The following is a 56,098-nucleotide window of genomic DNA, read 5'->3' as shown; positions in this document are numbered from 1 at the left end:
CCCGAGTAGGTGGTGACGATTTTCATCGTCGAGGCGGGCAGCATCGGCATGCCGGCGTTCATCGCGACGATCGGTGTCGTGTCGCCGACCTTTTCGATCACGACGCTGATGGCCGACAGCGGCACGTGAGCGCGCTGCAGACCTGCCATCACGGTCGACGGCAACACCGTGCTGACACTGACCGCCGGATGCCGCGCCTTGATTCGCGCATGGGCCGGCGCAGCGCCGAGCAGCGACATACACGCGAGCGTCAGCGCGACGACGCGACCGAGCCCCGGACCGTCACCCGCCCATCGTCCAAACGAAAGGTCGGGCGAAAGAGGCAGACGGTTTGCGTGGGCAAGACGAGGCAAGCGATACAGCGCGGCGGCGCAAGCGGAGCGAAAGCGGGAGTGGGGGCGGGTAAGGCGCTGGGCAAGCGAAGCGAGAACGTGCGTCATGGAAACCTGGGCGTGCAAGGCGGGCGGTGGAAGACGCGATGCGCAGCGAGCGCCGGTCGTCGACCGTTCCCGTATGAAGCGAAAGCGCACATTGTAGAGATATGCCGCGATGCTGCGGTGAAAAATGCGCTAACTCATGCATACGTGGCGCATACGGTGGGCTTCAAACCGATGCGGCGGCGAACATCATGCCGCGTAACTAACCCCTGGCGCTAGAATGCGGTCATCACGAACCATACGGATACGCTGTCATGCGCATATTGCTCGTCGAAGACGACCGGATGATTGCCGAGGGCGTGCGCAAGGCGCTGCGCGGCGAAGGCTTTGCGGTCGACTGGGTGCAGGACGGCGAGGCTGCGCTGAGCGCGGCCACCGGCGAAGCTTACGATCTCGTGCTGCTCGATCTGGGGCTGCCCAAGCGTGACGGCCTCGACGTACTGCGCACGTTGCGCGCGCGCGGCCACGCGCTGCCGGTGCTGATCGTCACCGCGCGCGATGCGGTAGCCGACCGCGTGAAGGGCCTCGACGCCGGGGCCGACGACTACCTCGTGAAGCCGTTCGATCTCGACGAACTCGGTGCGCGCATGCGCGCGCTGATTCGCCGGCAGTCGGGCCGCAGCGATTCGACGATCCGCTACGGCGCGCTCACGCTCGATCCGGCGGGGCATCGCGTGACGCTCGACGGTGCGCCGGTCGCCTTGTCCGCACGCGAATTCGCACTGCTCGAAGCGCTGCTGGCGCGACCGGGCGCGGTGCTGTCGAAGAGCCAGCTCGAAGAAAAGATGTACGGCTGGGGCGAGGAGATCGGTAGCAATACCGTCGAGGTGTACATCCACGCCTTGCGCAAGAAGCTCGGTGCGGACCTGATCCGCAACGTGCGCGGCCTGGGCTACATGATCGCGAGGGAAGGCTGAGCTGATGCGTTCGATTCGTCGTCAATTGCTGTTCTGGCTGCTTGCCATCGTATTGCTCGGTCTTGGTATCGCAGGCTGGCTTATCTACCGTCAGGCGCTCGCCGAAGCGAACGAACTGTTCGACTACCAGTTGCAGGAGATCGCCGCGGCCTTACCCGCCGAGCCGTTCTCGCAGGTTCTCACGTCGCGCGATACCGGCGACGAAGGCATCGTGCTGCAGATCTGGAATCGCAACGGTGTACTGATGTACTACTCGCATCCACGTGCACCGCTCGCGCCGCGCGCCGAAATCGGCTTCTCGACCGAGCACACCGATCGCGGCTTGTGGCGCGTGTATGGCGCGATCGTCGGCGATAACGTCGTGCAGCTCGCGCAACCGGTATCGGTACGCAACCGGCTTGCTGCAAACGTCGCGCTGCGCACGCTGTGGCCGCTGATCGTGCTGCTGCCGCTGCTCGGCGTCGCGGTATGGGGTGTGGTCGGGCGCGGCCTCGCGCCGTTGCGACGCGTAGCAGGCGCGCTCGATACGCGCCATCCGGAAGCGCTCGAACCGCTACCCGATGAGCGCCTGCCGCTCGAAGTCCAGCCGCTCGTGCGCGCCCTGAACGCACTGCTTGCGCGACTCGCGACCGCACTCGATACGCAGAAGGCCTTCGTCGCCGACGCCGCGCACGAACTGCGCACGCCGCTCGCGGCCGTGCAGATCCAGTCGCAACTGGTTGCGCGCGCACGCGATGACGCGACGCGCGGCGAAGCGCTCGCCGATCTGCAGGCGGGCGTTACGCGCGCGACGCGACTTGCCGAGCAACTGCTCGCGCTGGCGCGAGCGGAGCCAGACGGTCCGGTGAGCGCCAAGGCAATCGATCTTCACGCACTGCTCGACGAATGCGTCGGCGCTTATGCACCGCTCGCGCAGCAGCGCAACGTCGATCTCGGCATTGAAGGCAGTGAACCCGCGACCGTAATCGGCGATGGACAGACGCTGCGCGTGATGCTCAACAACCTGCTTGATAACGCAACCAAGTACACACCGGCCGGTGGCCGCGTCGACGTGAGCCTCGCGGTCGAAGCAGGACATCCGGTGGTACGGATCGCCGACAGCGGACCCGGCATTCCACCCGAAGAGCGCGAGCGGGTGTTCGACCGCTTCTATCGCGTCGGGTCCGGCGCGATGCGTGAGCGCACCGACGTGGCGGGTAGCGGGCTCGGACTCGCGATCGTGAAGCGCATCGCGTTGCAACAGCGCGCCCAGGTCGAACTCGGCGAATCGGCATCGGGCGGGTTGCTGGTGAGCGTGCGTTTCTAATGCACTTTTAACGCCATTTTAACGATAAGCAGCGCTTGCCGAGGTGAGGACACCGGGCCATCTATCGCCCGCAAACCCCCGCCAGACAAGCGAAAGCAGGCGCCCGCCGGTTCGTAACCTGTTTAAGATTCCTTTAAGCGATACCACGTAGTCTTCGCCTCATTGAAAAGCATTATTTTGTGAGGACCACACGATGAACGCGAAAACCCTGTCCCGTAGCGCAGTCGCCGCAGCTATCGCCGTGGCGCTCTCCGCCGGTTACGTCGCTGGACACCGCAATGTGCCGGCGCCGGAAGTCATCACGCCGGCCCAGGCGGCCGCACTGATGCCGGCCGAGGCTGCTGCAAAGACCGGTATTCCCGATTTCTCCGGCCTCGTCGAAACCTACGGTCCTGCCGTCGTCAACATCAGCGCGAAGCACGTCGTCAAGCAGGTCGCGCAACGCGGCGGCGCGCAGCAACTGCCCATCGATCCCAGCGATCCGTTCTACCAGTTCTACCGCCGCTTCTTCGGCAACATCCCGGGCATGCAAGGCGGCGACGGCGGTGGCAGTAGCGATCAATCGGATCAACCGAGCGCGAGCCTTGGCTCCGGTTTCATCGTCAGCAGCGACGGCTATATCCTGACCAATGCGCACGTCGTCGACGGCGCGAACGTGGTCACCGTGAAGCTCACCGACAAGCGCGAATTCCGCGCGAAAGTGGTCGGCGCCGACAAGCAGTCCGACGTCGCGGTACTGAAGATCGATGCGAGCAATCTGCCCATCGTGAAGATCGGCGATCCGCGCCAGAGCAAGGTCGGCCAGTGGGTGGTCGCGATCGGGTCGCCGTACGGCTTCGACAACACCGTGACCTCGGGCATCATCAGCGCGAAATCGCGCTCGCTGCCGAACGAAAACTACACGCCGTTCATCCAGACCGACGTGCCGGTGAATCCCGGCAACTCGGGCGGCCCGCTGTTCAATCTGGAAGGCGAAGTGATCGGCATCAACTCGATGATCTACTCGCAGACCGGCGGCTTCCAGGGACTGTCGTTCGCGATTCCGATCAACGAAGCGATGAAGGTCGAGAACGAACTCGTGAAGACCGGTCACGTCAGCCGCGGCCGGCTTGGCGTAGCGGTGCAGGCGATGAACCAGACGCTGGCGAATTCGTTCGGCATGAAGACGCCGCAGGGCGCGCTGGTCAGTTCCGTCGATGCGTCCGGTCCGGCTGCGAAGGCCGGCCTGCAACCCGGCGACGTGATTCTCTCGGTGAACGGCACACCGGTGAGCGATTCGGTGGATCTGCCGTCGCAGGTCGCAGGTTTGAAGCCGGGTAGTACGGCGACGGTCCAGGTGTGGCGCGACAAGGCGACGAAGGACCTCAAGGTGACGATCGGTTCGCTGTCGGATGTGAAGACGGCATCGGCGGATGGCAGCGATTCGTCGGCGCAGATGCAGGGACGCCTCGGCGTCGCCGTGCGCGCGCTGACGCCGCAGGAAAAGAGCGGCACGTCGTTGACGCATGGTCTGCTCGTGCAACAGGCGGGCGGTCCGGCGGCCAACGCCGGCATCCAGGCTGGCGACGTGATTCTCGCGGTGAACGGCCGCCCGGTGACGAGCGTCGATCAGTTGAAGCAGATGATCTCGTCGGCCGGCAACAGCATTGCGCTGCTGATCCAGCGCGACGACGCGCAGATTTTCGTCCCGGTGGACCTCGGCTGATGCCGAGCGCCGATCAGGGCGATGGGTAAGTCTTCCTCTGATACGGCGGTTTTTACCGGTAGCTCGGCGGCTATCCGGATGCCGAGCCCGGTGACAGTCCCGAACCGGGCCGGCAGCGCAGATGGGGCGCGGTTCGAGGCCTGACACTGAAGCCCTGGCGCAGGATCGCCGTGACAGGCACGCCAGTTGCGTTCGATCTGTCGGGGAATGTTTCCGAACGGACCCAAACGAACCGAGAAGGAGTCACACGATGAACCAGCAAGGCACACAGCGCAGCAGGATCGCCGCCGCAGCAGCCGCCGCGGTCGCGGCGGCACTGACGCTCGGCATGGCGGGCAGTGTCTACGCGCAGAACAACGGCATTGCAGGCGGCACGACCACCGACGACACGAGCGCAGGCAACACGAACGGCGGCGGTCTACCGCAGGTGCAGCACCAGGGCGATGTGGCGTTCACGTCGGGCGGCGTCGGTTCCGACGAATCGCAGGCATTAAAGCGCGCCGAGAGCCACTGGCCGCTGTCGCTGCGCTTCACCGGCCCGGGCTCCGACTATCTCGCCGACGTCCGCGTGCAGATCATGGACACCGAAGGCGGCAAGGTGCTGGGCGCGACTTCGCGCGGACCGTACATGCTGGTCCGGCTGCACCCCGGTCGTTACACCGTGCGGGCGTCGTACAAGGGCCACGACCAGAGCAAGGCCGTGACGATACCGGCAAGCGGTACGGCCAGAGAAGCGTTCTACTGGAACATCCAGTAACCAGCGACGCACCAGCGAGGCGGCCGGGTTAGCCCTGCCGCGAAGGCCGCGCAATCGGCTGAACTTTCGCCGATAATGAAGCCACGGGCATGCCCGTGGCTTTTTTGTTTCTGCAGGCTGTGGCGCAACGTTCGCCGCAGTCATCGACCAGGGTTTCAACCGCACGGGAGCAACACCATGAGCGACGTCCCGACGCCCAACGACCGCGCCAGCGGGACAGTCGCCGCCGGCCCGTGCGGGGGCGGTGCCACTGCCGGGCACCGCATCGACATCGTGCCGAACCGCCACCGCGTACGCGTAATCCATCTGGGCGTGACAGTCGCCGATACCCAGGCGGCCCTGACCGTCGTCGAGACCGGTTTGCCCGAGGCGTTCTACTTTCCGCGCGACGACGTCAACATGGCGCGACTTGAGCGTTCGGACCATACATCGCACTGTCCGCATAAAGGCGACGCGTCGTACTTCCATCTGCGCACCGAGAACGGTCGGGTCGAAAACGCCGTCTGGAGCTACGAAACGCCTGTCGAAGCGGTCGGGCAGATCAAAGGGTATCTCGCGTTTTACGCATCGCGCGTCGATCGTATCGATCAGACGTCCTGATCCGTTGTCGTGCGTTCATCGGGGAGCCGATCATGGAACTGAACGACGCGTTGAGGATTCCGCTGGCGCTGTCCGACGTTCGCGACGCGCTGCAGGACATTGCGCTGCTGCGTGCCAGCCTCGACAATTGCGAGTCGTTCAACCGCCTCGGACACGGCGAATACGCGCTGATTCTGACCGTGCCGCTCGGGCCGCTGCGCGCGCGCTACCAGGTGCGTGCTCATGTCGCGAGCGACGACGGTACGACGGCCGATGTGTCGCGTCGTACGCTCAACTTCAAGGCGCGTGCCGATGGCATCGGTGCGTTGCGCGGCCAGATCGGCGTGACGTTACGCGCCGGCGAGCCCACCGCCGCCGACCCGACGAGGGGGCCCGGTACGCGCATCGATTATTCGGTGTGGGCGACGCTGACCGGGCCGCTCACCGAATTGCCGGCGCGGCAGATCGAGAATGCACTGCACGAACTCGCCGACGATTTCTTCACCGAGTTCTGCGCGGTGGTTCAGGCCAAGCACGGCCAGGGGCCGAACCGGGCGCGCGGGGTGCCGCATCGTCGTCAGCATGTGTTCCTGCGGCCAATCGGCTTTAGCGGTGCGATCCGTCGAGCGCGTGCTGCAGCCGATCGGGGCGCGTCGCCCGGCGGCCGCGTGGCGCCGCTGCTAGGTGCGCGCGCGTCGCATGATGGGGTCTCGCACCGCGAGCCGGATCCGCATGGCGTGCCGAACTGGGCGTGGGCAGCGATGATTTTCTTCGTCGCCTTGCTGTTGTATGGCGCGCACTGGCTGAGCGTTGATTGAATGGAGAATGGTGACTGGGGTTCGACCGAACTTGCATCAGTCGCTTTGCTTCATGCCCCGCGAAACTCCCTGCGCCACGCGCTCGGCGAGGTACGGAACGCGTCGGCGAAATGCTGACGCAACGACGCCGTCGAGCCGAACCCCGCAATCGTCGCAATGGCCTCCACCGGTTCGTCGCTTCCTTCCAGCAACTGTTGCGCACGCTCAAGCCGCTGTGCGAGCAGCCACGCGCCCACCGTCGTACCCGTAACCTGCCGGAAACGCCGCGTGAACGTGCGGCGGCTCATCAGTACGCGCTCCGCGAGCGTGTCGAGCGTATGCGCCAGTTGCAGGTTGCCCCGAACCCAGTCGAGCAGTTCGGACAGACGGTCGCCGCGTACGTTCGGCGGCACCGGCTGCTGGATGTATTGCGCCTGCCCGCCCTGGCGGTGCGGCGGCACGATCAGCCGCCGCGCCACGTAGTTGGCGACCTGCGTGCCGTAGGTCTTGCGTAGCACGTGCAGGCAGCAATCGAGTCCGGCAGCGGTCCCCGCCGAAGTCAGCAGATTGTCGTCGTCGATATAGAGCACGTCGGGGTCGAGCCGCACTTTCGGGTAGCGGCGTGCGAAGTCGTCGGCCCATGCCCAGTGCGTGGTGGCCCGCCGCCCGTCGAGCAGGCCCGCGGCCGCCAGCACGAACGCGCCGAGGCACAGGCCGACCAGTTGTGCGCCACGTGCCTCGGCGGCACGCAGCGCATCGAGCAATTCCGCGGGTGGGGTTTCATGCGGATCGCGCCAGCTGGGAACGACGATTGTGTTGGCGTCGGCGAGGGCTTCGAGACCGTGGGTTGCCGAGATCGAAAACCCTGCTGTGGTGGAGAGCGGACCGGGCTCGACGGAACAGACGCGGAATTCGAATGCTGGCACGCCGCCGTCGCTGCGGTCCTCGCCGAATACCACGCAGGGCACCGACAGGTGGAACGGGCTGATCCGGTCGAACGCGACGACGGCGACGACCGGTTTGTCGCGACCGGGCGGGATCTCACTGGCGACCGGCGCAGCAGTCGGCGGATGGGGCGGTGAACGATGGAGAGCGGGCATCGCGGTGTGCACGGGTGTGCTTCGAGAGGAATGGCCCGATTCTAGCGAAAGTTGTCAATCGGGTCACTGTTGGAGCGCAGGCCGAAAGCGAACAATGCAGTCATCGCCGGATCGCGGCGAAACCAACCAGAACAGGAGTGGCAGCGATGACTTCACCCAGACGCGCATTGATCGTGATCGACGTACAGAACGAATATGTCACCGGCGACCTGCCGATCGAATATCCCGATGTGCACACGTCGCTGGCCAACATCGGCCGGGCGATCGACGCCGCGCACGAGGCTGGCGTGCCGGTCGTGGTTGTACAGCACCTTGGGCCCACTACCTCGCCGATCTTTGCGCGCGGTAGTCACGGCGCCGAACTGCACGAGGTGGTCGCTTCGCGCAAACGAGATCATCTGGTCACGAAGTCGGCGGCAAGCGCCTGGACCGAAACCGATCTCGCCGACTGGCTCGCGGCACGCGGCATCGATACGCTGACGGTGACCGGCTACATGACGCACAACTGCGATTCATCGACGATCAATCATGCGATGCACGCCGGGCTCACGGTCGAGTTTCTGGATGACGCGACGGGCAGCGTCCCGTATGAGAACAGCGCGGGCTTTGCGAGTGCGGAAGACATTCACCGGGTATTCAGCGTCGTGCTGCAATCGAGCTTCGCGGCGGTGACCAGCACCGACGCATGGATCGCGGCGCTGCGCGATGGCAGGCCGCTTGAGCGCGGCGCGATCTACGCGTCGAACCAGAAGGCACGCGCGAAGCGGGCTGTAGCCTGACGAATCGCCTAAGCGGAGAACGGTGGCGCGCTTACCGCACGACAGCTTGCGGCACGTCCGCCGTCACCGCGATCCGCATCGCAGGACTCAAACGCAGCGTGTCGAATATCGCGTCGACCATCTGCTCGGCATACCGGCCGTAATCCATCGATTCGGGCAAAAACAGCATGTCGCGCAGCGAACCGCCGATAAACGCATGCAGCAACGCGGCCGCGCGCGCGACGTCGAGATCGGCGGGCAACTGGCCTTTCGAAATCGCGTTGCGTAAGCCTCCTGCAATGTTGACGAGCGCATCGCGCATATTGTTCTGGTAACGGGTCATCACCGGGCCCATTTCCTCGACGAACTCGCACTTCAGGAACAGGATGTCGAAGGCCCGGCGCTGCCGCGGATCGTTGGCGCAATCACGTAGACACATCGTGCAGATTTCGACCAGCCGGCCCAGCGGATCGGCTTCCTGCGGATCGAGCGACGCGGCCTGGATCTCGTCGAGCGGCAACAGCACCCGGTCGAACATCGCCGTAAACAAATCCCCTTTGTTAGCAAAATGCCAGTAAATCGCGCCGCGCGTCACGCCCGCGGCCTGCGCGATGTCGGCCAGCGACGTACGTGAGACACCCTTCTCGAAGAAGACCTGTTCTGCGGCATCCAGAATGCTGTTGCGCGTTTCCTGAGCTTCTTCCTTGGTTCTTCGGACCATTTCGTGTGACCTGCGGTGGGTACGGGATCTCCCGATGTTTTTAAACGCGCACCGTCACAATCTGTTCGTTTTCTCGTTTATCTGCGAACGATCGTGCGTTACGGCGCATATCGGGGAGTTAACTGTTTCTTACATGCATTCGTGAATGTATCTATAATAGCACCCCATCGATCGGATAGCCCAAGCAGTGACGACCGGTTAATATCCGTCACTGTTGTCTTAAAAAGTGCTTTCGCGCGCCCGCCAGCCGGGTTTCGCGGTGCGCGGCATTCCCGGTCGGGCGCAGGTCGCCATGGGTGCATCCACAGGTTGGGCGCCCGGGTTTCCGGTCAGGCGTCGTGAGACGCGTGTGTGCGCCGTCATCCCCGGGGTAGGGATGCGCGCACTTTTTCATTCCCAGTCATTGACAGAGGTCGCTCCATGCGCGTCGAACGGGTTCCATTCCGCTTAATTACTGCCGCGACGGCTGCCGTACTGCTGGCAGCATGCGGGCAAAAACAATCGGCACCGCCGCAACAGACGCCCGAAGTCGGCGTCGTCACCGTCCAGCCGAGCGCCGTGCCGGTCACGACCGAGCTGCCGGGCCGCACGAATGCGTTCCTCGTCGCCCAGGTGCGTGCGCGGGTGGATGGCATCGTGCTGCGCCGCGAGTTCACTGAAGGCTCGCAGGTCAAGGCGGGTCAACGGCTCTACAAGATCGATCCGGCGCCGTACATCGCGGCGCTGAACAGCGCGAAGGCGACGCTTGCCAACGCCGAAGCGACGCTCAAGTCGACCACCGCGCAGGCGAACCGCTTCAAGGTGCTGGTGGCGGCGAACGCGGTCAGCAAGCAGGACTACGACAACGCGGTCGCCTCCGAAGGCGTGGCCGCTGCGAACGTGCAGTCCGGCAAGGCCGCCGTCGATACCGCGCAGATCAACCTCGGCTACACCGACGTCGTTTCGCCGATCACCGGTCAGGTCGGGATTTCGCAGGTCACGCCGGGTGCGTACGTGCAGGCGAGCGCCGCGACGCTGATGTCGACGGTGCAGCAGCTCGATCCGGTCTACGTCGATCTGACGCAATCGAGCCTCGATGGTCTGAAGCTGCGCCGCGACGTCCAGGAAGGCCGTCTGAAGACGAACGGTCCGGACGCTGCGAAGGTCACGCTGATTCTCGAAGACGGCCGCTCGTATTCGGAACCCGGCAAGCTGCAGTTCTCCGACGTGACGGTCGATCAGACCACCGGCTCCGTGACGATCCGCGCGATTTTCCCGAACCCGGGTCGCGTGTTGCTGCCGGGCATGTTCGTGCGGGCGCGCATCGAGGAAGGTGTCAACGAGAAGGCGTTCATCGTGCCGCAGATCGGCGTGACGCATGACCAGAAGGGTCAGGCTACGGCGCTCGTCGTCGGTGCCGACGACAAGGTCGAGTTGCGTCCGCTCGTGACGTCGGCGGCTCAGGGTACCAACTGGATCGTCGAAGGCGGTCTGAATCCGGGCGATCGCGTGATCGTGCAAGGCACCGACAAGGTCCATCCAGGCCAGCCGGTCAAGCCGGTGCCTGCGCAACTGCCTGCCGCACTGGCTTCCGGCGGGGCAGCATCAGGCGCAGCAGCAGCGAGCGGCGTGCAATCCGCGCAGGGCGCCCCGGCGGCATCGGGTGCGTCGGCTGCGTCAGGTTCGCAACCCGCGCAAGCCGCCTCGGCAGCATCGGGCGCGTAATAACAGGGAGCCTGTTTCATGGCAAAGTTCTTTATCGATCGCCCGATTTTTGCATGGGTGATCGCCATCATCCTGATGCTGGCGGGGATCGCGTCGATTTTCACGTTGCCGATCGCGCAATACCCGACCATCGCTCCGCCGTCCGTGCAGATCAGCGCAACGTACCCGGGCGCATCGGCGAAGACGGTGGAAAACACCGTCACACAGGTGATCGAGCAGCAGATGAGCGGTCTCGATCACTTGCTGTATCTGTCGTCGACGAGTGACGACGCCGGTACGGCAACCATCACGCTGACGTTCGCGGCGGGGACCAACCCCGACATCGCCCAGGTGCAGGTGCAGAACAAGCTGCAGCTCGCCACGCCGCTCTTGCCGCAAGTCGTGCAGCAGCTCGGCACGAAGGTGACGAAGTCGAGCGCCAGCTTCCTGCTGGTGATGGCGTTCGTCTCCGAAGACGGCAGCATGAGCAAGTACGATCTGGCGAACTACGTCGCGTCGAACGTCCAGGATCCGGTCAGCCGGATCGACGGGGTCGGTACGGTGACGCTGTTCGGCACGCAGTACGCGATGCGGGTCTGGCTCGACGCGGCGAAGCTCAACAACTACGCGCTGACACCGGTCGACGTGATCAACGCACTGCAGGCGCAGAACGTCCAGGTGGCCGGTGGCCAACTCGGCGGTACGCCTTCGGTGCCGGGGCAGGCGCTGCAGGCCACCATCACGGAAGCGACGCTGCTACAGACGCCGGAGCAGTTCGGCAACGTGCTGCTGAAGGTGAACCAGGACGGCTCGCGTGTGCGCATGAAGGACGTGGCGCGCATCGAACTGGGCGGCGAAAACTACAACGTCGACACGAAGTACAACGGCGCACCGACGGCGGGCTTCGGTATCCAGCTCGCAACCGGTGCGAACGCGCTGGCGACGGCGAAGGCCGTGCGCGCGGAAATCGATCGTCTGTCGGCATACTTCCCGCACGGTCTCGTCGTGAAGTATCCGTATGACACGACACCGTTCGTGCGCCTGTCGATCGAGGAAGTGGTCAAGACGCTGCTGGAAGGGATCGTCCTCGTGTTCCTCGTGATGTACCTGTTCCTGCAGAACCTGCGCGCGACGTTGATTCCGACGATCGCGGTGCCGGTGGTGCTGCTCGGTACGTTCGCGATCATGGGGCTGGTCGGTTTCTCGATCAACGTGCTGTCGATGTTCGGTCTCGTGCTCGCCATCGGCCTGCTGGTGGACGATGCGATCGTGGTGGTGGAGAACGTCGAGCGGGTGATGGCCGAAGAGGGGTTATCGCCGATCGAGGCGACCCGCAAGGCGATGGACCAGATCACCGGTGCACTGGTCGGCGTGGCGCTCGTGCTGTCGGCGGTGTTCGTGCCGGTCGCATTCTCCGGCGGTTCGGTCGGTGCGATCTACCGGCAGTTTTCGCTGACGATCGTCGCCGCGATGGTGCTGTCCGTGCTGGTCGCATTGATTCTGACGCCGGCGCTGTGCGCGACGATCCTGAAGCCGATTCCGCAGGGTCATCACGAAGAGAAGAAAGGCTTCTTCGGCTGGTTCAACAAGTGGTTCGACCGCAGCCGCGACACGTATCACAGCGGCGTGCACCACGTCATCAAGCGCTCGGGCCGCTGGCTCATCATCTATCTGGTGGTGATCGTCGCGGTCGGGCTGCTGTTTGCGCGTCTGCCGAAGTCGTTCCTGCCCGATGAAGACCAGGGCACGATGTTCGTGCTCGTGCAGACGCCGGCCGGCTCAACCCAGGAAACCACGGCGCGCACGCTCGCGAACGTCTCCGACTATCTGTTGAAGGACGAGAAGAACATCGTCGAGTCGGTGTTCACGGTGAACGGCTTCAGCTTCGCGGGTCGCGGCCAGAACTCGGGCCTCGTGTTCGTGCGGATGAAGGACTATTCGCAGCGCCAGCACGCGGACCAGAAGGTTCAGGCACTGGTTGGCCGGATGTTCATGCACTTCGCGTCGTACAAGGATGCGCTGATCTTCCCGGTCAACCCGCCGTCGATTCCCGAACTCGGTACCGCATCGGGTTTCGACTTCGAGCTGCAGGATCGCGGCGGCCTGGGTCACACCGCGCTGATGGCGGCACGTAACCAGTTGCTCGGCATGGCGGCGAAAGATCCGACGCTCGCGCAGGTGCGGCCGAACGGTCTGAACGACACACCGCAGTTCAAGGTGGACATCGATCGCGAAAAGGCGCTGGCGCTTGGGGTATCGGCAGCGTCGATCGACCAGACGTTCTCGATTGCGTGGGCCTCGTCGTACGTGAACAACTTCCTCGATACCGATAACCGGATCAAGAAGGTGTACGTGCAGGGCGAACCGCTGTTCCGCATGAAGCCGGAAGATCTGGACGTCTGGTTCGTGCGCAACGGCGCGGGCGGGATGGTGCCGTTCAGCGCGTTTGCGACCGGCCACTGGACCTACGGTTCGCCGAAGCTCGAGCGCTACAACGGGATTTCCGCGGTCGAAATTCAGGGCGCGGCGGCACCGGGCAAGAGTACCGGCCAGGCGATGACGGCGATCGAAGCGATCGCGAAGACGCTGCCGGTGGGCATCGGCTACGAATGGACGGGCCTGTCGTTCCAGGAACGCCAGTCCGGTTCGCAGGCGCCGATCCTGTACGGCATCTCGATCCTCGTCGTGTTCCTGTGTCTCGCGGCACTGTACGAAAGCTGGTCGATCCCGTTCGCGGTGATCATGGTGGTGCCGCTCGGCGTGCTCGGCGCACTGCTTGCGGTGACGCTGCGCGGGCTGGAGAACGACGTGTTCTTCCAGGTCGGCTTGCTGACCACGGTGGGGCTATCGGCGAAAAACGCGATTCTGATTGTCGAGTTCGCGCGTGAGCTGCAGCAGAACGGCGGCATGGGGCCGGTCGAAGCCGCGCTCGAAGCCGCACGGCTGCGATTGCGCCCGATCCTGATGACGTCGCTCGCGTTCATTCTCGGCGTGCTGCCGCTCGCGATCAGTAACGGCGCGGGCTCGGCGAGCCAGCATGCGATCGGTACGGGCGTGATCGGCGGGATGTTGACGGCAACGTTCCTCGCGATTTTCATGATCCCGATGTTCTTCGTCGTGATCCGCGCGAAGTTCTCCGGCGAGAAGGAAGATCCGGACGCCGCGCTCCAGCATTACAACGAGCACCATCCGCACGATCCGCAAGGTGGCGGCGGCTCGGCCAGCTAAGGACATAGAGATGCAAAAACATTCGTTAATTGCCATCGCGGTCGCGCTGTTTGCCGCCGGCTGCACGATGGCGCCGCATTACCAGCGCCCGACTGAGCCCGTGTCGGGGAGCTTCCCGACGGGCGGCGTGTACGCGACGCAGCCGGCGGCAGCGGCTGGCGCGACTAGCGCGAACGGCCAGGCGGCGACCGACATCGGCTGGCGCGATTTCTTCGCCGATGCGCGGCTGCAGCGGCTGATCGGCATCGCGCTGAAGAACAACCGCGACCTGCGCGTGTCGGTGCTGAATATCCAGGCAGCACGCGCGCAGTATCAGATCCAGCGCGGGGCGTTGTTGCCTTCGATCAGTGCGGACGCGCATCAGACCAAGACGCGCACGCCGACCGATCTGGCGGCCGGTGGACAGAACATCACGAACCAGTACTCGGTTGGCCTGAACGCTTCGTGGGAGCTCGACTTCTTCGGGCGTATCCAGAGCCTGAAGGACCAGGCGCTCGCGCAGTATCTGTCGACGGCGCAGGCGCGCAAGGCGGCAGAGATCGCGCTGGTGGCGCAAGTGGCCGATCAGTATCTGCAGGTGCTCGGCGCCGACGATCTGCTGCAGGTCACGCAGAACACGTTGAAGAGTTCGCAGGAGTCGTACCGGATCGCGAAGGTGCAGTTCGATACCGGCACGGGTTCCGAACTCGATCTGCGTCAGGCGCAGACCGTGGTCGAAACGGCAGAAGCGAACCAGCAGGCGCAGGCGCGTCTGCGGGCACAAGCCGAAAACGCGCTGGTGCTGCTGATCGGCGAGCCGTTGCCTACCGATCTGGCGCTCGGGTTGCCGCTGAACGACCAGGCGCTGATCACCGATATCCCGGCCGGCTTGCCGTCCGACCTGCTGACGCGGCGCCCGGACATCATGCAGGCCGAAGAGAGTCTGCTGGCCGCCAACGCGAACATCGGAGCGGCACGTGCCGCGTTCTTCCCGAAGATCTCGCTGACGGGCAACTTCGGCACGCTGAGCCCGACGCTGGGTGGTCTCTTCAAGGCGGGTAGCGCAGCGTGGCAGTTTGCGCCGCAGATCTCGCTGCCGATCTTCCAGGGCGGTGTGAACAAGGCGAACCTCGACCTTGCGACCGTGCAGAAGAACATCCAGATCGCGCAGTACGAAAAGGCGATCCAGACGGCGTTCCGCGAAGTGGCCGATGGTCTGGCTGCGCGCGGTACCTACGATCAGCAGATCCAGGCGCTCGAGCGCAACACGTTTGCCGAACAGCGCGCACTCGATCTGTCGAACCTGCGCTACACGAACGGTGTGGACAGCTACCTGTCGGTGCTGACCGCGCAGACCAATCTGTACAGCGCGCAACAGTCGCTCGTTAATGCCCGTGTGAACCGGTTGACGAATCTCGTCGATCTGTACAAGGCGCTGGGTGGCGGGTGGATCGAACGGGCCGGCGAACAGCCGCGTCCGGCCGATGCGCCGGTCGACTACAGCGCGGAGCGTGTGCCTGTGGCAGTGCCGTCGGCTGCATCGGCGCCGTCGGCGGGATAAACATACGCGCAGTACACGTCGTACGAGGAGATCCGTACGAAGCAAAAAGCCACGGCATGCCGTGGCTTTTTTATTCACCGTAGTGAACGAAGCGTCAGTGAAGATCGGCGGCGCGCAGCAGATCATCCCCTGCGGGCGACGGACTGTTTGCACCGCGCCCGTCGAAATCATGGCCCGCTCGCCGGATATCGCGTTGCGCGGCGCGCTCACCCTTCACACCGTTGAAGATCAGATTCAGCAACACCGCCGACACCGACGCCAGCAAAATCCCGCTATGCAGCAGCGGCGACAGCGCAGGCGGCAGCCGTGCGAAGAAATGCGGCGACACGACCGGTACGAGACCGAGCCCGATACTCACCGCGACGATGAAGAGGTTGTGGTGGTTCTTCACGAAATCGACCTTCGACAACACCTTGATGCCGTTCGCGGCAACCATCCCGAACATCACGATGCCCGCGCCGCCCAGCACGAATGCGGGCACCGACGCGACCACCTGAGCCATCTTCGGGAACAGGCCCAGCAGCACCAGCAGCACGCCGCCCATCGCGCAGACGAAGCGGCTCTTCACGCCGGTCACGCCGATCAAGCCGACGTTCTGCGAGAACGACGTATGCGGGAACGAATTGAAGATGCCGCCGATCAGTGTGCCGAGCCCATCGACACGCAGTCCGCGCACGAGCGTCTTCTGGTCGACGGGCCGATCCACCATGTCGCCGACCGCGAGAAACATGCCGGTCGATTCGATGAAGGTGACGAACATCACGGTGACCATCGTTGCGATCGACAGCGGATCGAAGTGCGGCATGCCGAAGTGAAACGGCATGACGAAGCCGACCCATGGCGCGCTCGTTATGCCGTCCATGTTGACGCGGCCGAGCAGCAGCGCGATCACAAAGCCCGCGACGATGCCGAGCAGCACCGAAATATTCGCGATGAAGCCGCGGCCGAACTTGTTGATCAGCAGGATCAGCATCAACACGACCAGCGACAGACCGAGGTACACCGGGTTGCCATAGTCGGGATTGCCGACACCGCCCGCGGCCCAGTTGATGCCGACTTCCATCAACGAGAGTCCGATCACCGAGATCACGACGCCGACCACGACCGGTGGAAAGAATCGCAACAGCTTGCCGATCGCTGGCGCGAGCACGATGCCGACGATGCCGGCGGCGATCGTCGAACCGAAGATATCGAGTATGCCGAGGCTGGGGTTAGTGCCGATCGCGACCATCGGGCCGACCGCAGCGAACGTGCAGCCCATGATCACTGGGAGACGGATGCCGAAAATCCACAGCCCAAGCGTCTGGATCAACGTCGCGATACCGCACGCAAACAGATCGGCGCTGATCAGAAACGCGACCTGATCTTTAGGCAGCTTGAGCGCGCTACCGATGATCAGTGGGACCGCCACCGCGCCCGCGTACATCACGAGCACGTGCTGGATGCCGAGCGTCAACAACTGCCCGGCGGGCAGTCGTTCGTCGCATGGATGAACCTGGGTCGATTGCATCTTGTCTGTCTCCGCCTCTGATTTTTCAGGATGGACTCCAAGGTATGCGGGACGAAAAGGTACAACAAGACCAGTGGGGCCTATTCCGGACTTCGCGGCGGCGATATGCGAATAAGTGTTTTTCGGGCGCGCCGGCGTGCGTGTCTGGCCGACAGGCGCTGTGAGCCCCGCTCGGCGGCGAGTCACGATGAGGCGCCGCATGGGGTGATGCGCGGGGATATGCGTGAAGGCCTATGAACGGTATTCCGCGGGACGAATAGTGCGGTTTTGGCGCGGCGGCGAAGCTGGCGGGGTTAACCCTCGACTGGCCTTAAATTGCGTTACCCGGCGATGTTCCCTGTTTGCCACAGCGCACGAATCGCTGCGATTCCATGGGCGCCTGCGCTGCGGGCGTCGGCCAGGGTATCGGTGCTCATGCCGCCCAGCGCAAAGACGGGGATCGTCGTTAGTGCGACGAGTTCGCGAAAGCGCGGCCAGCCGAGTGGCTCCGCTGTGGTGTGAGTTGCAGTCGGCAAGACCGGCGAAATGGTCAGCAGATCCGCGCCGATCTGGTTCGCATGCTGCACCTGGCGCTCGTCGTGGCATGCCGCTGAAACCAGCAGCCCGGAAGGCAAGGGCCTCGCGGTGCACGCCATCAGGCGAGTGCTGGTGAGGTGGATGCCGTCGGCCTGCACAGCCTGCACGACATCGACCGGTGCGTTCAACAGCAGGCGCGCATCGTGGCTGCGGCAACGCGCCAGTGTGAGCCTGGCCAGTTCGGCATACTGTGGCGCTGCGAGCGTTTTGGCGCGTAGCTGTACGAGGCGGATGCCTGCTTCCAGCGTGCGCTCCAGATGCGCGACGAAGTCTGCTAACGACTCTCCGGCTAGTGGTTCCGGAGTGACCAGATACGTCGGCGGCAAACGGGTGGAATCGGTCATCGACGTTCGGCAATCAGCGTGAGCAAGGCGAGGAGGGTGCAACGGAGAGGCAGGTTACATTACTGCGGCGCGTGCGATCAACCGACTATGCTTCAGGTATGAAATCGCGGCCGATCTTTGGTGCCTCTATTGTCGAAAGCCCTCGGGGGGCAATGCGCCATCGCAGCAAGCGTGCCGATGTCGCTTGCAGTTAACGCGATGACGGGCGTGTCAACGCGGCATACGCAATTTTTTGCGATCATGACGCGACCCGCAGTCCGGCCCGCGCAGCGCGCAAGCGGATTTCGAATCAACAGACACAGGAGCTTCACGATGAAGACAAAAGCAGCTATCGCATGGAAAGCCGGCGCACCGTTGACGATCGAGGAAGTCGATCTCGAAGGGCCGCGTGCGGGCGAGGTGCTGATCGAGGTGAAGGCGACCGGCATCTGCCATACCGATTACTACACGCTGTCGGGCGCGGACCCGGAAGGTATCTTCCCGGCTATCCTCGGCCATGAAGGCGCCGGCATCGTGGTCGACGTCGGCGCGGGCGTCGGCACGCTGAAGAAGGGCGATCACGTGATCCCGCTCTACACGCCCGAATGCCGCCAGTGCAAGTTCTGCCTGTCGCGCAAGACGAACCTGTGCCAGGCGATCCGCTCGACGCAAGGCCGCGGCCTGATGCCCGATGCTAGTTCGCGTTTCTCGCTCGATGGCAAACCGCTGTTTCACTACATGGGGACCTCGACGTTCTCGAACTACATCGTCGTGCCGGAGATCGCCGTTGCGAAGGTGCGCGAGGACGCGCCGTTCGACAAGATCTGCTATATCGGTTGCGGCGTGACGACCGGTGTGGGTGCAGTCGTTTATTCAGCGAAGGTCGAGGCGGGTGCGAACGTGGTCGTGTTCGGGCTCGGTGGGATCGGGCTCAATGTGATCCAGGGCGCGAAGATGGTGGGCGCCGACAAGATCATCGGTGTCGATCTGAACCCTGGGCGTATCGAACTCGCGAAGAAATTCGGCATGACGCACTTCATCAACCCGAACGAAGTCGAGAACGTCGTCGATCACATCGTGCAGCTCACCGACGGCGGCGCCGACTACTCGTTCGAATGTATCGGCAACACGAAGGTGATGAGACAAGCGCTCGAATGTACGCACAAGGGCTGGGGGCAGTCGTTCATCATCGGCGTCGCCGCGGCGGGCGAGGAGATTAGCACGCGGCCGTTCCAGCTGGTTACCGGGCGTCAGTGGAAGGGTTCGGCGTTCGGCGGCGCACGCGGTCGTACCGATGTGCCGAAGATCGTCGACTGGTACATGGAAGGCAAGATCAATATCGATGACCTGATCACGCACCGTCTGCCGCTCGAGCGCATCAACGAGGGCTTCGATCTGATGAAGAAGGGTGAATCGATCCGCTCGGTCGTGCTGTATTAAGGGGCGCGCAGCCATGCTCGAGACTCTTGCTTCGCATGCGTGCTACGGTGGTGTGCAGCGCTTCTTTCGCCACGAATCGCAGACCATCGGCCTGCCGATGCGCTTCGCGGCCTACCTGCCGCCGCAGGCTGCACACGGACGCGTGCCCGCGCTTTTCTATCTGGCCGGTTTAACCTGCACGGAAGAAACCTTTCCGATCAAGGCCGGTGCGCAGCGCTTTGCCGCGCAGCACGGCATCGCGTTGATCACGCCCGATACGAGCCCGCGTGGTGCGGGTGTGCCGGGTGAAAGCGACGCGTGGGATTTCGGTGTCGGCGCGGGTTTTTATGTCGATGCAACTCGCGAGCCCTGGTCGAAGCACTACCGGATGTACTCGTACGTGCGCGACGAGTTGCGCGAGACGGTGCTGGCGAATCTGCCTGTCGATGGAACGCGGCTCGGGATCTTCGGGCATTCGATGGGCGGTCACGGTGCGCTGATGCTGGCGCTGCGTAACCCGGAGATCTATCGATCGGTGTCGGCGTTCGCACCGATCGCCGCGCCATCGCGTTGCCCGTGGGGCGAGAAGGCGTTTGTCGGCTATCTCGGCGACGATCGCGAAGCGTGGAAACAGTACGACGCGAGCGAACTGGTAGCGCGTGCTTCGCAGCGGTTTGCGCAGGGCATCCTGATCGATCAGGGGCTTGCGGACCAGTTTCTCGCGGAGCAGCTTAATCCCGACGTGTTCGAGGCGGCATGCCGCGAGGCCGGGCAGCCATTGACGCTACGTCGTCACGACGGCTACGACCACGGTTATTACTTCATCTCGACGTTTATCGAAGATCACCTTGCACATCACGCGAGCGTATTGCTTGCGTGAGTGTGAGCACGAGCATCGTCGCGACCCGGACTACGCTGTGCGTCGTCCGAGCAAACTTGCGCCGTAGAACAACGCCGCGAGTGCGGTGATCCAGAAGCTTGTCGGCCAGTCCGTGTAGTACGCGAGCGTCAGGCCGAGCCAGGCCTGCGCGAGCGCAAGCAGCGCGGCAACCACGAGACCGGCGGACAACCGCGTCGTGAGGTTCTGCGCGGCGGCGGCCGGTCCGACCATCAGCGTGAACACAAGCAGCACACCGACGATCTGCGTGCATGCAGCGACTGCGATGGCGGTGATCGCGAGAAACAGCATCGACATGAGCCGCAGCGACACGCCTTTGGCTTCTGCGAGTTCCGGTTGCAGCGAGGCGAACAGCAACGGCCGCATGATCGCTGCGAGCGCGAACAGGCTCACCACGGCAAGCCCGGCGAGGATCGCGAGTGTGGACGCATTGACGCCGAGCACGTTACCGAACAGCAGCGCGGTGACCTGCGTGGCGTAGGCCGTGAAGAAGTGCAGGAACAGCAAACCGAAACCGAGCGACAGCGACAGGATCACGCCGATCGCCACGTCGCGGCCCGCGAGCCGTTCGCCGAGCGCGCCCATGCCGATGCCGGCGGCGAGCGTGAAACCGACCATCCCCCAGATCGGCGAAATACCGATCAGCACCGCGCCGGTCGCGCCGGTGAAGCCGACGTGCGACAGCGCGTGACCAGCGAACGTCTGCCCGCGCATCACCAGAAAATAGCCAACGATACCGGCCAGCACCGCGACGATCCCCGACGCCGCGAATGCGTTGATCATGAAATCGTATTCAAACATCGTGTGCGTGTCCGTCGCGAGGCGCGTGAGGGTGGGCGTGACCGTGTGCGCCATGCGTATGCGCACCGCCGCCGCCGTGATCGTGACCGTCTTCTTCGTGAGCGTGATCGTGTTTCTCGACTTCGACGTCGCCCGACATCACAAAGATGCGGCCGTTCACACGCATCACGTCGATCGTCGAGCCGTAGAGCCGCGACAGCACCGGTTTCGTGATGACTTCATCGACAGTACCGAGCGCCGCCACACCGCTGCCGAGATACAGCACGCGATCGAGCGCATGCAGCAGCGGATTGAGTTCGTGTGCGGAGAACAGCACCGCGATGCCGAGTTCCTGCTGCACGCGCCGCACGAGTTCGACGACGCCTTTCTGATGGTGCGGATCGAGGCTGATCAGCGGTTCGTCGAGCAGTAGCAGTTGCGGGTTGCCTAACAGGCACTGTGCAAGCAGCAGACGTTGCCGTTCGCCGCCCGACAGTTCGGAGAGCGGTCGTGCCGCGAGCGCGCGGCCATCGACCAGGTCCAGTACGCGCTCGACATCGGCGCGGGTTTTCGCATCGGCATGCGGCAGACCCCAGCGATGACCGTCGGCGGCCATCGCGACGAAATCGCGGCCGCGCACACGGCGGCCCGCGAGTGCACTGCGTGTCTGCGGCATGTAGCCGATCGACGGATTGCCGCGCTCGACCGGCCGGCCGAGCACGCGGATCGCACCGTTCGCAGCCGGCACGAGACCGAGCACCGCACGCATCAAGGTGGTCTTGCCCGCACCGTTCGGTCCAAGCACACCGATGAACTCGCCCTGATTCACGGTGAAACTCGTGTTGGCCAGAATCGTACGGCCGCCGAGTTCGAGCGTGACGCCTTCGAGTGCGAGGACGGGTGTGGTGGGGGTGGACGGCGTGCGGCCTGGGTCAATCATTGAGTCTTTCCTTTGCCTGCAGCGCCCGTGGCTCCCGTGGCGAGCGCCGTATCGAGCGCGTCGAGCTGCGCCAGCATCCATTGCTGGAACGTGTGGCCGGCCGGCTCCGTCTCGGTGACGCTAACCGTCGGAACATGCGATTGCTGGGCCAGTTTCAACATACGTTTGGTCAGGGCTTCGGTTGCCTGGCTGTTATAGATCAGGACGCGGACGCGTTTTTCGCGCAGGTCGCGCTCGAATGCCGCGATATCCGATGCGCTCGCTTCGGTGTCGTTCATCGCGGCCAGTTGGAAGCGCTGGTTGCGCATATCGAGGCCGATGGCGTCCGACATATAGCCGAATACCGGTTCTGTCGCGGTGACCGGCAGCCCGGTGTAACGGGCGCGCAATGCGGCGACCTTGTCGGTGATCGGCTTCAGCGAATCGAGAAACTTCGCGAGGTTCGCATCGTACGCCGCTTTGTGCGCCGGGTCAGCAGACGCGAGCGCCGCGCTCACGGCACGGGCGACCGCGGGCATCGTCGCCGGGTCGTACCACAGATGCGGATTGTCGCCGCTCTTCTTGCCGACCAGATCGGCTGCGACGATCGTCGTGCGCTTTGCGTTCTTCGATGCGTTCAGCAGTTTCGCCATCCACGGATCGTAATCGGCGCCGTTATAGACGACAAGGCTCGCCTGCTGCAATTCCCGCGCGGTTTTCGGACTCGCTTCGAACAGATGCGGGTCCTGATCCGGGTTGCTCAGGATGCTGCTCACGTCGACACGATCGCCGCCGAGCTGATGCACGACATCGCCATAGAAATTCTCGGCCGCTACGACACGGATCTTTGCGTCCTGGGCGAACGCGGCATGGGCAAACGCGAACGCGGCGGCGCCGGTCGCCAGATACTTCGACAGGCCCAGCGCGCGGCTCCATTTCGAGTTGAGGTTCTTCATTGGTTTTTCCTGGTTCGTGTTGCGAAAGGGTGAAGTAAGGGGTGCGATAGACGACGCCGCGGGCGATGTGCGAAAGCGCTACGAAGCGGCACGCTCATCGCCGCTGAGCCTCACGCGATGCATCCCCCGACGATCGCTGTGCCTGACAGGCCGCGCACAGGCCACTGAGCTCAACAACCTGGCGATGCACCTCGAAGCCGTTGGCCGGTGCGCTGTGCGACAGCTGTTCGGCGAGTTCGTGGCCGGGAATCTCGACGGTTTCGCCGCACGCCTCGCAGATCAGAAACTGGCCCTGATGCGGATGGTCGATCTCGCAGCAGGCAAAGAAGGCGTTCTTTGATTCGATCCGGTGGACGAAACCATGCGCGACGAGAAAGTCGAGCGCACGGTAAACCGTAGTGGGCGGCACGCGGCCGCGCTGCGGCGCGAGTGCGTCGAGCAGATCGTATGCGCCAACCGGCCGCTCGCTGGCGGCGACCAGCGCATAGACCTGGCGCCGCAGCGGAGTCAGCGCGAGACCGTGCCGGGCCGCCACGGCATCGGCCTTGGCGAGCTGGGCGGCGAGTCGGTCGGCGGAGGGGGCGGCCATGTCATGCATTCCAGAAGTCAGTCGAATCGACGTGGGACTCGAATGATATAACGTATCAATGATGAATGGCGATTGCCCGCGCAACCGTATTCGAAGCCACTTTTCTTCCCACCTGGTCACTGACGCGCTGCACCATCGAAATCTTGCAGCGCGTCTTGACACGATCCGACTCGTATCCGATCATTCGACCACATGTAGAGCAATTGTTCGCACGACGAGCGTTCGCTCACTTCTTCGCAGGGTGAATGAAGCTGAGCGAAAGCGAGCGGATGAAACTGGAGACAGGCGGTGGCGGCACGACTGCAAGACAAGGTGGCGATCCTGACCGGCGCGGCGAGCGGTATCGGCGAAGCGGTCGCGCAGCGCTATCTGGATGAAGGCGCGCGCTGCGTTCTGGTCGATCTGAAGCCGGCCGATGCGTTCGCACAGCGCTTGCAGGATGCTCATGGCGATCGCGTGCTGACACGTTCCGCCGACGTCACGCGTCGCGACGATATCGAGCGCATCGTCGCTGGTGCAATCAAGCAGTTTGGTCAGGTCGATATTCTGTTCAACAATGCGGCGCTGTTCGACATGCGGCCGCTACTCGACGAATCCTGGGACATCTTCGATACGCTGTTTGCCGTCAATGTGAAGGGCATGTTCTTCCTGATGCAGGCAGTGGCGCGGCAGATGGTCGAGCAGGGGCACGGCGGCAAGATCATCAACATGTCGTCGCAGGCTGGCCGGCGTGGCGAAGCGCTCGTCTCGCACTACTGCGCAACCAAGGCCGCAGTTCTCAGCTATACGCAATCGGCGGCGCTGGCACTGGCGCCGCACCGGATCAACGTCAACGGTATTGCGCCGGGTGTCGTCGATACGCCGATGTGGGATCAGGTCGATGCGCTGTTTGCGCGCTATGAAAACCGCCAGCCCGGTGAGAAGAAACGGCTGGTCGGTGAAGCGGTGCCGCTCGGTCGTATGGGCGTGCCCGACGACCTCACGGGTGCCGCACTGTTTCTCGCTTCCGCCGATGCCGACTACATCACCGCGCAGACCTTGAACGTCGACGGCGGCAACTGGATGAGCTGAATTTCCCCGCACCACACCACGCAGCAACGCAGCCAGTTACTAAACGATAAAGGAGACACGCAATGCAACGAACTCACCGATTTGCGCTCAAGGCGATCACCGCCGGCGCACTGGCGTGCGCGGCACTGGGCGCATCGGCCGCGACCGTGACGATCGCGATGTTGAACAACCCCGACATGATCGAGTTGAAGAAGCTTTCGCCTGCCTTCGAGAAAGCCAACCCCGACATCAAGCTGAACTGGGTGATTCTCGAAGAGAACGTGCTGCGTCAGCGCGCGACCACCGACATCACCACTAACAGCGGCCAGTTCGACGTCGTGATGATCGGCGCATACGAAACACCGCAGTGGGGCAAACGCGGCTGGCTGTCGCCGCTCACCGGCCTGCCCGCCGATTACGATCTGAACGACGTCGTGAAGACGGCGCGCGACGGTCTGTCGGTGAACGGTCAGTTGTACGGGCTGCCGTTCTACGTCGAAAGCTCGATGACGTACTACCGCAAGGATCTGTTCGCGGCGAAGGGCCTGAAGATGCCCGACCAGCCCACCTATGACCAGATCGCGCAGTTCGCCGACAAGCTCACCGACAAGGCCAATGGCACCTATGGCATCTGCCTGCGCGGCAAGGCCGGCTGGGGTGAAAACATGGCTTATGTGACGACGGTGGTGAACACGTTTGGCGGCCGCTGGTTCGACGAAAAATGGCAGGCCCAGCTCACGTCACCGGAATGGAAGAAAGCGGTCGGCTTCTACGTCGATCTGCTGAAGAAGAATGGCCCGCCCGGAGCAAGCTCGAATGGCTTCAACGAAAACCTGACGCTGATGTCGTCGGGCAAGTGCGCGATGTGGATCGATGCGACCGTGGCCGCGGGTATGCTGTACAACAAGCAGCAGTCGCAGGTCGCCGACAAGATCGGTTTTGCCGCTGCGCCGACGGCTGTCACGCCGAACGGTTCGCACTGGTTGTGGACGTGGGCGCTCGCGATTCCGAAGTCGTCGAAGGCACAGGACGCAGCGAAGAAGTTCATCACGTGGGCAACGTCGAAGCAGTACGTCGAGATGGTCGGCAAGGACGAAGGCTGGGCATCGGTGCCGTCGGGTACGCGTCTGTCCACCTACGCGCGCCCGGAATACAAGCAGGCTGCACCGTTCTCCGATTTCGTGCTGAAGGCAATCGAAACAGCGGATCCGGAGCATCCGACTGCAAAACCGGTTCCGTACACCGGCGTGCAGTTCGTCGGTATTCCGGAGTTCCAGTCGTTCGGCACGGTGGTTGGCCAGAGCATCGCTGGCGCGCTTGCTGGTCAGATGACGGTCGATCAGGCGCTCGAAGCAGGCAATGCCACGGCGAACCGCGCGGTACGCCAGGCTGGCTATCAGAAGTAACGCGGAAATAACCCGCAGTAACGCTGTCCCGCACGACCTCGCGGTAGCGTAAGTCCCCTGGCCGGCGCGAGCCAGCCAGGGTCTGGTCAGCGTCACGGCCAGGCAGCACAGCGAGCCGACGTCTGCCGCCGGCTCGCGCATTGCCAAAAGGTGGTCACGATCATGCGTCATCAACACCTTCCTCTCATGCAAGTCCGCCCCAAAACCGAACCGGAACGTAGCTCGCCGAAGGCATCTTCTGCCCGCTGGCTGGTCTCTCCATCCGTCGCCGCGCTGGTGCTGTGGATGGCGATTCCGCTCGCGATGACGATCTGGTATTCGTTCACGCGCTACAACCTGCTGAATCCCGACGAGAAAGGCTTTGCCGGTCTCGACAACTACCATTACCTCGCCACCGATCCCTCGTTCATTCCGTCGATCGTGCACACGCTCGAACTGATCGTCGCGGTGCTCGTCATCACGGTGGTGGGCGGCATCCTGATGTCGGTACTGTTCGATCGCAAGTTCTACGGTCAGGGCATCGCGCGGCTGCTGGCCATTGCGCCATTCTTCGTGATGCCGACGGTTAGCGCGCTGATCTGGAAGAACATGATCCTGCATCCGGTGTACGGCCTCGTCGCCGACGGCATGCGCGCGCTCGGACTGACGCCAATCGACTGGTTCGCGCAGTATCCGCTCACCGCCGTGATCATCATCGTTGCGTGGCAGTGGCTACCGTTCGCGTTCCTGATCCTGTTCACGGCGATTCAGTCGCTCGACCAGGAACAGAAGGAAGCGGCGCGCATCGACGGCGCGGGTCCGTTTGCGATGTTCTTCTTCATCACGCTGCCGCACCTGAAGCGCGCGATCGCCGTGGTCGTCATGATGGAAACGATTTTCCTGCTATCGATCTTCGCCGAGATCTACACGACAACGGGCGGGGGTCCGGGCACCGCGACGACCAACCTGTCGTACCTGATCTACTCGCTCGGGTTGCAGCAGTTCGACGTGGGCCTCGCATCCGCGGGCGGGATACTGGCTGTGGTGCTGGCAAATGTCGTGTCGTTCTTCCTCGTGCGCATGCTGTCGAAGAACCTGAAAGGGGAGTACGAAAAATGAGCCAGCTTGCCGCTACCCCTGCATCGAGCAAGGCGACCACGTCGACGCCATCAAAGCCGCGCTCCGCTTCACCGCTCGCTATCGTCCGGCGCAGCATCCCTGGCATCCTTGCGTGGCTGATCTCGCTGTTGCTGTTCTTCCCGATCTTCTGGATGACGATCACGGCGTTCAAGACCGAGCAGCAGGCGTACTCGTCGTCGCTGTTCTTCACCCCGACGCTGGATAGCTTCCGCGAGGTGTTTGCACGCAGCAACTACTTCTCGTTCGCGTGGAATTCCGTGCTGATCTCGGTCGGCGTCACGCTGCTCTGTCTGATTCTGGCTGTGCCGGCCGCGTATGCGATGGCGTTCTTTCCGACCCGCCGCACGCAAAAGGTCCTGCTGTGGATGCTGTCCACGAAGATGATGCCGTCGGTCGGCGTGCTGGTGCCGATCTATCTGCTGTGGAAGAACGCCGGCCTGCTCGATACGGTGTGGGGCCTCGTGATCGTCTACACGCTGATCAATCTGCCGATCGCAGTCTGGATGGCCTTCACGTACTTCAACGAAATTCCGAAGGACATTCTTGAAGCCGGTCGTATCGACGGCGCCGCGACTTGGCAGGAAATCATCTACCTGCTGATGCCGATGGCACTGCCCGGTCTCGCATCGACGGGACTGCTGCTCGTCATCCTGTCGTGGAACGAAGCGTTCTGGAGCATCAACCTGTCGAGTTCGAACGCGGCACCGCTCACGGTCTTCATCGCCTCGTATTCGAGCCCTGAGGGATTGTTCTGGGCGAAGCTATCGGCGGCATCGCTGCTGGCGGTCGCACCGATCCTGATCGTCGGCTGGTTGTCGCAGAAGCAACTGGTGCGCGGTCTCACATTCGGGGCGGTCAAATAATGAGCCATGTCGTGACAGCGTCGAGCCTCGCCCTGATCTGCGATTGCGACGGCGTGCTGGTCGACAGCGAAGCGGTTGCTGCGGCGATGCTGGTGCGCGAACTCGAAGCGCGCTGGCCCGATGCGGACGTCGAACCGGTGCTGCTGCCGATGCTCGGCTTGCGCATCGAACGCGTACTCGAAGGCACGGCGACGCAGCTCAACAAGACGCTTGCCGCCGCCGATGTAGAAGCGATTCGCCGCGCGGTGGAAGCGGCGGCGATGCAGGCCCCGATGGTGACAGGCATCGAAGAAGCGCTGTCGCAGATCGAACTGACGAAAGCCTGCGCGAGCAACAGCTACCGGTCGTATGTGGAGAACGTGTTGACGCGCACCGGTCTCGCGCGATTTTTCGGCGAGCGCGTGTTCTGCGCCGATACGGTGGAGAAGCCGAAGCCCGCCCCCGACGTTTATCTCGCGGCGGCACGCGGCCTCGGCACGACACCGGAGAACTGTCTCGCAGTCGAAGACAGCGTCACGGGCACTACGGCGGCGAGCGCAGCAGGTATGACGGTACTTGGATTTATCGGCGGTGGGCACGCGAGTGCGGCGCAGATCGACGCGCTGCGTGCCGCGGGCGCGCAACACGTATTCGACGACATGCAGCTCTTGCCCGCACTCGCGGCGAGCTGGGTGCAACGCATGACCGTCGGTTCTCATTGAAATGGATAGCACTGGCAACACAGTTCTACATGCGACCCAAGTAAGCGCTCAAGCGCTCACTCAGGTCGACAACGGAGACACATCATGGCAAGCCTGACTCTGCGCGGTATCAGCAAGCGCTACGACGACAACGAAGTGATGCGCGACATCAATCTCGACATCGCGGACGGTGAGTTCGTCGTCTTCGTCGGTCCGAGCGGTTGCGGAAAATCGACGCTGATGCGGATGATCGCCGGCCTCGAAGATATCAGCGGCGGCGACCTGAACATCGATGGAACGCGCATGAACGACGTGCCGCCTGCGAAGCGCGGCATCGCGATGGTGTTCCAGTCGTATGCGCTCTATCCGCACATGACGCTGTACGACAACATGGCGTTCGGCCTGAAGCTCGCGGGTACGAAGAAGCCCGAGATCGACGCCGCTGTACGTAATGCCGCGAAGATCCTGCATATCGACCATCTGCTCGACCGCAAGCCGAAGCAGCTGTCGGGCGGGCAGCGTCAGCGCGTGGCGATTGGCCGCGCGATCACGCGCAAGCCGAAGGTGTTCCTGTTCGACGAGCCGCTGTCGAATCTCGATGCGGCGCTGCGTGTGAAGATGCGTCTCGAGTTCGCGCGTCTGCATGACGAGCTGAAGACGACGATGATCTACGTGACGCACGATCAGGTCGAAGCGATGACGCTGGCCGACAAGATCGTGGTGCTGTCGGCGGGGAATGTCGAGCAGGTCGGCAGCCCGACGCGTCTTTATCACGCACCGGCTAACCGCTTTGTCGCGGGTTTTATCGGTTCGCCGAAGATGAACTTCATGGAAGGCGTCGTGCAGTCGGTGTCGCATGACGGCGTTGTGGTGCGCTACGAAACCGGCGAGACGCAGCGTGTCGCGGTCGTGCCGGGCAACGCGAAAGAAGGTGACAAGGTGACGGTCGGTATCCGGCCCGAGCATCTGCATGTCGGTGAAGCGGAATACGGCGTGTCGGCGCGCACGATGGCGATCGAATCGCTCGGTGATGCGGCTTACCTGTACTCGGAATGTGGTGTGGCGCCGGACGGCCTGATTGCACGGATTCCGCCGCTCGACCGGCACACGAGGGGCGAGATGCAGAAGCTCGGTGCTACGCCTCAGCATTGCCATCTATTCGACAGCACGGGCATTGCGTTCGAACGGAAGATCGTCGAGGTGCTCGCGGCCTGAGCGACCGAGGCGTGTAACTTAACGAGGAGCGCCGCACGCAGAGCAACCCTGCGTGCGGCGCTCCTCGTTTACGGCACCGGTATTACCGCATCGTCACCGTCACTGTCGCAGTCATGCCTCAAGCGCAGCGCGTGCACATAGTTCATCGGTGACGAGCCCCGACAACCAGCCACCCTTCAACGCGGCAATCACCGCATGCCGTTTGCGCGTGCCGCCAGCGATGCCGATCGTCGGGCGTTTCGGCGGCGAATCCAGCCGGATGCTAGTCACGCGCCGGCCGGTCGGCGACTGGATCCGCGCACCGTTGGCATCGATCGGCAGGCCGAGCATTTCAGCGATCGCACCGAGCCGCATCAGTTCGCGCACCTCGTCGACCGTCAGAAAGCCGTCTTCGTAGAGCGGGCAGTTCGGTCCGATGTCGCCGATGCCGACGAACGCCACATCCGCTTCCCCCGACAGCGATTGCACGATCCGGTAGAGCCGGTGGTTGCACCACTGCGCGCGTTCGGCTTCGTTGTCGGCGATCAACGGTGCGGGCAGCAGAAAATGCTTGCCACCGGTTTTCTCGGAGATGTGCAGCGCGACGTCATAGCGGTTCGACGAACCGTCCTGTGCGATCGCGCCGACCATCGATACGAGCCGGTGCTGTGGGCGTTCCAGCTGCGCGATCTGATCGACGGCGGCTTTCAGGGTACGGCCGCTGCTCAGGGCGATGACCATCGGCCGCTCTTCGGTGAGGTAGCGCTCCATCACCTGCGCGCCGGCTACCGCGAGCTTGCGATCGACTTCCTCGTGGGTGTCACCGTCGATTGGCACGATCTCGCACATCGCGAGCCCGTAGCGTTTTGACAACTGGTCTGCGAGCGTGAGGCAGTCGGCGATCTGGTGATCGACGCGAACGCGGATCAGGTTCTTCTCGACGGCGAACGCGACGAGTCGTTGTGCAACGGGACGCGACACCTGGAGCTTTTCGGCAATCTCGTTCTGCGTGTTGCCGGCGACGTAATAGAGCCACGCCGCGCGGGTTGCAAGATCGAGTTTTTCGCTGGACTTGGGCACGATGGATTCCGTCTGTCTTGCGCGTGCTGTGCGCCTGGGATGGCAGCCGGTATGCTTCGTGCCGGCTGTGCGTGTCGCAATGCGGGGCCATGGTTGACCCGCGGGAAACCGCTACGCGAGCCGTTCGCGTGATGGGTCGAACAGTGGCCTCACATGCCGGTACAGCGCCCGGAAGCCGTCGAGCCGCTCACGCAGCGTCGCATGCCGTTGCATGTCGGGCGTGAACTCGCTTTCGACCGGTGGCTTGGTCAGCACTTCGGCGGGGTTACCACCCGCTGCGAGCCAGCCGAGCCGTGCTGCCCCGAGCGCCGCGCCGGTTTCGCCACCGCCGTGCTTGCGGGTATGCGTGCCGAGCGCATCGGCGAGAAGCTGCGCCCAGTAATCGCTGCGCGCGCCGCCGCCGAGCAGCGATAGCGCGCTCACCTCGGTGCCCGCTGCGCGCAGGGCATCGAGGCCGTCGGTCAGTGCGAGCGTCACGCCTTCGATGGCTGCGTAGCCGAGCAGCGCGCGATCAGTTGCGTGGGTCATGCCGAAGAACACGCCTTGCGCGTACGGGTCGTTATGCGGTGTGCGTTCGCCTGACAGGTACGGCAGGAACAGCGGGGCGGTGGTCAGCGCGTCCGGTGCGAGCGCCGCGATTTCGCCGAGCAGCGTGGGTTCGTCGGTGGAGGTGAGCTTGCAGACCCAGCGCAGGCAACTCGCTGCCGACAGCACGACGCTCATCTGTTGCCAGCGATCCGGAATGGCGTGGCAGTAGGCGTGCACCGCAGAGGCCGGATTGGGCAGGAACCGGTCGCCGACCACGCACAGCACGCCTGATGTGCCGAGCGAGACAAAACCATCGCCGGGCTGTGTGGCGCCGATGCCAACCGCGCTCGTCGCGTTATCGCCGCCACCGGCTGCGACCACGACGCCTGCGGGCAGACCCAGTTCGCGTGCGAGTTCTGCGCGCAGCGTGCCCGACGGTGCGCTGCCTTCGGCAAGCGCCGGCATCTGCGAGCGCCGCATGTCGCAGGCCGCGAGCAGCTCGTCGGACCAGTCGCGCTTCGCGACATCGAGCCACATGGTGCCCGCGGCATCGGATGGATCGGACACCTTGCCACCCGTCAGCATCAACCGCAGGTAGTCCTTCGGCAGCAACACGCAGGTCGTGCGCCGGAAGATCTCCGGTTCGTGCCGTGCGACCCACAGCAGCTTCGGTGCGGTGAAGCCAGGCATCGCGAGATTGCCGGCGATGCGATGCAGGTCCGGTGCGCGCTCGGTGAGCTGTGCGCATTCGTCGACGCTGCGCATGTCGTTCCACAGGATGGCCGGGCGCAATACGCGGTCTTCTGCATCGAGCAGCACGGCGCCGTGCATCTGGCCGGACAGGCCGATGCCAAGCACCTGGGCGAACTCGTCGGGATAGCGCTGGCGCAACGCGGACAGCGCAGTGCGCGTGCCGCTCCACCAGTCGGTGGGATTCTGTTCGGACCAGCGCTGGTGTGGCCGTGAGACCGTGAACGGAGAACCGGCGGTGCCGATCACCTTGCCGTCGGACGCGAGCAGCAGAACTTTTACTTCGGACGTGCCGAGGTCGATGCCGAGATACATGGGCGCGGAAGGATCATCGTTGGGGACGCACTACTTTAGCCGCACCTGGCCCATGGCGCTATCGGCATGAGACCTGGATTTGCCGCAACGCATGCGTGCGGCGAGCGGGTTATGCGAATCGTGCAGGTCGGTGCAGCTCAGATATGCGTACCGCGTGCCGCGATCCATGCATCGACGCGCACGAGTGCTGCACGCACGGCGGCTTCCAGCGCGGCACTTCCAGCCATGCTGCCCCACAGCAGACGGTCCGCGCAAAACGCGTGCAGCGGGTCGTCGCTGGCGAAGAAACTGCGTGCGACGCGTTCGTCCATCACGCCATCCTGATACGCATAAGGCAGCACGCCGCGCTGCCAGCGATCGAGAAAGCGGAAGAACAACGCCGGCAGCACGGCCGTCGCGGCCGGCACGGCGCCGCGCGCGAAGCATTCGGCGAGCGTCGGTGCGATGAAGCCGGGGATCTTCGAGAAGCCATCGGCGGCGACGCGCTGGTTGGTGTCCTGAATATAGGGGTTGCTGAAACGATCGAGCACCACGTCGCGGTAGCGCGCGAGGTCGAGCGGGCTCGGCGTGAGGCACGGAATCACGTCCTGCGTGACGTAGTCGTAAGCAAACTGACGGATATCCGCATCGAGTGTGCCTTCGTGAATGTAGTTGAGCCCGACGAGCGTACCCGCCCACGCGATGCAGCTATGGGTCGCGTTGAGAATGCGAATCTTTGCTTCCTCGTAAGGCAGCACCGACTCGACGAGCTCGGCACCGACCCGCTCCCATGCAGGGCGGCCCGCACAGAAGCGATCTTCAATCACCCACTGGATAAACGATTCACCCATCACCGGGCAGGCGTCGTCGAAACCGGTTGCGGCGCGTACGCGTTCGCGTACGTCGTCGGTGGGGCGGGGCGTGATGCGATCGACCATCGAGTTCGGGCTGGTGGTGTGCGCATCGAACCATTGCCGCAACGCAGTCGCACCGCGTCGTTCGAGAAACTCGCTCATGCCCGCATGAAAACGCTCGCCGTTGCTGCGCAGGTTGTCGCTGCTCTGCAGTGTGACCGGGCCCGCGTTGCGCTGCATCCGTGCTTCGAGAATCGCGGCAAGCGCACCGTAGATCGTCGTGCGTGCGCCGGCGAGATCCGCGGCGAGATCGGGGTTCGCCGTATCGAGCCGATGGTGCTCGTCGAGGTAATAGCCGCCTTCGGTCACGGTGAACGACACGATCTTGCAGGCGGGGTCCGAGCCGGCTTCAACCAGCGCATCGAGATTCGCGGACCACGGCAGCACACGCTCGATCGAACGGATCGTTTCGTAGGCGCGCTCGCCATGCGGCGTGACGGTTTCGAGCGTGTAGACGCCGTGCTGTGCTGCCAGGGCGTCGAGTGCCGCGCGCATGTCGTCGCGGATGTTGCCCACCGACAGCGACCAGTGCGGCTCGCCATCCTGCCGGGCGGCATTCAGTCGATGAAGGTACCAGGCCTGATGGGCGCGGTGAAACGATCCCACGCCGATATGCAGGATCACGTTTGCGGTCGCGCCGCTGCCTTGCACGCTGTTCATGTGCGTCTCCTGAGAGTCTTGTCTTGGGCGCACAGCCTTCGCGTGCGCTTTTAATGGGGTGTGTGAGGCCGGTGCGAAAGTCGACGTGGAATGTTGAGCATTTGCTCCGTATATGAACGAATGATCGTATTCGCGCTATTGAAAGTCAAGATGGGACGTGCTGGTTTCGTTGGCGCAGTGCGGCGTGACGGGCCTTCTGGCTCGATTGACCTGAATCGTCTTGCCACTGGTCGGTGCAGCGCGTCACGGCTGCTGCGTTGCACAAAATTTGACGCTTACAAGGCCAGGATTAACCCGAATGCAAAAAAGTATTGGTCTGGAGCGTCATTTTCAGTGGTGCCAAACGCGTCCGGCGTCTAACTTTCGCTATACAGGCTGGAAACGGACGACGTGCAGTGCGCCGGTGCAACACCTCACCCGGCATACGCTGTCAGCGTCGCTTCATGGAGGAAGACGAGATGAGTCATTCGATTGCAATGCCGACCGTGCATCCGGCTATGGGCACACTGGTGTGCCAGCGTCGCGCACGCGCAGTCTGTGCGCAGCGGTGCGTCGCATGAAAAGCGCCCGTCGCCCTGAGGGCAGCACGCAGCCCGATCTCGAACTCGTCGCCGTGCGCCGCGATGAATCGTTCAAGGTGTGGTCCCATGGTTATCCGTACCGCACCGTGCGCTGGCACTTCCATCCGGAATTCGAAATCCATCTGATCGTCGCGACGTCCGGCAAGATCTTCGTCGGCGACCATATTGGCAGCTTCGTGCCAGGCAATCTCGTGCTGATGGGCCCGAACCTGCCGCACAACTGGGTGAGCGACGTGCCGCCCGGCGAAACCATTGCGCAACGCAACCTCGTTGTGCAGTTCGGTCAGGACTTCGTCACGCACTGCGGCGAGAGTTTTCCGGAGTGGCGTTCGCTCAAGACGCTCCTCGCGGATGCGCGGCGCGGCATCTCGTTTGGTCCGCAGACCAGCGCCTTGATCCAGCCGCTCTTCATGGAACTGCTCGAGGCTCGCGGGCTGCGCCGCATTGTGTTGTTCATGTCGATGCTCGAGTGCCTGCTCGACGCATCCGATCGCGAACTGCTCGCAAGTCCCGCCTATCAGGTCGACCCATCGAGCTTCGCCTCGACGCGCATCAATCATGCGCTGTCGTACATCGGCAAGAATCTGTCGGGTGAGTTGCGCGAGGGCGATCTTGCGCAGCTTGCCGGCCAGAGTGTCAGTGCTTTTTCGCGTTACTTCCGCCGTCACACCGGGTTGCCATTCGTGCAGTACGTGAACCGGATGCGCATCAATCTCGCGTGCCAGTTGTTGATGGATTACGAACTGAGCATCACCGATATCTGCTTCAAGGCAGGCTTTAACAATCTGTCGAATTTCAACCGGCAGTTCCTCGCCGCGAAGGGGATGGCACCATCGCAGTTCCGCCGCTATCAGCAACTGAACGACGCAAGCCGGGTTGCTTCGGAAGATGCGGCCGCGCGTGGTGCGGGTATCGACGGTGCGCCGTCGATCGTGTCGGCCACTGCGCCGGCAGGGCACTCGCCGGGCCGCGCACTCGTTGCACCGTCGGCCTGGCCGCCAACCTGATCGGGTGCGTACTCGTTGGTCCGATCGGCGGCTGACGGGAACGCATCGCAAACCTCCCGCGCATTACGCGCATCGCTACGTGTTTCAAAGCTCATCGTGCTGCCATCAGCGCGAGGGACGTGCTCACGCTCAGTGTTCACCTCGGTGTCCACCTCAGTGCTCACATCAATAATGGAGACAACCATGACGCAGACCACCTCGACGTTCGCCCCGCGGAAAACGCGGCTCGCGCAAGTGCGCACGGCGCTCGCCCTTGCCGCATCCGCATTCGTCCTGTCGCTCGCCGCGATGCCCGCAGCGCAGGCTGCGCCGCTGAAAATCGGCATGACTTTCCAGGAACTGAACAACCCGTACTTCGTGACGATGCAGCAGGCGCTGAACGAAGCCGCGGCGACGATCGGCGCAACGGTGGTCATCACCGATGCGCATCACGACGTGAGCAAACAGGTGAGCGACGTCGAGGACATGCTGCAGAAGAAGATCGACATCCTGCTCGTCAATCCCACCGATTCGACTGGCATCCAGTCGGCGGTGACGGCGGCGAAGAAAGCGGGCGTCGTGGTCGTCGCCGTCGATGCAAACGCAAACGGACCGGTCGATTCGTTCGTCGGTTCGAAGAATTTCGATGCGGGGCAGATGTCGTGCGAGTACCTCGCGAAGGCGATCGGCAGCAGCGGAGAAGTCGCGATTCTCGATGGCATTCCGGTTGTGCCGATTCTCGAACGCGTACGCGGCTGCAAGGCGGCGCTCGCGAAATTTCCCAACGTGAAGATCGTCGATACGCAGAACGGCAAGCAGGAGCGTGCGACCGCGCTGACTGTCACCGAGAACATGATCCAGGCGCATCCGAACCTGAAGGGTGTATTCAGCGTGAACGATGGCGGCTCGATGGGCGCGTTGTCCGCGATTGAATCGTCGGGCAAAGACATCAAGTTGACGAGCGTCGATGGCGCACCGGAAGCGATCACCGCAATCCAGAAGCCGAATTCGAAATTTATCGAAACGTCAGCACAGTTTCCGCGCGACCAGGTACGCATCGCTATCGGTATCGCGCTCGCCAAGAAGTGGGGCGCCAATGTGCCGAAGGCAATTCCGGTCGACGTGAAACTGATCGACAAGGACAACGCGAAGGGCTTTAGCTGGTGATGGACACGCCGCGCGCAACCGGTGTCGTGCGCGGCAATGAAGGACAGGGAGTGCAGATGGATACGGATACGGTTCTGAGACTCGAACACATCACGAAGGGCTTTCCTGGCGTGAAAGCGCTGCAGGATATTCATCTCGAGATCGCACGCGGCGAGATTCACGCGCTGCTCGGCGAAAACGGCGCAGGCAAGTCGACGCTGATGAAGATCCTGTGCGGCATCTACGCACCGGACGAAGGTGCCATCGTGATCCACGGCGAGCCGCGCCGTTTCGCGAACTATCACGAAGCAGTCGCGGCTGGCGTCGGCATCGTGTTTCAGGAATTCAGCCTGATTCCGTATCTGAACGCCGTGGAGAACATGTTTCTCGGCCGCGAGCGGCGCAACCGGTTGGGATTGCTCGAGCGCGCGGCGATGCGTCGCTCCGCGGCTGCGATCTTCGCACGGCTCGGCGTTGCGATCGACCTGGCGGTGCCGATCCGTGAACTATCGGTTGCCCAGCAACAGTTCGTCGAGATCGGCAAGGCGCTGTCGCTCGACGCACGCATTCTGATTCTTGACGAACCGACCGCGACGCTCACGCCGGCCGAAGCGGAACATCTGTTCGCGATCATGCGCGAACTGAAACAGCAAGGCGTCGCGATGATTTTCATCTCGCATCACCTTGAAGAAATCTTCGAGGTCTGCGATCGCATCACCGTGCTGCGCGACGGCCAGTATGTCGGCACGACCGATGTCGCCGATACCGATGTCGGGCGTCTGGTGGAGATGATGGTTGGACGGCGCATCGAAAGCAGCTTTCCACCGAAGCCTGTGCTGCACGCCGACACGCCAGCGGTGCTCGAGGTGAACGCGTTGCAGTTGCACAAAGACGGCCCGGTGAATCGCTTCACATTGCGCGAAGGCGAGATTCTCGGTTTCGCGGGGCTGGTGGGATCGGGTCGGACCGAGACGGCGCTCGCCGTGATCGGCGCGGACAGGGCCCACGTGAAGGATGTTCGTATTCGCGGTGTCGCCGCGAAACTGTCGGACCCCGCCGACGCGTTGCGCGCAGGTGTCGGCATGCTGCCCGAGAGTCGCAAGACCGAAGGGCTGATCATCGATTTCTCGATCAGGCAAAACATCTCGATCAACAACTTCGGCAAGTATCGCGCGGCGCGTTTCTTTATCGACGGACGCCACGAGATGCGCGCCACCGCCGACATCATGAAGCGCGTCGGCGTCAAAGCCCCGACGATGCATACCCAGGTAGAGACGCTTTCCGGCGGTAACCAGCAGAAGGTGGTGATCGCCCGCTGGCTCAACCATCACACGAACATCCTGATCTTCGATGAACCGACGCGCGGCATCGACGTCGGCGCGAAAGCGGAGATCTACCTGCTGATGCGCGAACTCGCCGGTCGCGGCTACTCGATCATCATGATTTCGTCGGAACTGCCGGAGATCGTCGGCATGTGCGATCGCGTCGCCGTGTTTCGCCAGGGGCGCATCGAGGCGATGCTCGAAGGCGATGCAATCGATTCGAACGCGGTGATGACTTACGCGACTGCTGGAACCCGTGGAGCAACACATGAACACGCCTAATCCCTCTTCTTCTCCCGAGACCACCAATGCATCGCCAGTGCTTGAGAGCGCATCGCTCAGATCGAACTGGGCCGCGCTGAAACGCTCGACGCTGTTCTATCCGCTCATCGGTCTCATCGTCGTGTGCATCGCGATGGTGTTCGCGAGCGACAGTTTCCTGTCGACGGCGAATCTCGAGAACGTGCTGCGCCAGGTGTCGATCAACGCGATCATCGCGGTCGGCATGACGTGCGTGATTCTGACGGGCGGTATCGACCTGTCGGTTGGCTCGGTGATGGCGCTGTCCGGCACGCTCGCCGCGGGCCTGATGGTGGCCGGCATGAACGCGGTGGCCGCGCTCGCAGTCGGTATCGCAGTTGGCCTTGGCTTCGGCGTCGCGAACGGTTTCTTCGTCGCCTTCGCCGGCATGCCGCCGATCATCGTCACACTCGCGACGATGGGTATCGCACGCGGTCTCGCACTGATCTACACGGGCGGTTATCCGATCGACGGACTGCCCGACTGGATCAGCTTCTTCGGCAACGGCAAGGTATTCGGTATCCAGGCGCCGGTGCTGATCATGCTCGTCATCTACGCACTCGCATGGCTGCTGCTCGAACGGATGCCATTCGGGCGCTATGTCTATGCGATCGGCGGCAACGAACAGGCGACCCGGCTCTCCGGCGTGCGCGTTGCGCGCGTGAAGATACTCGTCTACTCGATTGCCGGTCTCACATCGGCGTTCGCTGCGATCGTGCTGACAGGACGCCTGATGAGCGGCCAGCCGAATGCCGGTGTCGGCTTCGAACTCGACGCGATCGCAGCCGTCGTGATGGGCGGCACATCGATCTCCGGTGGCCGCGGTTCGATCATCGGCACGTTAGTCGGCGCACTGCTACTCGGCGTGTTGAACAACGGGCTGAACATGATCGGCGTGAACCCATATGTGCAGAACGTGATCAAGGGCGGAATCATCCTGCTCGCGATCTACATCAGCCGTGATCGCAGGAAGTGACCGTTTCTTTTCCCCTCTCTTGAAGTAAGGCCATGCAATGAGCACTCAAGATCCGACACAACAGATGACGGCGATCGTCTGTCATGCCCCGAAGGACTATCGCGTCGAGCAGGTGACGCGCCCGCGCGCCCGCGCCCATGAACTCGTCATTAGCATCGCGGCATGTGGCATCTGCGCGAGCGACTGCAAATGCCACTCCGGCGCGAAGATGTTCTGGGGCGGACCGAGCCCGTGGGTGAAAGCACCGGTGATTCCGGGCCACGAATTCTTTGGCTATGTCGAAGAACTCGGCGAGGGCGCGGCTGAGCATTTCGATGTACAGGTCGGCGATCGTGTGATCGCCGAACAGATCGTGCCGTGCGGCAAATGCCGTTACTGCCGCTCGGGACAGTACTGGATGTGCGAAGTGCACAACATCTTTGGCTTCCAGCGCGAAGTCGCGGACGGCGGCATGGCCGAGTACATGCGTATTCCGCCTACGGCAATCGTTCACAAGATTCCCGATGGCATCTCGCTCGAAGACGCTGCGATCATCGAACCGCTCGCGTGCGCGATCCATACGGTCAATCGCGGCGAGATCCAGCTCGACGATGTCGTGGTGATCGCTGGCGCGGGTCCGCTCGGCCTGATGATGACCCAGGTCGCGCATCTGAAAACACCGAAGAAGCTTGTCGTCATCGACCTCGTCGAAGAACGTCTCGCGTTGGCGCGCGAATACGGTGCCGATATCACGATCAATCCGAAATCGGACGACGCACTCTCGATCGTGCAATCGTTGACGCAGGGCTACGGCTGCGACGTCTACATCGAGACCACCGGCGTGCCCGCCGGCGTGACGCAGGGCATGGATCTGATCCGCAAGCTCGGGCGTTTCGTCGAGTTTTCGGTGTTCGGCAGCGAGACTACAATGGACTGGTCGGTGATCGGCGATCGCAAGGAACTCGACGTGCGTGGCGCACACCTCGGGCCGTACTGCTACCCGATCGCCATCGATCTGCTTGCGCGCGGCCTCGTCACGTCAAAGGGCATCGTCACGCATGGCTTCTCGCTCGAAGAATGGGATGAAGCGATCAAGACCGCGAACTCGCTCGACTCGATCAAGGTGCTGCTGAAGCCAGGTCGCTAACCGGGCCCGCCAGGCACATACACGGAGATTCTATGGAATACGTCATCGGCGTCGACATCGGTACGCAGAGCACGAAAGCGCTGCTCGTCGACCGGCACGGCACGATCGTCGCGCAGCATGCGAGCAGCTATCAGCCGGACACGCCGCGGCCGTTATGGGCCGAGCAGTGGCCGGCGGTGTGGCTCAAGGCGGTGGCCGAGTGCATTTCGCGTTGTGTCGAGAAGGCGCGTACCGATGGTATCGCGCCCGCATCGATCAAAGCGCTCTGTGTGAGCAGCCTGTATGGCGGCTCGGGCATTCCGGTCGATAGCGATATGCGACCGTTGCATCCATGCCTGATCTGGATGGACCGGCGCGCGACGGACCAGGTGGAATGGGTGCGCAGTCATATCGACGTCGAACGCCTGCAGGCGATCACCGGTAACCGCGTCGACAGCTACTACGGCTACACGAAGATGCTGTGGCTGCGCGAACACCAGCCGGATGTGTGGGCAAAGACGCGCTACTTTCTGCCACCCAACGCTTACCTGATCTATCTGCTCACCGGCGAAGTCGCGGTCGATCACAGTTCGGCGGGCAACATCGGCGGCGTGTATGACGTTGCGGCGCGCGACTGGTCCGACGAAGCGCTCGACATGCTCGGCATTCCCGCGACGATGATGCCGGAGCGGCTGGTCGAATCGTCGGAGGTTGTCGGTGGCTTGCTGTCGCAGTGGAGCGAGCAACTCGGGCTCGAAGCGGGAACGGCGATCGTCGCGGGCGGCGTCGATGCGGCCGTCGCGACATTTGCCGCAGGCGCCACACGCGCGGGCCAGCATGTCGCGATGATCGGCACCAGCATGTGCTGGGGCTACATCAATCAAAGCGTCGATGCGCGGCACGGGTTGATTAGCATGCCGCATGTGTTCAACGGGCAGCACGATCTGTATGTGTTCGGCGGCGCGATTACGGCGGGTGCATCGGTGGCGTGGTTTCGCGAGCAGTTCTGCCACGCCGAAATCGAGGCTGCGCGCGACACGTCGCACGGCGATCCACACCGTTTGCTCGAACAGGCGGCGGAGCAGATTCCGGCCGGCGCCGACGGCGTACTGTTCCTGCCGTATCTGATGGGCGAACGCAGCCCCGTGTGGGATGCGAAAGCGAGTGGTGCATTTATCGGGCTGAGTCTCTTCCATACGCGAGCGCATCTGTATCGCGCGGTGCTGGAGGGCGTGTCGTTTGCGCTGAAGCACAACATCGTCGCCGGGCGGCGCGGTGCGCAATCGCTCGATGAACGGTTGATCGTGGTTGGCGGTGCGGCACATTCGGATCTGTGGATGCAGATCATCGCTGACATTACCGGCTATCCGGTGCTGACGATCGAGCAGGACGTCGAAGCTGCGATGGGTGCGGCGCTACTCGCAGCGCTCGGTGCACGGCTGATCGATCGGGACGCGGCGCAGCGAGGCTGGATCACGCTCGTCGAACGGGCTCGACCCGATGCCGAACGGCAGAAACTTTACGAGCAGCGCTTCGGCGTCTATGCGGATCTCTATCCGGCGTTGAAACCACTCATGCACAGATTGCAATCGACATGAACGCACAATTCGATTTCTCCGGCCGTTCGATTCTCGTAACGGGCGCATCGAGTGGCATCGGCCGCACGACCGTCGAAATGTTGTGCGCCGCCGGCGCGCGTGTCGTTGCCGCCGCGCGCAATGCGGAGGAACTGGCACGCCTCGCGCACGAAACGGGTTGCGAACCGCTTGTACTCGATGTCGGCGATGCGGCTGCGATCGATGCGGCGTTCGCTTCATCCGCGCCGTTCGACGGGCTCGTGAACTGCGCGGGCGTTGCGTTGCTTGAACGCGCGATCGATACGACGGCGGCGAGCTTCGACGGTGTGATGGCGGTGAACGCACGCGGCGCTGCGCTCGTCGCGCGGCATGTCGCGCGCGGGATGATCGCGGCGCAGCGCAAAGGGAGCATCGTCAATGTATCGAGCCAGGCATCGCTTGTCGCACTCGACAATCATCTGAGCTATTGCGCGTCGAAGGCAGCGATGGACGCGATTACGCGCGTGCTGTGCACCGAACTCGGCCCGCACGGCATTCGCGTCAACAGCGTGAATCCGACGGTGACGTTGACGCCGATGGCTGTCGCCGCGTGGAGCGAACCGTTCAAGCGCGAACAGGCGTTACGCGGGATTCCGCTGGGCCGCTTCGCGGAACCTGCGGAAGTCGTGCAACCGATCCTGTTTCTGTTGAGCGACGCGGCGTCGATGATCTCGGGCATCGCGCTGCCGATCGATGGGGGGTATACCGCGCGGTAAGTGTCACCCGTTCGCAGATGCGGTCGCGTGCGGACGAACTACAGCACCGTCCGCACATGCCACAGTTCGGGAAACAGCACGACATCGAGCATTTTGCGCAGATACGGCGCCCCGCTCGTGCCACCGGTTCCCTGCTTGAAGCCGATGATCCGCTCGACGGTGGTGACGTGACGGAACCGCCATTGCCGGAACGCATCTTCGAGATCGACGAGTTCTTCGGCCATCTCGTACAGTTCCCAGTGCTGCGACGGATTGCGATACACCTCGAGCCATGCGGCTTCGACGGATTCGTCGTGGACGGTCGGCTGGGTCCAGTCGCGCGCGAGACGTGCGGGTGCAATCGCAAAGCCCTTGCGCGCAAGCAGGAAGATCACCTCGTCGTAGAGCGATGGCGCTTCGAGCGTCGCGCGCACTTCGGCGAGCACGTCCGGCCGATGCGTGTGCGGCTTGAGCATCTGTTCGTTCTTGTTGCCGAGCAGGAATTCGATCTGCCGGTACTGGTACGACTGGAAGCCCGACGAAGCGCCAAGGTAAGGCCGCATCGCCGTGTATTCCGACGGTGTCATCGTCGCGATCACGCTCCACGCCTGCACGAGCTGTTCGAGAATGCGCGAGATGCGCGCGAGCATCTTGAACGCGGGCGGCAGTTCGTCGCGGTGCACGGCGCCGAGCGCGGCGCGCAATTCGTAGAGTGCGAGCTTCATCCATAGCTCGCTCGTCTGATGCTGGATGATGAACAGCATCTCGTTGTGATCGGGCGACAGCGGCTTCTGTGCGGACAGGATCGAACCGAGCGACAGATAGTCTCCATAGCTCATCGATTGCGAGAAATCGAGCTGGGCGTCGTGCCAGCCGGCGGCTTCGTCGGGGGCGGTGGAATGCGCGGTTGCGTTGCCGCCTGCATCTGCACCTGCGCCATGGCCGAATGGGCAACCTTGTGCAGACTCGCTGGTTGCGCCTTGCGCTGCAGTTGCCTCGCGGTCGTTCGGCACGGATGATTTCGGATCGGTCATCGCATGCTCCTCAGGTCACCGCGCCACGCGTGGAGAATTCGGGGGCCCGCCACGCTTCGCTCGCGAGTACGTCGCGCAGCGTTTCGACCGCGTCCCACACATCGACGTAGCGCGTATAGAGCGGCGTGAAACCGAAGCGCAGCACGCGCGGCTCGCGGTAATCACCGATCACGCCACGCGCGATCAACGCCTGCATCACTTCATAGCCGTGCGGATGTTCGAAGCTCGCATGCGAGCCACGCTGCTCATGCGCACGCGGCGTGACGAGCTGTAACGGAAACGCGCTGCAACGCGATTCGACGAGTTCGATGAACAGATCGGTGAGCGCGAGCGACTTGCGGCGAATCGCCTGCATGTCGGTCTGCAGAAATACATCGAGCCCGCATTCGACGAGCGCCATCGACACCATCGGCTGCGTACCACACAGAAAGCGCCCGACACCATCGTCGGGGCGATACTGCGGATTCATCTCGAACGGAGCGCGATGCCCCCACCAGCCGGACAGCGGCTGCGTGAACGCGTTCTGGTGCCGCTGCGGCACCCACACGAATGCCGGCGAACCCGGGCCGCCGTTCAGATACTTGTACGTGCAACCTACTGCGTAATCGGCGTCGACGCCGTTCAGATCGACGGGTACCGCGCCCGCCGAGTGCGCGAGATCCCACAGCGCGAGCGCGCCTTTACGATGGATCAACTGCGTCAGCGCGGCCATGTCGTGCATGTAGCCGGTGCGGTAATTGACGTGCGTGATCATCGCGAGCGCAGTGTCGTCGCCGATCGCATCGGGTAGCTCTGCCGGATCGTCGACGAGACGCAATTCATAGCCGCGGTCGAGCTGTTCGATGAGCCCTTGCGCGATATAAAGATCGGTGGGGAAATTCGAGCGCTCGGAGACGATCACGCGGCGCTTCGGATCGCGCTCGTTCTGCAACCGCAAACCGGCGGAAAGCACCTTGAACAGGTTGATCGAGATCGTATCGGTGACGACGACTTCGTTCTCTGCCGCGCCGATCAGCGGCGCGAGCTTGTTGCCGAGGCGGCGCGGCAGCGCGAACCAGCCGGCGCTGTTCCAGCTGCGGATCAGACCTTGCGTCCATTCGGCGGCGATCACCGTTTGCGCGCGCTGGGCGGCCGCGGCCGGCGGGACGCCGAGTGAATTGCCGTCCAGATAGATCGTGCTGGAGGCGAGCGCGAACTGGTCGCGCAATGCGCCCAGCGGATCGGCGCGGTCGAGCGCCAGAGCTTCGTCACGGCTGTTCATGAGGTTCCAGTGAGTCGGGAAAGGAGAGGTTGGCTGGCATATAAGCTGGCCATATGCCGGGATGTCACACGGTTCACGTACGCTCGGGCAGCGCGCGCAGTACGGCGCGCACGGGACTGGCATCGAGCGTCGTGAGCTTGAGCGGTAGCGCGATCAGTTCGTAGTCGCCGGGGGCGACGGCGTCGAGCACGATGCCCTCGAGAATCGCCATCCGGTGTTCGCGGATCCGGTGATGCGCGTCCATCGTCTTCGATTCCTGCGGATCGAGCGACGGCGTATCGATGCCGATCAGCTTCACACCAAGCGCGGCGAGCAGATCGATTGTCTCTGGCGCGACGGCGCAGAAGGCGCTGTCCCACGCGGTGGTCGGTGCGCGTTCGTAGGTGCGCAGCAGCACGCGCGGGGGTATGTCGCCGAGATCGCTTAGGGCGGCGGCCACGTGCCGCGGCTCCACCAGCGGCGCGGCGCCAATGCAGTGAATCACGCGACAGCGACCGAGGTAGGCATCGAGTGGTACTTTGCCGATCGCGAGGCCGTTCGCGTCGTAATGCAGCGGCGCATCGGTGTGCGCGCCGGTGTGCGGCGACAGTGTGAGCCGCGCGACATTGACCGGCGAGCCGGCTTCGATGCGCCACATACGCTCGATGCCGACCGGCGTATCGCCCGGCCAGACGGGCGTGGCGGTATCGACGGCAGGGGTGATGTCCCAGAGTGTGTTCATGGTTTCGCCAGGTGGGTCAGTCTTGCCTATCGAATGATAGGCAAAACGCGGCGAAATAAGCTTGCGAATAAATCTCGTTTTTTCCTGTCTCTTGGAACATAATTTGATCCAAACCGGAAAGGGAGACCGAAAATGAACGCGATCTCGCTCGACGCCACCGATTGCCGCATTCTGGCGGTGCTTCAGCAAGAAGGACGGATCAGCAACCTCGACCTCGCGGAGCGGATTTCGCTATCGCCGTCGGCGTGCCTGCGGCGTTTGCGGCTGCTGGAAGAGCAGGGGGTGATCGAACGCTACCGGGCCTGCCTGAACCAGCATGTGCTCGGTTTCGAACTGGAAGCCTTCGTGCAGGTATCGATGCGCAACGAGCAGCCGAACTGGCACGAGCGCTTTGCCGAAGCGGTACGCGACTGGCCGGAGGTGGTCGGCGCCTTCGTCGTGACGGGCGAAACGCACTATCTGCTGCGGGTCGTTGCGCACAACCTCAAACACTATTCGGACTTCGTGCTGGAGCGGCTGTACAAGGCGCCGGGCGTGCTCGATATCCGTTCGAACATCGTGCTGCAGACGCTCAAGGAAGATTCGGGTGTGCCGGTGGCGCTGGTGGAGGCGGGCACGCGGCTCGGAGCGGCGAGCGGCGGCCAGGCGTAGTCTGGCGCCAGTTTGTGGTTACTGCGGTAGCAAGGCCGCAGCGCGATCGCGGCTGAGGCGATATCAGGCGCCTCAGAGCGCCATCAGAGTGACTTCAGCCCGTGGAACTGACCGTTCTGGAAGACCAGCGGCGCCATCCCGGCGACGTTCTCATGGAGCCCGCAGCGCTCCACTTCGCCGACGAAGATCACGTGGTCGCCTTCGTCGTAGCGGCTGCGGTTATGGCATTCGAACCAGGCCAGCGCGCCGTCCAGTACCGGCATGCCGCTGTCGCCCTCGGCATGCGAGACACCCTCGAAGCGATCGCCCTTCACCGTGGCAAAACGCGTGCACAGATCGAGTTGCGACGCGGCGAGCACATTCACGACATAATGGCTGTTCGCCCTGAACACCGGCATCGACGCGGAGCGCGTAGCGAGGCTCCACAGCACGAGCGGCGGCGCCAGAGACACCGAATTGAACGAGCTCGCCGTGATGCCAAGTAGCTGGCCCGACGGCGCGCGCGTGGTAATCACGGTGACGCCGGTGGCGAACTGCGCGAGTGCGCGCTTGAATTCGGCTACGTCGAAATTTGGCGGTGTGGCGTGCTTCATCGGAGGAGTGCCCGCTTCGTTGGCCATCGTGGCCCGGTGACCGTGCGTGACGCTGCAGCGGGAAGAATTGATTCAAAAGTCATATTGAAAGTCGGCGATTTGTCCAAATTTTAACGGAATCGCGGACGGACCGGCCGTGCATCGTTGAGTTGGCGACGTTGGTCGGCCGGAGTACCGCATTGAAGGCCGCTCTTCGCTAAGCCAACCCCTCCATCATCTGTAGCCCCATTCCCGTGATCTAGCTTTGTGCCTAGCCATGCGTTGTCCGACGCCTGGCGATTGCTAGTGCTCGCAATCGCAAGCTGGATTTCATCGTGCAGTGTCTTCGCAAGACTCTTCAATACGTCGATGCTGCGCTTGCAAACCGGATACAGCGCGAAGTGCGCCCTGCAAGACGTACGGTGCTCGGCGCACCACCGTCGCCCAGGTGAACTCTCAATGGCGATCTGTATTTTTTACAAGACTCGCTGAAATCATTCCAATAAGCTCGCCTGGGTGTTTCGTTGGCATTACGGAGAAGCTAGGTGGTCATTGGAAATCTGAAGATCCTTTCCCGCGCTGAATACCGAAGCGACTATCAGTCGGCGCTCATTGCTACGCTTGGCCCATCGGGAACCAGCAGCGAGTTTGTTGCTGGCCAATTGTCAGAGAATATTGCACTCTTTCCCAGTTATGAATTGGCGGAAGAGCACATTCATATCATTGAAAATGAAGCAGTATTTCTCGTTGCAAATGCCTATCAAAACATAAACAGATTTTACATTTCGGAGAGAACGAAACCGGTTGCTGCATTATTTTGTGATACTCCATCTTATGTCCTGGCCTCCAGAGTTACCCGACTTCAGGATCTGGCTCGACAACCTCGTATTTCGTCCCATCGTGCGCCTGCTCACCTGATTGAACGCATATTGGCAAATTCCGAGTTCACGCTTGTTGAAACTGACTCCACTAGTGTGGCAGCCCGCATGGCAGCGGAATCTGCTGTTGATGCCTGTATCACGACACGAGTTGCGTGTGAAAAAGAAGGCCTAAATATTTTATATGAATCTGGAACGATCCCCATGCTTTGGACAATATTCTCGAGGAAGTAGACATGGAAAAAGGCATCGTAATTGTAAATGAAAATCTCCCAGTAGGATTGAAGGCGAATATTTGCGCAGTACTTGGAATGAGTCTTGGGAAAAAATACCCCGAAGTAGTAGGAGGGGATATTTTTACTCTGGACAGAGCGTCAATCTCAGGAATAACTCAGATCCCGTTACCAATTCTTCAGGGTTCATCCGAAAAACTCTCCGAAATATTTGAGATTCATCGCAATTCGGATGTATTTATGGCTATATTCGACAATTCCGCATTAACCACAAAAAATTATTCCGAATTTCAGAACAAAATATCGTGCATTAATCTCGCGGAACTCCAGATACATGGGCTGATCGCGTACGGTCCCAAGAAGACAATAAACAAAATCAGTGCGGATCTTCCACTTTTGAAATAGTTATGACGGAAATGATCTTTGTCGAAAATGTTAGATTTCTACGCGGCAGTAAAAATTTCAGGAATGAAGCGCCGGTAGTGGAAATCGAGTTATCACCGTACTGGATAGATAAATATCCTGTGACCAACGGTAGATTTAGCAATTTCATTCAATCGGGCGGGTATAGTACAAGAGAACTGTGGACTGAATTGGGGTGGTCTTTCATTCAATCTCGGGGAATACAAAAGCCGCTCTACTGGGAGGATGCTGCGTGGAACCAGCCAGACCAACCTGTCACGGGTGTTTCGTGGTGGGAAGCTTTGGCATTTGCGAAATCTGAAGAGAAAACGCTACCGACAGAAGCGCAATGGGAATATGCCGCAGGAAAAGGACAGGTAATTTATCCGTGGGGAGATGAAATTCCCAGCCCGGAATTGGCCAATTATGCGCCGGGTTGCGAACCTGCCGAACTGCATCGTCGAAGCACAGTTGTTTACGAGCATCCAAAGGGAATTTCTCGTATTGGTTGTTACGACATGGCCGGTAATCTCAATGAGTGGTGCATAGATAATATTTCCCAGAATTATCTATGGGATTTTTATAAACAAAATCCAGTGTTTTTAAGTGACGAAGATGCGCCTCATGTAGTTAAAGGAGGATCGGGACTTCATGACGAGGATTGTTTGAGATGTGCCAGCCGGGATTATTATCGACCAGAGATCCGGGACAACATTGTGGGCATCCGGTGCGTGAGAAACAAGAGAGCATGATGGGTGATTTGAATAAGAAAACGCCGTATCTGGAAAAGAAGCCATCCTCCTTGAGGTACTTTCAGGAGGGTCCTGCTTCGATTGATATTGAAAAATGGCGGCTCTCGATTTGTGGAGAAATTCCAAAAGAGATAAATCTGACATATCATGAAATATTGAAAATGCCTTCCGTATATTATCATCGTAGAAATGTTTGCGTCTGCTTATGGAGCATTAAGAGGCACTGGGAAGGCGTTTTGTTGAGAGACATTCTTTCTCTCACTGGAATTGATGTTAATGATCCTGATCTATATCTCCGTCAGTACAGTCAGGGTACGGAAAAGGGTGTCTACGATTCCACCGTGCATCTCAAGTCCGCAATAGAGAGAGACGCAATTTTGGCCTGGAAGGTCGATGGTGGTGCGCTTCCCGTAGAAAACGGTTATCCAATCAGATTCATCGATTTCGGCTTGTATCTATATAAATGCGTCAAAGCTCTTAGTAAAATAGAGATCACGAGGGAAAATAGAATTGGGTTTTGGGAAGACTATGCGGGATATAGTGTGGATGGCACAGTTCAGTCAAAGAGATACTACGCCATAGATCTTCAAAAGAAATTCTATTTTGATGGCATCGGCGAAGTCATGGACAGCGATATATAAGAATTATGGAAAATAACCTTATTAGCACACTGGTTGCAATGACAGGATTTGCGTTAGCGACATCCGCTAGCCCCGGCCCAATCAATATCGTTTCTGCGATGTCGGGAGCGCGGTTTGGTGCCGGTCGGACAATTCCCTATATTCTCGGAGCAACAGTCGGATTCGTGTCGATTCTGGCGATTACAGGATCTGGATTAAGCCCTGTGATCATGCGTTTTCCTCATGTAGAACACGCCTTGGCTCTCCTCGGTTCACTCTACATGCTATATCTCGCATACAGCCTGGCAAGAGCTTCAATGGTCGACATGGATGAGTATGAAAAATCATCTCCACCAAACATCTTCGCTGGAATTCTTGCGCAATATACGAATCCGAAAGCCTGGATTGTCGCAATATCAGCGATTTCGATTTATGTATCCACTAACGAGAATTACAGCACTGCGCTTGCAATATTTTGCTGCATTTTTTTTATTATTTGCTTCCCATCACTTTGGGTATGGAGCATCATTGGAGCTTCTTTCTCGAGAAAACTTGGCGGAATCAAGATTTTCAATGTTGTGATGTCATGTTTGCTCGCGGGCTCTGTGGTTGCATTTATTTTAGATTATTTTAGATAATGCAAAATCTAGCGATACCAGATTAATTGACGTGGAGTTATACCTGTGATTTTCTTGAATGCTCGGGAAAAATGCGCCTGATCATAAAAGCCTAGCTCGTATGTGACACGGGAAATACTCCAGCCTCTTACCAATAATCGCTTTGCCATTCCAATCCGCCGCGCCATCCAGTACATATACGGTGGAACACCAACATGTTCCGTGAAAATGTTGAGTAGATAATTTGGACTTAGATCAACCAGCTTTGCAAGCGTTTCCAGTGTAATCAGCTCACCGGAATGTCTCCCCATCTCACCGGAAGCGTCCGTTGTAATGCTGTTCAAATAGTCCTTCACTACGTTGACGGCGTGTGGTTCTTCTCCCGTTCGCCCCTGCTTTGTCCTGGAATGACGCGACATAACTGCCTCAAGCATGCGAGTCACTTCTGAGTCAATGGCCAACCGCCATCCTACGTGATTTTGTTTTTCAAGCCGCATCTTGATTTCACGTAAAGACGATGCAACTAAACCATCGACATCAAAGGCGGTGTATTCAAGAAAGCCATGTATTATCCTGTTTCCCAGAAAATCATGCATGGATTTCTCAGTAATATAAATTGTTTGATATTTTAGCGATTCACTGATTGAATATCCGTCATGTAATTCGTCGGGATTCATGAGAGACAGAGTCCTGGGCGGAAGGACCTGTTTTTCTCTCCTATAGATGTTTCCACCAACCCCCTGTTCAATCACCCCGATTGCGTAAGAATCGTGACTATGTTTTCCGAACGGGTGCCCCTGAAATTTCACATCCAGCAACTCAACCCCGTCGTGCCACGCCAGGTGGTGGATTTTATTCATGGCGTTATTCTCAAATTCAATACTTCAGAACGATCACTTGATGCCAAATCTGGTTGGACTGCTCGGCGTCATAGAGTCTTGCTTCCCTCGCTTTTTGTAACGTGCACCCCGGGTGTCATCGTTGTTCCTCAATGGGCCGACTTGATATGAATGCGAGCCGACTCATATATCGGATCGTGGCGACGTCTCTTTCGTCGGCCAGAGAGGCTATTTGAACGTAACCCAGGTCTCGTTCTGGAGTGCTCCGAGACGCCAGCCATCTTCGTTTCCGGAGCGCACCCATGTGGCACTTCTCGACTAGTCATTCGCCACACTCCTATACTTGAGAGCCTGCGCACCACAAACCTCGCGAGTAACCTTGGAAGGCCGTCAGCCTTTGAGTGAAGTGCTGGGTAAGTATTGCTGAAATTTTTTCGCGATAGGTAAATTTCTGGCGATCAATTTTCGCTAGCAACGTTTCTACGGTGAGTGACATGTCTGAAATTGCAACTTTAGGCGGCGGATGTTTCTGGTGTCTCGAGGCCGTGTTTCTCGGTGTCGATGGTGTGAACGCCGTGGAATCGGGCTATGCCGGCGGCCACGCGCAGCGCCCGAGCTACGAGCAGGTCTGCGACGGCGAGACGGGACACGCGGAAGTCGTCAACGTCACCTTCAATCCGGCGAAAATCAGCTATCGCGAGATCCTCGATATTTTCTTCGCGATCCACGATCCGACCCAGTTGAACCGTCAGGGCAACGACGTCGGCACGCAATATCGGTCGGTGATTTTCACGCACTCGGATGCGCAACGCGACATCGCGCTGCAGGCCATCCGCGAGATCACCGCCGAGGCCATCTACGACGGACAGATCGTCACCCAGGTCCTGCCGCTAGACGGCAATTACTGGGCGGCCGAAGCCTATCACCAGAACTATTTCGCGCAGCATCCGGATCAGGGCTATTGCGCGTTCGTCGTCGCGCCGAAGGTAGCGAAATTCCGTCAGAAGTTCGCGCACCGGATCAAGGCGGGGTAAGCGGCGAGCGGCAGCGCTCGCCAGAACGGTGAGTGCCGTTACTCGCAGAACGAGTAGACGTTCCGCGACGGCTGGTCGCTGTCAGCTATCAGCTATCAGCTATCAGCTATCAGCCGTCATGCCGCATCCGCTCGATCGCATCAGCGATCAGGCGTGCGAGTTCCACGCAGCTGAGCGGCGCCGAGCCCTCGGCCTTGTTGTTCACCGCGATCAGCACCGGTTGCCCCGCAATCGCATACCTCGCTGCCAGTTCGGCGAGTGCGCGACGGGTTTGCGGATCTTCGTCGACGAGCCGGTCGAACGGCTCGTACTTGGCCTTCGCCTGCTCATATCGGAAACCGCCGTGCAGACTCCAGCGCACGATCAGCGGGCCGGATGGCGCATCGGCTTCCGCATCCAGCAGTGCGAGCGCAGCCGCCTGTCGCAACGGGTCCGGCATGCGCGCGTGAATGCCTACGCAGTAGCGCACGCCTGCCGCCTTTAGCGTGCGGATGAAGCGCGGCGTCAGCATGCTGGAGTCGCGAATTTCCACCGCATAGCAGGTGCCTTCGGGCAGCGGCGGCAGCGCCGCGACGAACGCGGCAAGGCGCTCGATAAACAACATCGGTTCCGCGAGCATCTCGTCGGGCAGCGGCGAGATCTGGAACACCAGCGCGCCGGCCTTCGCGCCGAGACCGTCGATACACGGCCGCACGAACTCATCGACGGCGAGTTGCGCGTTCAGGAAACACGGGTTGGCCGAGACCGGTTCGCCGCGTTCGGCGCGCACCGTCGCGTCGGTGACGAGCGCAGGCGCTTTGACGATGAAACGAAAATGGTCCGGCACCTGCTGTGCGTAGCGCAGGTAATCGGTGACCGGCAACGGCGCATAGAACGACCGGTCGATGCTGACCGTGCGCAGCAGCGGATGCGCGCCGTATGCGGGGAGGCCATCGCGCGACAGCTTGCTGTTGCTGTACTCGTCGCCGTAGACGATGCCGTTCCAGCCTGGAAACGACCACGACGACGTGCCGAGATGCACGTTCGGCGGCAGTGAGGCGGCGATCGCGAGTAAATCGGCGGAAGGTTCGGCGGCGAGCACGTCGCGGGCGCGGCGTTTTTTCGGTGGGGGGCTGTCGTTCGATACGGCCACTGGCGAGACCGACTCGTCGGCCCAGAGCGAAATGGTAGCGGTCGGCGATGCAGCGTCGTTCGCGTCCGCACGATTCGCTGTGCCTTGCGAGGCGCGTGCGGCCGGATCGAAGGAAGTGGTAGAAGTGGCAGTCGCGACGGCCGGGACCGCTCGGACAACCGGCATCCCGAACAGATCGAGCTGGTCTTCAGGCTCGAGACCGGCGTCACCAGTCTCATTCGTTTCCTGCGCGGATTGCGCCAACGCGCGTTCGTCCATCGGGTTCTGCTGTGAAGTCAAGGTTGCGCCGTAGCCGTCGCGCACGGCTGCGGCGCAACGGGTTTACAGCGGTTTGTCGTACATATAGCGCCGCGACCACGGCAGCGTTTTCGCGCTGCGTCCGGACTTGCGGCACACCACCTGGTAGATCGACACGTCGTCGTTTTCGAACGCGTAGGCGCAGCCTGCCAGGTACACGCGCCAGATGCGAAACTTCTCGTCGTCGACGAGCTTCTTCGCTTCTTCCGCATGCGTTTCGAAGTTGTCCGCCCAGATGTCGAGCGTGTGCGCATAGTGACGGCGCAGACTCTCGACGTCAACCGCTTCGAGCCCGCCGCGCTGCATCGATTCGAGCGCGAGACTGATGTGCGGCAACTCGCCGTCCGGGAACACATAACGATCGATGAACTCGCCGCCGCCAAGCGCCGTTTCGCCACTGTCCGAATCCGACGACGTGATGCCGTGATTCATCGCGATACCGTCATCGACGAGCAGGTCGTGAATCTTCTGGAAATAGCCCGGCAGATTCTTGCGCCCAACGTGCTCGAACATGCCGACGCTCGTGATCCGGTCGAACTGCCCGGGAACGTCGCGGTAATCCTGCAACCGGATTTCGATCTTGCCCTCGAGTCCTGCCGCCTTCACACGCGCGGTAGCGAGATCGAACTGGTTCTGCGACAGCGTGACGCCGACGCATTGCGCGCCGAACTTCTGCGCCGCGCGCAGCACGAGCGCCCCCCAGCCGCAACCGATATCGAGCAGGCGCTGACCCGGTTGCAACTGGATCTTCGTCAGGATGTGGTCGATCTTCTTGATCTGCGCGGTGGCAAGGTCTTCATCGCCGTTCTCGAAGTACGCGCACGAGTACACCATGTTCTCGTCGAGCCACAGCTTGTAGAACTCGTTCGAGACGTCGTAGTGATACTGGATCGCCTTCTTGTCCGACGACTTCGAGTGATTGAAGTAGCGTCGCACGCGCGCCAGCTTGCCCGCGCTCGTGACCGTACTGCGCGCAAGCGAATAGCCGATGTTGATGATGTCCGACAGCTTGCCTTCGATGTCGATCTTGCCCTTCACGTACGCCTCGCCCAGATTGTCGAGGCTCGGTTCGAGCAGATATGGCAGCGCGGTTGCGCTCTTCACGTGCAGCGTGACCTGGGGCGTGGCGAACTGCCCGAAGTCATGTTGCTGGCCGTCCCACAGCACGAGCCGTGCGGGCAGGTTGGCCGTGCTCTTTACGTCTTCTACCCACTGCGCCAGCTTCTTCTCCCAGAACATGTGATTTCTCCGTGTCCAATGAAATTCAAAGCAAAGCCTGCTGATTCGCCGTGCACCCGCACACGCGATCCGTTCAGCGAAACCGGCTACCTGTGCTGCCGTGTTTCGCTGGCTTTATCCGCTGCATCAAGGCGCGAGGCGAGCGATGCGCCAGCTGCCGCCGGCACCATCGGTTGTGTCCCGCGTGTAGCGCAGACGGTCGTGCAGCCGCGACGGCCTGCCTTGCCAGAATTCGATCGAGTCGGGAACGAGGCGATAGCCGCCCCAATGCGGCGGGCGTGGCGGATGGTCGCCATACTGCGCACTGATTTCCCGTTCGCGCGCTTCGAGTTGCGCACGGCTTTCAATTACCTGACTTTGATCCGATGCCCATGCGCCGATTCGCGAACCGAGCGGGCGCGATGCGTAATAGGTGTCGCTTTCTTCTGCGTCAGTCTTAACGATAGTGCCTTCTACGCGCACCTGTCGTTCGAGTTCGACCCAATGAAACAGCAGGCTCGCGTAGGCGTTGTTCGCGAGTTCGCGGCCTTTGCGGCTTTCATAGTTGGTGAAGAACACGAAGCCGCGCGCGTCGACGCCCTTGATCAGTACGATACGCGCCGATGGCCGGCCGAGCGGATTGACGGTGGCGAGCGTCATCGCGTTAGGTTCGGGAATCTGTGCGTCCTGGGCCTGGGCAAACCACGCGTTGAACTGCTGGATCGGATCGCGATCGACGTCGGCTTCGTCCAGCGAACCGAGCGAATAATTTTTGCGAAGTTCGGCGAGTGAGGTCATTTTCTTATGCGAGCACTACAGTGGGGCCAGTATAGCTAAGGAACGAATTTTCTGTGTGCAGCCCCACAGCCCATATGGAATACCGGCGGGCGCCTGCCGCCACCCGACTCGGCCCGATCGGGCAAAATACGGGCTTCGGGCACCGCCTGCCCCAGGCTGCCCAGCCTGCAGCCTGTTTCCCGACGAGCCTCCGATCATGTCCACGCCTCACGCGAACGCCTCATCCGATGTTACTCCCAGCATCGCCGCCATTGAAACCACGGCGGACGCCGACCG

Annotated in this window: 53 protein-coding genes (2 of these 53 cut by a window edge); 33 read left to right on the top strand and 20 right to left on the bottom strand. The window is 61.8% G+C overall.

Going from position 1 to position 56,098, the window contains the following annotated elements; genetic code table 11:
- Positions 1-326: the beginning of a D-alanyl-D-alanine carboxypeptidase/D-alanyl-D-alanine endopeptidase gene (gene dacB, locus BWP39_RS06695; RefSeq protein WP_407944781.1), read on the bottom strand. The gene continues 1,276 nt to the left of window position 1, outside the view; only the first 326 of its 1,602 coding nucleotides appear in the window; its start codon is at positions 324-326; the stop codon falls past the left edge of the window.
- A 365-nt stretch (positions 327-691) separates the two neighbouring features.
- Between dacB and BWP39_RS06690 the strand changes: the two genes are divergently transcribed.
- From BWP39_RS06690 to BWP39_RS06665, 6 genes are all read left to right on the top strand, one after another.
- A complete protein-coding gene (locus BWP39_RS06690) occupies positions 692-1,354 on the top strand; it encodes a response regulator (RefSeq protein WP_096718004.1) in 663 nt (220 codons plus the stop codon).
- A gap of 4 nt (positions 1,355-1,358) precedes the next feature.
- A complete protein-coding gene (locus BWP39_RS06685) occupies positions 1,359-2,660 on the top strand; it encodes an ATP-binding protein (protein ID WP_096718002.1) in 1,302 nt (433 codons plus the stop codon).
- A 193-nt stretch (positions 2,661-2,853) separates the two neighbouring features.
- Entirely contained in the window at positions 2,854-4,365 is a 1,512-nt protein-coding gene (locus BWP39_RS06680; RefSeq protein WP_096718000.1) for a DegQ family serine endoprotease, read from the top strand.
- 250 nt (positions 4,366-4,615) lie between these two features.
- Positions 4,616-5,122, top strand: coding sequence for a carboxypeptidase-like regulatory domain-containing protein (locus tag BWP39_RS06675; protein WP_096717998.1), 507 nt, complete (start codon positions 4,616-4,618; stop codon positions 5,120-5,122).
- Positions 5,123-5,299: 177 nt separating this feature from the next.
- Positions 5,300-5,722: a DUF427 domain-containing protein gene (locus tag BWP39_RS06670; protein ID WP_096717996.1), complete on the top strand. Its 423-nt coding sequence runs from the start codon at positions 5,300-5,302 to the stop codon at positions 5,720-5,722.
- A gap of 32 nt (positions 5,723-5,754) precedes the next feature.
- Positions 5,755-6,519 (top strand): CoxG family protein, encoded by a 765-nt coding sequence (locus BWP39_RS06665; RefSeq protein ID WP_096717994.1) that lies wholly within the window; start codon positions 5,755-5,757, stop codon positions 6,517-6,519.
- A 50-nt stretch (positions 6,520-6,569) separates the two neighbouring features.
- On the opposite strand, the gene BWP39_RS06660 is transcribed toward BWP39_RS06665, so the two are convergent.
- A complete protein-coding gene (locus tag BWP39_RS06660; protein WP_096718621.1) occupies positions 6,570-7,598 on the bottom strand; it encodes a helix-turn-helix domain-containing protein in 1,029 nt (342 codons plus the stop codon).
- A gap of 146 nt (positions 7,599-7,744) precedes the next feature.
- On the opposite strand from BWP39_RS06660, the gene BWP39_RS06655 reads away from it, so the two are divergent.
- Positions 7,745-8,377, top strand: coding sequence for a cysteine hydrolase family protein (locus BWP39_RS06655; RefSeq protein ID WP_096717992.1), 633 nt, complete (start codon positions 7,745-7,747; stop codon positions 8,375-8,377).
- A 31-nt stretch (positions 8,378-8,408) separates the two neighbouring features.
- Here the strand turns inward: BWP39_RS06655 and BWP39_RS06650 are convergent, their stop codons facing one another.
- On the bottom strand, positions 8,409-9,077 hold the full coding sequence (locus BWP39_RS06650) for a TetR family transcriptional regulator (RefSeq protein ID WP_096717990.1): 669 nt from the start codon (positions 9,075-9,077) through the stop codon (positions 8,409-8,411).
- A gap of 420 nt (positions 9,078-9,497) precedes the next feature.
- On the opposite strand from BWP39_RS06650, the gene BWP39_RS06645 reads away from it, so the two are divergent.
- From BWP39_RS06645 to BWP39_RS06635, 3 genes are read left to right on the top strand one after another with little or no spacing between them, the layout of a single operon-like run.
- Entirely contained in the window at positions 9,498-10,781 is a 1,284-nt protein-coding gene (locus tag BWP39_RS06645; protein ID WP_096717988.1) for an efflux RND transporter periplasmic adaptor subunit, read from the top strand.
- Between the two features lie 18 nt (positions 10,782-10,799).
- Positions 10,800-13,988, top strand: coding sequence for an efflux RND transporter permease subunit (locus BWP39_RS06640; RefSeq protein ID WP_096717986.1), 3,189 nt, complete (start codon positions 10,800-10,802; stop codon positions 13,986-13,988).
- A gap of 10 nt (positions 13,989-13,998) precedes the next feature.
- Positions 13,999-15,528, top strand: coding sequence for an efflux transporter outer membrane subunit (locus tag BWP39_RS06635; RefSeq protein WP_096717984.1), 1,530 nt, complete (start codon positions 13,999-14,001; stop codon positions 15,526-15,528).
- 94 nt (positions 15,529-15,622) lie between these two features.
- Here the strand turns inward: BWP39_RS06635 and BWP39_RS06630 are convergent, their stop codons facing one another.
- Positions 15,623-17,038: a nucleobase:cation symporter-2 family protein gene (locus BWP39_RS06630; RefSeq protein ID WP_096717982.1), complete on the bottom strand. Its 1,416-nt coding sequence runs from the start codon at positions 17,036-17,038 to the stop codon at positions 15,623-15,625.
- A 320-nt stretch (positions 17,039-17,358) separates the two neighbouring features.
- Positions 17,359-17,958 (bottom strand): thiamine phosphate synthase, encoded by a 600-nt coding sequence (locus BWP39_RS06625; protein WP_096717980.1) that lies wholly within the window; start codon positions 17,956-17,958, stop codon positions 17,359-17,361.
- Positions 17,959-18,270: 312 nt separating this feature from the next.
- Between BWP39_RS06625 and BWP39_RS06620 the strand changes: the two genes are divergently transcribed.
- Entirely contained in the window at positions 18,271-19,377 is a 1,107-nt protein-coding gene (locus BWP39_RS06620) for an S-(hydroxymethyl)glutathione dehydrogenase/class III alcohol dehydrogenase (protein ID WP_096717978.1), read from the top strand.
- A gap of 13 nt (positions 19,378-19,390) precedes the next feature.
- Positions 19,391-20,236, top strand: coding sequence for an S-formylglutathione hydrolase (fghA, locus tag BWP39_RS06615; protein WP_096717976.1), 846 nt, complete (start codon positions 19,391-19,393; stop codon positions 20,234-20,236).
- Positions 20,237-20,266: 30 nt separating this feature from the next.
- Here the strand turns inward: fghA and BWP39_RS06610 are convergent, their stop codons facing one another.
- The 4 genes from BWP39_RS06610 to BWP39_RS06595 all read right to left on the bottom strand — a co-directional run bounded on the left by BWP39_RS06610 (position 20,267) and on the right by BWP39_RS06595 (position 23,498).
- Positions 20,267-21,055 (bottom strand): metal ABC transporter permease, encoded by a 789-nt coding sequence (locus BWP39_RS06610; RefSeq protein ID WP_096718619.1) that lies wholly within the window; start codon positions 21,053-21,055, stop codon positions 20,267-20,269.
- Entirely contained in the window at positions 21,048-21,974 is a 927-nt protein-coding gene (locus BWP39_RS06605; protein WP_096717974.1) for an ABC transporter ATP-binding protein, read from the bottom strand. Before BWP39_RS06605 ends, BWP39_RS06610 begins: the two co-directional genes overlap by 8 nt.
- Positions 21,971-22,909 carry a metal ABC transporter solute-binding protein gene (locus BWP39_RS06600; RefSeq protein WP_096717972.1) on the bottom strand — a complete coding sequence of 313 codons (939 nt, stop codon included), beginning with the start codon at positions 22,907-22,909 and terminating at the stop codon, positions 21,971-21,973. The genes BWP39_RS06605 and BWP39_RS06600 overlap by 4 nt, the downstream gene beginning before the upstream one ends.
- A gap of 94 nt (positions 22,910-23,003) precedes the next feature.
- A complete protein-coding gene (locus tag BWP39_RS06595; RefSeq protein WP_096717970.1) occupies positions 23,004-23,498 on the bottom strand; it encodes a Fur family transcriptional regulator in 495 nt (164 codons plus the stop codon).
- Positions 23,499-23,786: 288 nt separating this feature from the next.
- On the opposite strand from BWP39_RS06595, the gene BWP39_RS06590 reads away from it, so the two are divergent.
- The 6 genes from BWP39_RS06590 to BWP39_RS06565 all read left to right on the top strand — a co-directional run bounded on the left by BWP39_RS06590 (position 23,787) and on the right by BWP39_RS06565 (position 29,831).
- Positions 23,787-24,569 (top strand): L-iditol 2-dehydrogenase, encoded by a 783-nt coding sequence (locus tag BWP39_RS06590; protein ID WP_096717968.1) that lies wholly within the window; start codon positions 23,787-23,789, stop codon positions 24,567-24,569.
- A 62-nt stretch (positions 24,570-24,631) separates the two neighbouring features.
- Positions 24,632-25,954 carry an ABC transporter substrate-binding protein gene (locus BWP39_RS06585; RefSeq protein WP_096717966.1) on the top strand — a complete coding sequence of 441 codons (1,323 nt, stop codon included), beginning with the start codon at positions 24,632-24,634 and terminating at the stop codon, positions 25,952-25,954.
- Positions 25,955-26,116: 162 nt separating this feature from the next.
- Positions 26,117-27,052 carry a carbohydrate ABC transporter permease gene (locus BWP39_RS06580; protein WP_096717964.1) on the top strand — a complete coding sequence of 312 codons (936 nt, stop codon included), beginning with the start codon at positions 26,117-26,119 and terminating at the stop codon, positions 27,050-27,052.
- Complete coding sequence (locus BWP39_RS06575) at positions 27,049-27,936, top strand: carbohydrate ABC transporter permease (protein ID WP_096717962.1); 888 nt, start codon at positions 27,049-27,051, stop codon at positions 27,934-27,936. The genes BWP39_RS06580 and BWP39_RS06575 overlap by 4 nt, the downstream gene beginning before the upstream one ends.
- Positions 27,937-27,947: 11 nt before the next feature.
- Complete coding sequence (locus tag BWP39_RS06570; RefSeq protein ID WP_207556618.1) at positions 27,948-28,637, top strand: HAD family hydrolase; 690 nt, start codon at positions 27,948-27,950, stop codon at positions 28,635-28,637.
- 84 nt (positions 28,638-28,721) lie between these two features.
- Positions 28,722-29,831 carry an ABC transporter ATP-binding protein gene (locus tag BWP39_RS06565; protein ID WP_096717958.1) on the top strand — a complete coding sequence of 370 codons (1,110 nt, stop codon included), beginning with the start codon at positions 28,722-28,724 and terminating at the stop codon, positions 29,829-29,831.
- A gap of 111 nt (positions 29,832-29,942) precedes the next feature.
- Here BWP39_RS06565 and BWP39_RS06560 read toward each other — a convergent pair whose 3' ends face one another.
- From BWP39_RS06560 to dalD, 3 genes are all read right to left on the bottom strand, one after another.
- Complete coding sequence (locus tag BWP39_RS06560; protein WP_096717956.1) at positions 29,943-30,890, bottom strand: sugar-binding transcriptional regulator; 948 nt, start codon at positions 30,888-30,890, stop codon at positions 29,943-29,945.
- A gap of 111 nt (positions 30,891-31,001) precedes the next feature.
- The gene (xylB, locus tag BWP39_RS06555; protein WP_096717954.1) at positions 31,002-32,483 is read right to left on the bottom strand and encodes a xylulokinase; all 1,482 of its coding nucleotides are present in this window, start codon (positions 32,481-32,483) and stop codon (positions 31,002-31,004) included.
- A 137-nt stretch (positions 32,484-32,620) separates the two neighbouring features.
- Complete coding sequence (gene dalD / locus BWP39_RS06550; protein WP_096717952.1) at positions 32,621-34,036, bottom strand: D-arabinitol 4-dehydrogenase; 1,416 nt, start codon at positions 34,034-34,036, stop codon at positions 32,621-32,623.
- A 556-nt stretch (positions 34,037-34,592) separates the two neighbouring features.
- Between dalD and BWP39_RS06545 the strand changes: the two genes are divergently transcribed.
- The 7 genes from BWP39_RS06545 to BWP39_RS06515 all read left to right on the top strand — a co-directional run bounded on the left by BWP39_RS06545 (position 34,593) and on the right by BWP39_RS06515 (position 42,784).
- Entirely contained in the window at positions 34,593-35,624 is a 1,032-nt protein-coding gene (locus tag BWP39_RS06545; RefSeq protein ID WP_096718617.1) for an AraC family transcriptional regulator, read from the top strand.
- Positions 35,625-35,807: 183 nt separating this feature from the next.
- A complete protein-coding gene (locus BWP39_RS06540; RefSeq protein ID WP_407944772.1) occupies positions 35,808-36,770 on the top strand; it encodes a substrate-binding domain-containing protein in 963 nt (320 codons plus the stop codon).
- 56 nt (positions 36,771-36,826) lie between these two features.
- Positions 36,827-38,353, top strand: coding sequence for a sugar ABC transporter ATP-binding protein (locus BWP39_RS06535; RefSeq protein ID WP_096718615.1), 1,527 nt, complete (start codon positions 36,827-36,829; stop codon positions 38,351-38,353).
- Positions 38,340-39,347, top strand: a complete 1,008-nt coding sequence (locus tag BWP39_RS06530; RefSeq protein ID WP_096718613.1) for an ABC transporter permease — start codon at positions 38,340-38,342, stop codon at positions 39,345-39,347. Before BWP39_RS06535 ends, BWP39_RS06530 begins: the two co-directional genes overlap by 14 nt.
- A gap of 37 nt (positions 39,348-39,384) precedes the next feature.
- Positions 39,385-40,473, top strand: coding sequence for an alcohol dehydrogenase catalytic domain-containing protein (locus BWP39_RS06525; protein WP_096717950.1), 1,089 nt, complete (start codon positions 39,385-39,387; stop codon positions 40,471-40,473).
- Between the two features lie 32 nt (positions 40,474-40,505).
- The gene (locus BWP39_RS06520; RefSeq protein ID WP_096717948.1) at positions 40,506-42,050 is read left to right on the top strand and encodes an FGGY-family carbohydrate kinase; all 1,545 of its coding nucleotides are present in this window, start codon (positions 40,506-40,508) and stop codon (positions 42,048-42,050) included.
- Positions 42,047-42,784 (top strand): SDR family oxidoreductase, encoded by a 738-nt coding sequence (locus BWP39_RS06515; RefSeq protein WP_096717946.1) that lies wholly within the window; start codon positions 42,047-42,049, stop codon positions 42,782-42,784. The genes BWP39_RS06520 and BWP39_RS06515 overlap by 4 nt, the downstream gene beginning before the upstream one ends.
- A 38-nt stretch (positions 42,785-42,822) precedes the next feature.
- Here BWP39_RS06515 and kynA read toward each other — a convergent pair whose 3' ends face one another.
- The 3 genes from kynA to kynB form a co-directional block, all read right to left on the bottom strand.
- Positions 42,823-43,797, bottom strand: a complete 975-nt coding sequence (gene kynA, locus BWP39_RS06510) for a tryptophan 2,3-dioxygenase (protein ID WP_096717944.1) — start codon at positions 43,795-43,797, stop codon at positions 42,823-42,825.
- Between the two features lie 10 nt (positions 43,798-43,807).
- The gene (gene kynU, locus BWP39_RS06505) at positions 43,808-45,058 is read right to left on the bottom strand and encodes a kynureninase (RefSeq protein ID WP_096717942.1); all 1,251 of its coding nucleotides are present in this window, start codon (positions 45,056-45,058) and stop codon (positions 43,808-43,810) included.
- Between the two features lie 73 nt (positions 45,059-45,131).
- Positions 45,132-45,779, bottom strand: a complete 648-nt coding sequence (gene kynB, locus BWP39_RS06500; RefSeq protein WP_096717940.1) for an arylformamidase — start codon at positions 45,777-45,779, stop codon at positions 45,132-45,134.
- Positions 45,780-45,911: 132 nt separating this feature from the next.
- On the opposite strand from kynB, the gene BWP39_RS06495 reads away from it, so the two are divergent.
- Positions 45,912-46,430 (top strand): Lrp/AsnC family transcriptional regulator, encoded by a 519-nt coding sequence (locus BWP39_RS06495; RefSeq protein WP_096717938.1) that lies wholly within the window; start codon positions 45,912-45,914, stop codon positions 46,428-46,430.
- Positions 46,431-46,513: 83 nt separating this feature from the next.
- On the opposite strand, the gene BWP39_RS06490 is transcribed toward BWP39_RS06495, so the two are convergent.
- Positions 46,514-47,023, bottom strand: coding sequence for a flavin reductase family protein (locus BWP39_RS06490; RefSeq protein ID WP_096718609.1), 510 nt, complete (start codon positions 47,021-47,023; stop codon positions 46,514-46,516).
- 524 nt (positions 47,024-47,547) lie between these two features.
- Between BWP39_RS06490 and BWP39_RS31435 the strand changes: the two genes are divergently transcribed.
- Genes BWP39_RS31435 through BWP39_RS06470 form a run of 5 tightly spaced genes read left to right on the top strand, consistent with a single transcriptional unit; the run spans position 47,548 to position 50,525 of the window.
- Complete coding sequence (locus BWP39_RS31435) at positions 47,548-48,114, top strand: bacilysin biosynthesis protein BacA (RefSeq protein ID WP_133116836.1); 567 nt, start codon at positions 47,548-47,550, stop codon at positions 48,112-48,114.
- Positions 48,115-48,116: 2 nt separating this feature from the next.
- Complete coding sequence (locus BWP39_RS06485; RefSeq protein ID WP_133116835.1) at positions 48,117-48,518, top strand: DUF2000 domain-containing protein; 402 nt, start codon at positions 48,117-48,119, stop codon at positions 48,516-48,518.
- Between the two features lie 2 nt (positions 48,519-48,520).
- Positions 48,521-49,267 carry a formylglycine-generating enzyme family protein gene (locus BWP39_RS06480; protein WP_096717934.1) on the top strand — a complete coding sequence of 249 codons (747 nt, stop codon included), beginning with the start codon at positions 48,521-48,523 and terminating at the stop codon, positions 49,265-49,267.
- Positions 49,264-49,908 carry a molybdopterin-dependent oxidoreductase gene (locus BWP39_RS06475; RefSeq protein ID WP_207556617.1) on the top strand — a complete coding sequence of 215 codons (645 nt, stop codon included), beginning with the start codon at positions 49,264-49,266 and terminating at the stop codon, positions 49,906-49,908. Before BWP39_RS06480 ends, BWP39_RS06475 begins: the two co-directional genes overlap by 4 nt.
- Before the next feature lie 5 nt (positions 49,909-49,913).
- Entirely contained in the window at positions 49,914-50,525 is a 612-nt protein-coding gene (locus tag BWP39_RS06470) for a LysE family translocator (protein WP_096717932.1), read from the top strand.
- 8 nt (positions 50,526-50,533) lie between these two features.
- Here the strand turns inward: BWP39_RS06470 and BWP39_RS06465 are convergent, their stop codons facing one another.
- Positions 50,534-51,364: an AraC family transcriptional regulator gene (locus BWP39_RS06465; RefSeq protein ID WP_096717930.1), complete on the bottom strand. Its 831-nt coding sequence runs from the start codon at positions 51,362-51,364 to the stop codon at positions 50,534-50,536.
- Between the two features lie 473 nt (positions 51,365-51,837).
- Between BWP39_RS06465 and msrA the strand changes: the two genes are divergently transcribed.
- On the top strand, positions 51,838-52,377 hold the full coding sequence (msrA, locus tag BWP39_RS06460) for a peptide-methionine (S)-S-oxide reductase MsrA (protein ID WP_096717928.1): 540 nt from the start codon (positions 51,838-51,840) through the stop codon (positions 52,375-52,377).
- Between the two features lie 109 nt (positions 52,378-52,486).
- Here msrA and BWP39_RS06455 read toward each other — a convergent pair whose 3' ends face one another.
- The 3 genes from BWP39_RS06455 to pdxH all read right to left on the bottom strand — a co-directional run bounded on the left by BWP39_RS06455 (position 52,487) and on the right by pdxH (position 55,822).
- Positions 52,487-53,767 carry a DUF72 domain-containing protein gene (locus BWP39_RS06455; protein WP_407944780.1) on the bottom strand — a complete coding sequence of 427 codons (1,281 nt, stop codon included), beginning with the start codon at positions 53,765-53,767 and terminating at the stop codon, positions 52,487-52,489.
- Positions 53,768-53,830: 63 nt separating this feature from the next.
- Complete coding sequence (locus BWP39_RS06450; protein WP_096717926.1) at positions 53,831-55,045, bottom strand: SAM-dependent methyltransferase; 1,215 nt, start codon at positions 55,043-55,045, stop codon at positions 53,831-53,833.
- A 126-nt stretch (positions 55,046-55,171) separates the two neighbouring features.
- The gene (pdxH, locus tag BWP39_RS06445) at positions 55,172-55,822 is read right to left on the bottom strand and encodes a pyridoxamine 5'-phosphate oxidase (RefSeq protein ID WP_096717924.1); all 651 of its coding nucleotides are present in this window, start codon (positions 55,820-55,822) and stop codon (positions 55,172-55,174) included.
- 196 nt (positions 55,823-56,018) lie between these two features.
- Between pdxH and tcdA the strand changes: the two genes are divergently transcribed.
- Positions 56,019-56,098, top strand: partial view of a tRNA cyclic N6-threonylcarbamoyladenosine(37) synthase TcdA gene (gene tcdA, locus BWP39_RS06440; protein ID WP_096717922.1) — the beginning only. It continues 796 nt past the right edge of the window; only the first 80 of its 876 coding nucleotides appear in the window; it begins with the start codon at positions 56,019-56,021; its stop codon lies off the right edge, out of view.

This window comes from Paraburkholderia acidicola (genome assembly GCF_002362315.1).
Lineage (GTDB): Bacteria > Pseudomonadota > Gammaproteobacteria > Burkholderiales > Burkholderiaceae > Paraburkholderia > Paraburkholderia acidicola.
The sequence above is the reverse complement of the archived record's forward strand: the minus strand, read 5'-3'. Positions and strand labels throughout refer to the sequence as shown.

What these genes read in the sequence shown, in the direction of transcription:
- BWP39_RS06690 (WP_096718004.1), top strand. Translation starts at nt 692, where the DNA reads ATGCGCATATTGCTCGTCGAAGACGACCGGATGATTGCCGAGGGCGTG.
- BWP39_RS06685 (WP_096718002.1), top strand. Translation starts at nt 1,359, where the DNA reads ATGCGTTCGATTCGTCGTCAATTGCTGTTCTGGCTGCTTGCCATCGTA.
- BWP39_RS06680 (WP_096718000.1), top strand. Translation starts at nt 2,854, where the DNA reads ATGAACGCGAAAACCCTGTCCCGTAGCGCAGTCGCCGCAGCTATCGCC.
- BWP39_RS06675 (WP_096717998.1), top strand. Translation starts at nt 4,616, where the DNA reads ATGAACCAGCAAGGCACACAGCGCAGCAGGATCGCCGCCGCAGCAGCC.
- BWP39_RS06670 (WP_096717996.1), top strand. Translation starts at nt 5,300, where the DNA reads ATGAGCGACGTCCCGACGCCCAACGACCGCGCCAGCGGGACAGTCGCC.
- BWP39_RS06665 (WP_096717994.1), top strand. Translation starts at nt 5,755, where the DNA reads ATGGAACTGAACGACGCGTTGAGGATTCCGCTGGCGCTGTCCGACGTT.
- BWP39_RS06660 (WP_096718621.1), bottom strand. Translation starts at nt 7,598, where the DNA reads ATGCCCGCTCTCCATCGTTCACCGCCCCATCCGCCGACTGCTGCGCCG.
- BWP39_RS06655 (WP_096717992.1), top strand. Translation starts at nt 7,745, where the DNA reads ATGACTTCACCCAGACGCGCATTGATCGTGATCGACGTACAGAACGAA.
- BWP39_RS06650 (WP_096717990.1), bottom strand. Translation starts at nt 9,077, where the DNA reads ATGGTCCGAAGAACCAAGGAAGAAGCTCAGGAAACGCGCAACAGCATT.
- BWP39_RS06645 (WP_096717988.1), top strand. Translation starts at nt 9,498, where the DNA reads ATGCGCGTCGAACGGGTTCCATTCCGCTTAATTACTGCCGCGACGGCT.
- BWP39_RS06640 (WP_096717986.1), top strand. Translation starts at nt 10,800, where the DNA reads ATGGCAAAGTTCTTTATCGATCGCCCGATTTTTGCATGGGTGATCGCC.
- BWP39_RS06635 (WP_096717984.1), top strand. Translation starts at nt 13,999, where the DNA reads ATGCAAAAACATTCGTTAATTGCCATCGCGGTCGCGCTGTTTGCCGCC.
- BWP39_RS06630 (WP_096717982.1), bottom strand. Translation starts at nt 17,038, where the DNA reads ATGCAATCGACCCAGGTTCATCCATGCGACGAACGACTGCCCGCCGGG.
- BWP39_RS06625 (WP_096717980.1), bottom strand. Translation starts at nt 17,958, where the DNA reads ATGACCGATTCCACCCGTTTGCCGCCGACGTATCTGGTCACTCCGGAA.
- BWP39_RS06620 (WP_096717978.1), top strand. Translation starts at nt 18,271, where the DNA reads ATGAAGACAAAAGCAGCTATCGCATGGAAAGCCGGCGCACCGTTGACG.
- fghA (WP_096717976.1), top strand. Translation starts at nt 19,391, where the DNA reads ATGCTCGAGACTCTTGCTTCGCATGCGTGCTACGGTGGTGTGCAGCGC.
- BWP39_RS06610 (WP_096718619.1), bottom strand. Translation starts at nt 21,055, where the DNA reads ATGTTTGAATACGATTTCATGATCAACGCATTCGCGGCGTCGGGGATC.
- BWP39_RS06605 (WP_096717974.1), bottom strand. Translation starts at nt 21,974, where the DNA reads ATGATTGACCCAGGCCGCACGCCGTCCACCCCCACCACACCCGTCCTC.
- BWP39_RS06600 (WP_096717972.1), bottom strand. Translation starts at nt 22,909, where the DNA reads ATGAAGAACCTCAACTCGAAATGGAGCCGCGCGCTGGGCCTGTCGAAG.
- BWP39_RS06595 (WP_096717970.1), bottom strand. Translation starts at nt 23,498, where the DNA reads ATGGCCGCCCCCTCCGCCGACCGACTCGCCGCCCAGCTCGCCAAGGCC.
- BWP39_RS06585 (WP_096717966.1), top strand. Translation starts at nt 24,632, where the DNA reads ATGCAACGAACTCACCGATTTGCGCTCAAGGCGATCACCGCCGGCGCA.
- BWP39_RS06580 (WP_096717964.1), top strand. Translation starts at nt 26,117, where the DNA reads ATGCGTCATCAACACCTTCCTCTCATGCAAGTCCGCCCCAAAACCGAA.
- BWP39_RS06575 (WP_096717962.1), top strand. Translation starts at nt 27,049, where the DNA reads ATGAGCCAGCTTGCCGCTACCCCTGCATCGAGCAAGGCGACCACGTCG.
- BWP39_RS06565 (WP_096717958.1), top strand. Translation starts at nt 28,722, where the DNA reads ATGGCAAGCCTGACTCTGCGCGGTATCAGCAAGCGCTACGACGACAAC.
- xylB (WP_096717954.1), bottom strand. Translation starts at nt 32,483, where the DNA reads ATGTATCTCGGCATCGACCTCGGCACGTCCGAAGTAAAAGTTCTGCTG.
- dalD (WP_096717952.1), bottom strand. Translation starts at nt 34,036, where the DNA reads ATGAACAGCGTGCAAGGCAGCGGCGCGACCGCAAACGTGATCCTGCAT.
- BWP39_RS06545 (WP_096718617.1), top strand. Translation starts at nt 34,593, where the DNA reads ATGAAAAGCGCCCGTCGCCCTGAGGGCAGCACGCAGCCCGATCTCGAA.
- BWP39_RS06540 (WP_407944772.1), top strand. Translation starts at nt 35,808, where the DNA reads ATGACGCAGACCACCTCGACGTTCGCCCCGCGGAAAACGCGGCTCGCG.
- BWP39_RS06535 (WP_096718615.1), top strand. Translation starts at nt 36,827, where the DNA reads ATGGATACGGATACGGTTCTGAGACTCGAACACATCACGAAGGGCTTT.
- BWP39_RS06530 (WP_096718613.1), top strand. Translation starts at nt 38,340, where the DNA reads ATGAACACGCCTAATCCCTCTTCTTCTCCCGAGACCACCAATGCATCG.
- BWP39_RS06525 (WP_096717950.1), top strand. Translation starts at nt 39,385, where the DNA reads ATGAGCACTCAAGATCCGACACAACAGATGACGGCGATCGTCTGTCAT.
- BWP39_RS06520 (WP_096717948.1), top strand. Translation starts at nt 40,506, where the DNA reads ATGGAATACGTCATCGGCGTCGACATCGGTACGCAGAGCACGAAAGCG.
- BWP39_RS06515 (WP_096717946.1), top strand. Translation starts at nt 42,047, where the DNA reads ATGAACGCACAATTCGATTTCTCCGGCCGTTCGATTCTCGTAACGGGC.
- kynA (WP_096717944.1), bottom strand. Translation starts at nt 43,797, where the DNA reads ATGACCGATCCGAAATCATCCGTGCCGAACGACCGCGAGGCAACTGCA.
- kynU (WP_096717942.1), bottom strand. Translation starts at nt 45,058, where the DNA reads ATGAACAGCCGTGACGAAGCTCTGGCGCTCGACCGCGCCGATCCGCTG.
- kynB (WP_096717940.1), bottom strand. Translation starts at nt 45,779, where the DNA reads ATGAACACACTCTGGGACATCACCCCTGCCGTCGATACCGCCACGCCC.
- BWP39_RS06495 (WP_096717938.1), top strand. Translation starts at nt 45,912, where the DNA reads ATGAACGCGATCTCGCTCGACGCCACCGATTGCCGCATTCTGGCGGTG.
- BWP39_RS06490 (WP_096718609.1), bottom strand. Translation starts at nt 47,023, where the DNA reads ATGAAGCACGCCACACCGCCAAATTTCGACGTAGCCGAATTCAAGCGC.
- BWP39_RS06485 (WP_133116835.1), top strand. Translation starts at nt 48,117, where the DNA reads ATGGAAAAAGGCATCGTAATTGTAAATGAAAATCTCCCAGTAGGATTG.
- BWP39_RS06480 (WP_096717934.1), top strand. Translation starts at nt 48,521, where the DNA reads ATGACGGAAATGATCTTTGTCGAAAATGTTAGATTTCTACGCGGCAGT.
- BWP39_RS06475 (WP_207556617.1), top strand. Translation starts at nt 49,264, where the DNA reads ATGATGGGTGATTTGAATAAGAAAACGCCGTATCTGGAAAAGAAGCCA.
- BWP39_RS06470 (WP_096717932.1), top strand. Translation starts at nt 49,914, where the DNA reads ATGGAAAATAACCTTATTAGCACACTGGTTGCAATGACAGGATTTGCG.
- BWP39_RS06465 (WP_096717930.1), bottom strand. Translation starts at nt 51,364, where the DNA reads ATGAATAAAATCCACCACCTGGCGTGGCACGACGGGGTTGAGTTGCTG.
- msrA (WP_096717928.1), top strand. Translation starts at nt 51,838, where the DNA reads ATGTCTGAAATTGCAACTTTAGGCGGCGGATGTTTCTGGTGTCTCGAG.
- BWP39_RS06455 (WP_407944780.1), bottom strand. Translation starts at nt 53,767, where the DNA reads ATGGACGAACGCGCGTTGGCGCAATCCGCGCAGGAAACGAATGAGACT.
- BWP39_RS06450 (WP_096717926.1), bottom strand. Translation starts at nt 55,045, where the DNA reads ATGTTCTGGGAGAAGAAGCTGGCGCAGTGGGTAGAAGACGTAAAGAGC.
- pdxH (WP_096717924.1), bottom strand. Translation starts at nt 55,822, where the DNA reads ATGACCTCACTCGCCGAACTTCGCAAAAATTATTCGCTCGGTTCGCTG.